Raw genomic sequence first — 57,671 nt, forward strand, 5'->3', positions numbered from 1 at the left:
AGACCGCTGAGAGTGCGCCGCTGTTCACCAGCATTCCAACGCCGCGGCAGATCCAGGAATTCCTGGACCAGTACGTCATCGGCCAGGACCACGCCAAGCGCGTGCTGTCCGTGTCGGTGCACAACCATTACAAGCGCCTGATGCATGCAGATACCGACGACGCCGAAGCCGTCGAGATCGACAAGTCCAACGTGCTGCTGATCGGCCCCACCGGCTCGGGCAAGACGCTGCTGGCCCGCACGCTGGCCCGCGTGCTGAACGTGCCCTTCGCCATCGGCGACGCCACCACGCTCACCGAGGCCGGCTACGTGGGCGAGGACGTGGAGAACCTGCTCCTCAAACTCCTCCACGCCGCCGATTTCGACATCGAGAGCGCCCAGCGGGGGATCATCTACATCGACGAGATCGACAAGATCGGCAAGACCAGCCAGAACGTTTCGATCACCCGCGACGTCAGCGGCGAGGGCGTGCAGCAGGCCCTGCTCAAGATGCTTGAGGGCACCGTCGCCAACATCCCGCCCCAGGGCGGGCGCAAGCACCCCGAGCAGCAGTACATCCAGATGGACACCACGCACATCCTGTTCATCTGCGGCGGAACGTTCACCGGATTGAGCGACATCATCAAGAAGCGCCTGGGGCGAAAGCTCATCGGCTTCGCCGGCGAAAGCCAGAGCGAAGACGCCGTCAAGGCCAACTCCGACGTGCTCGAACAGGTCCAGCCCGAAGACCTGGTACACTTCGGCATGATCCCCGAGATGATCGGGCGCCTGCCCTGCATCACGGCGCTGCGGCAACTCGACGAGGCGGCGCTGGTGACCATCCTCACCGAGCCCCGCAACGCCCTGATCAAGCAGTATCAGCAGTTGTTCCGCATGTCCGAGGCGTCGCTGGAGTTCCTGCCCGACGCGCTGGCGGCCATCGCCCGCAAGGCCATGGCCCGCGACGTCGGCGCCAGGGCGCTGCGCGGAGTGGTCGAGGACCTCATGCTCAACCTGATGTTCGACCTGCCCGACCAGGGCAACGCCGCCGACGGCGGCGAGTACGTCATCACCGGCGACATGGTCGACGGAACCGTCAAGCCCACGCTCTTCGCGGCCCGCAAGACGCCCAAGCCGAAGAAAGAAAGCGCCTGACAAAAGCAGTTGTGAGTTGTGTGTGGTGAGTGGTGAGTGAACAACAAAAGCACTTTCTTCTCACTCACCACTCACAACTCACCACTCACCACTTCTTCTTACTTACCACTTACCATGGTCCCTCCGCACTGGTTTGGGGTTAGAGAATGTGGTATAACCCCGGCAGGGCAACCAATCCCATGACCGACACCCCCCCAAAAAAACCTGTGATCAGCGAATATCTGTCCCTGGAGACAGTGCGGGCGGTCCAGCGCTCTTATGGCGAGGCCTGCGGCGGGCAGGTCTGCATCTGCTCGCCCGAGGGCGATCTGCTCGAGTCTCCCGGTCAGCGCCCGCCCCAGACCTCGCAGCACGTGCGGTTTGAAGGCTCGGTCATGGTCGATTCCGAACAGGCCGCGCGCGTCGTGCTGCTGTACCCCAAGCCCGCCTCGCGACTCAGCGCCGCGGCGCGGAACTGGCTGACCCGCTTTACCGAGATCATCGCCCAGACCGTCACGCAGCTTGCCCTGGCGCAGAAACGTCTGCGCAGCCGCGTGGAAGAGCTCTCGGCGATCTACCGCCTCACCGCCGAGTTCACCTCCAAACGCGACCTCAAGAGCGTGCTGGCGCTGGTGACCAAGACGGTGGTGGACCTGATGGGGATCAAGGCCTGCGCCGTGCGGCTGCTCAGCGACGACCGCACCGAATTGCAGATCGCCGCCGCCGAGGGGCTCGGGCCGGAGTACCTGGCCAAAGGCCCCGTGCCGCTGGCCCAGAGCAAGCTCGACCAGGAAGTCGTCACCACGCGCCAACCGTTGTACGTGCCCGACGTGCAGACCGACCCGCGCATCCTGTACCCCGCCGAAATGGCCCGCGAGGGCATCGTCAGCCTCCTGTGCGTGCCCCTGATCTACCAGGGACGCCCCGAGGGCGTCATCCGCGTCTACACGCACAAGCAGGACGTCTTCGACTGGTACGAGATCTCCCTGCTGACCAGCATCGCCGCCAGCGCCGCCGGCGCCATCGTCAACGCCCGGCTGTACCAGGAAGCCCTGCGACTGGCCGAGGTCGACCGCCAGATCAAGCTGGCCGCCGTCGTGCAGCGCCGCATGATGCCCGAGACCCCCCCGACCCTGGAAGGCTACGATATCCACGCCGCCTACGTCCCCTGCTTCGAGCTCGGCGGCGACTTCTACGACTTCTTCCCCCTGCCCCAGAACAACCTGGCGCTGGCGGTGGCCGACGTCGTCGGCAAGGGCATCCGCGCCTCGCTGCTGATGGCCACCATGCGCGCCTACCTCCACGCCCACGCCTCGAACATCTACGACATGTCCGAGGTGCTGGCCAACGTCAACCGCGACGTCTGCGAAGACACCCTCATCAGCGACTTCGCCAGCCTGTTCTACGGCGTCATCGACACCCAGAGCGGGCAGTTCACGTACGCCAACGCCGGGCATCCGCCAGCCCTGCTGGTCCGCGACGGAACCTGCTGCCATCTCAAGAGCGGCGGAACCGTCCTCGGGGTCGACCTCCAGGCCAACTGGGGGCACGAGATGTTCGTCCTGGAAAGCGGCGACACCATCGTCGCTTACACCGACGGGCTCACCGAGGCCCTCAACTTCGCCGACGAAGCCTTCGGCCTGCGCCGCGTGGAAGAGGCCGTCAGCGAAGCCGTCGCCGCCGGGTACAACGCCCAAGGCATCACCCGCCACATCTTCTGGCGCCTCCACCGCTTCAGCGGCCTCCAGACCGCCATCGACGACGTGACGGTCATGGTCGTGCGGAAAGAATAGGACGAACAGCATAGGACCTATAGGTCCTATTGGTCCTATTCCCTCCTATTCCCCCTCTATTGCGCGGTGTAGCCTGTCGCGGTAGTGATAATCATCATCAGCATCGTGGCGATGACTTCCCCGGCGATCAGGCCCATCATCGTCGGTTTGAAGTTCTCGTAGCTCTTGGCCCCGCCGAAACGCGTCACGCCGGTCTTGATCGCCCAACCCAGCAGGAACGAGCCGGCCAGCCACTGCGCGTAGAACGTCACGAACACCAGGAACATCGCCGGATGCAGCGGCCACCAGGCGAAGCGGATGCGGGCGGCCGAAAACAGAATCACCAGCCCCGCGGTGATGGCGAAGGCGGCAACGAGGTCGCGATGAACTTTGATGCGCCCCAGGGTCTCCATGACGCCGGCGGGGCTGTGCCAGGTCTGGTTGGCGGTGAACTTGATATCCTGCTGGACCTTGATGGCTCCGTCGATGGGCCACTTGACCGAGGCGAACTCGCCGGTCTTGGCCCCTTCGCCGACGCCCCTGTCGTAGCGGTCGAGGAAGAACAGCGGCACCACCAGCGCCAGGCACAGCAGCACCGACGCCCCGGCGGCCAGGCCGCTGCGACCCGGCGCGATGCCCTTTATCTCCGTCAGGCGCAGCCCCTGGCTGACCAGCACGATGAACTGGCTGCCCAGCGCGCCGGCGCCCAGGATGCTCAGGACGAGGTAATTCTCCTGCCCCATCGCCGCCAGGCCCAGGAACCCCAGCAGCGTGATGCCCGGGAACACGTACGCCTGGATGAGATAGACGCCCGTCTCGGAAACCAACCGCGTAAACACCAGGGCGATCGACAGCAACGCGATCAGAAACAGCGAACCGACCAGCCAGTTGATCCCGATCCCGGACAGCAGCGCCACGGCCGCCACGGAGGAGATAATCAGCAACCGCAGCCCCCAGACGGCAAAGGCGGGCACCGCGTGTCGGGCGGGGATGAATAACGCCGAACAGAGCGTGTCCCAGTAGAACCGCCTCCCCAGATACAGCAGGACGAGGACGGTTCCGCCCCAGGCCCCGGCGTAGAGGAACTGCGTGCGGTCGGGCTCCATCACGCCGCCCTGGATCTGCACGCCCATGATCTGGAGCCAGCCGATCAGAAACGTGAACAGCAGCGGACCGATCCCCATCGACAGCGACAAGTCCGACGACAGCAGGTACGCCAGCCCCACGACCAGGAAGAGGATCGACGGCGACGTCAGCGCCGGCGCCGCGTTGCCGGCCATGTATGTGTCCGAAAGCTCGAACACCGGGGCGAACTCCAGGAGCAGCGGGATCTTGCCCCAGCCCAGGTACGAGCTGGCGTAGTTGAACATGAGGATCAGGATCACCACCCCGGCGGCGATCCAGAACGACAGGCTGCCCACGACGCTGCGTCCTTTGCCCCGGGCGGGCATCAGGAAGCTGACGAACGTCGCGATGGGATACGAGAGGCGTTCGTGGACGGACCATTGCTGATGCACCACCAGCGCCAGGCCCAGGCAGGCCAGCGTGATCGCCGCGATCAGCGGCAGGTAGAACGCCAGCGGGCGCTGCCAGGCGTACCAGGGCACGTCGCCCAGGCCGATATGCTGCTCAGGAGTGCCCTTGCCGTCGACGTAGTCCTGCAGCGGGTCGGACGAGCCCTGGAGCGAGGTTTCCGACAGCATCGCCGCGGGCAGTTGCTCCAGCACGCGGGCCTTCTTCCAGTCCGCGCGGGTGCGGGCGACGACATGAGGCAGCATCGCCATGTCCGGCGCGCCGCCCAGCAGGCCCGGGGCGCTTCCGCCGGCGAGCATCAGCATCGCAATGACCGCCAGCTCCTTGGGCGACAGCTCCCACCCCCGCACCCGCCGCGCCAGCGGGTTGTACGCCAGCGTCGCCAGAATAAGGATGCTGAAGATGCCCGCCGGCAGGAACCCGGGCCCCATGAAATCCTGACGCAGCAGAACCGTCAACAGGCACAACACTGCAGAGAGCACTACCCCAACGGCAACGGATCGAAACGTCATACGTCCATCCTGAAAATAGCAAGAACTCGATAGTCTTTCTTTATATCACTTTGAAGAAGTATTGGGAACTATGAACATGCGATAGTAGACAGGGCGCGAGCTAAATAGTATTGTCTGATTGACATGCACGAAGGCTCGATAGCGCAGGGCGTTCTGGACGTGGCGGCGCGGGCGCTGGCTTCGAGGCCGGCGGCGCGGCGGGTCACGCGCATCAACCTGGTCATCGGCGTTCTGGCCGGTATCGACGGGGAGTGCCTGCGGTTCTACCTGCAGGAGCTCTCGCGCGACACGCCGGTCTTCGGCGCCGCCGTCGAGATCGCCTCGCGCAGCGCCACACTCACCTGCCGCAGTTGCGGCGCCGAGCAGGCCTATGACGGGGCGGGCGATTTCGCGCTGCATTGCAGCCGCTGCGGCGGCGAGAACGAACTCGCCGGCGGCGACGAACTGTACGTAGAATCGGTGGAGGTCGAAGATGAGCAAGATCAAGGCGACCGAGGCGATCCTCAGCGATAACGACCGCCAGGCCCTGGCCAACCGCCAGCGCCTCGACGCGCTGAAACTCACGGGCGTCAACGTGCTGGCCTCGCCCGGGGCGGGCAAGACCAGCGTCATCGTCGCGGCGCTGCAGGGGCTCGACGGCCTGACCCGCGGCGTGATCGAGGGCGACGTGGCCTCGTCGATCGACACCGACCGCATCCGCGGCCTGGGGTTCCCCGCCGTGCAGATCAACACCGCCGGCGGCTGTCATCTCACCGCCGACATGGTCCGCCAGGCGCTGGACGAACTGGGTCTGCAGGGACCGGGCATCCTCTTCATCGAGAACATCGGCAACCTCATCTGCCCGGCGTCGTTCGACCTGGGCGAGCACGTGCGGCTGGTGATCGCCAGCGTCGCAGAGGGCGACGACAAACCCACCAAGTATCCGCTGGTCTTCACCCTGGCCGACGCGGTCGTGCTCAACAAGACCGACCTGGCCGCCCTGACGGAGTTCGACCTGGACCTCTTCCGCACGCGCCTGCGGGCCGTCAACCCCCACGCCCCCCTGTTCGAAGTCTCCTGCCGCACCGGCGAAAACCTCCCCCTGCTGCGCCAGTGGTTGCTGGACACGCGATGCAAGCAGACCCATTAGCGGCGGGGACTCGTGCTGCGCCACTGGGGGTTCAGGGAACCAACCGCGCGGAGCAAGCTTCGCCGCTAACATGGATCGCTCGCGGTGACCGATTCCTTGACTTTTCTTCGTATTCTTTGTGTTCTTTGTCATCTCTGTGGCAAGCTGTATCAGGAGACTGACCATGCAACCCTTCGGCAACGCGCGCGACTGGTTTGTGCAGAAGCGTTTTGGCTTGTTCGTCCATTGGGGCATCTACGCTATCGAAGGCTGGCATGAGCAGGACCAGCAGCGCCGGCACATTCCTCGCAACGAGTATGAAAAGCTCGCCGGGCGATTCAACCCCACGGCGTACGACCCCGAGGCCTGGCTCGACATGGCCGAGCAGGCGGGCATGCAATACGTCTGCTTCACCACCAAGCACCACGACGGGTTCTGCATGTGGAACTCGGCCCAGACCGACTACAAGATCACCAACACCCCCTACGGGCGCGACGTGCTGGCGATGCTGGCCGCCTGCCAGCGCCGCGGCATGCCGCTGTGCCTGTACTATTCGATTGCCGACTGGCACCACAAATGCTACCCCAATCAGGGCCGCCATCATGAACTGCCCCCGCAGGATGGCGACACGCCGGACCTGGAGGCGTACGTCGCGTATCTCCGCGCGCAGATCGAGGAGCTCTGCACCAACTACGGACCGGTCGCCGGCATCTGGTGGGACATGAACGTGCCCGAGCACCGCGACGAGAGCATTCACGACATGATCCGCCGCCTGCAGCCCGGCGCGGTCATCAACGATCGCGGATTCGGCGCGGGCGACTTCTCGACGCCCGAGCGCGAGGCCGCCGGGGCCCTGTTCACCCCGTTCGCCAAGCGCATCGAGGCATGCCAATCGGTGGGCTGCAGAGCTGGGGGTATCGCCGTGACGAGGACTACTACGCCGACCGCGCCCTGATCCGGGCCATCGACGGCTATCTCGCGCGCGGGGGCAATTACCTGCTCAATGTCGGTCCGATGGCCGATGGCACGATCGCCCCGCAGGCCCGCGCGATTGTCCAGCGCGTCGGGGCGTGGTACCGCCGGGTGCGCGAGGCGTTCGACGCCGAAGCGGCGCCGGAGCTGATCGACGAGCGGCGATTCCCCGTCACGCGGCGCGGCAACACGCTCTACATCCACATGACCGACCTGGAAACGTGCGGCCTGGCGCTGCGCCCCCTGGCGCGCCTGCCCAAGGCCGCCACGCTGCTCAACACCGGCCAACCCGTCGACGCGGCGCTGGATCTGCTGCCCTGGTATCACCGCGAGGGCAAAGCGTATCTGCACCTGCGCAACCTGCCGGCCAACGAACTGGCCGGCGAGGTTGGCGTGGTGCGGTTGGAGTTCGATGGTCCTCCGTAGCACGGGCGTCTCGCCCGTGAGCGCATGGCCATCCTGGCCATGCTCTGCGCTGATCACGGGCGGGACGCCCATGCTACTCATGGGCAAGATGCCCATGCTACTATTCGGCCACCAGCGTCACCCCGCAGAGCGTGGGGCGCTGATCTTTGTCCGGTTTAGCCTGGCCCGAAACGAGATCGAGTCTGATCGTGTCGGTCGCGGCGATGTTGGCGAAGGTCAGGACCACCGCCTTGTCCGGCGCGGCGGCTTCCTTGGCGATATCCAAGCCTTCTCGCACGGTCTTGCCTTGCAGCTTGATGTCGAAGACGCGCTTGCCCGGCGCAGCGCCGGCGGTCTCGGCGAACATCAGCTTGACCGTATACTTGGCCGGGCCGTCCTTGGGCCCGCGCACCTGCATCGTCAGCGACTTGAGCCCGTCGGCCCAGGAGTTGAAGACCCACGGCACGGCGGTGTCGGCGATCTTGTTCCACGTCGAGTCGCGCCGCGTGAAGGCGCCGCCTTCGTAGAACTCGGCCTTGATGGGCAGCTCGAAGCCGCCCTTGAACTTCTGCCGCGGATGCGCCAGCCAGAGCTGCGCCTCGCCATCGCGGCGGTCGCCCATGGCGCCGAGGTTCAGGTAGAGGTGCTTGACCGGCAGGGTCTCGCCGGCGAGCGTCGCGAAATCGCCATAGACGCGGTTCTCGTCGTCGTGTACCAGCACCACCGTGCCTTGCAGCGTGCCCGGGCAGCGGCAGGCGCTTCCGCCTGCCGGGAACGACGCCAGACCGTTTGCCGAGTTGAAGCTCATCCAGCAGCTCGGGCGATGGCTGTCGAAGGTCGCAGTGCCTTCGTTGCGGTCGATGTCGTAATACCCGTTGGCGTCGTTGCGGAAGAACAGGCAGTGCTTCGAGGCGTTGAAAGGCCCGCAGTTCTTGTACGGCCGCACGAAGAACCACGGGGTCTGGACGCCCGTGATGTCATGGACGACGGTCTTCTGCAGCCCGGTCTTGAGGTCCAGCATGAACGGTTCGGCCAGGATGTTCTGACCGATCAGGGCCAGGCGGCCGCGATAGTCATAGTTCTTCATCCAGACCACGTCGCCGGTTTCGGCGTTGCGGGCGATGATGACGCGGGTGGCCCAGCGGCCTCGGATGAGCCCGTCGAACGACTTGTCGCCGCCGATGCCCGAGAAGTGCAGGAGCATTCCGTCCTTGTACGCCAGGGTGGCCTCGGCGCCGCCCAGGGGCGCCACGTCGACGATGCGCTGCCACTTGGGCTTTCCGGTCTTGATGTCCACCGCGCCGAGCATCATGGTCCAGGGCCCGGCCTTGGCAAGGGCGGCCTGCGTTTCCTTGGAAAATGTGGGCAGGTATTTTTCCTTCTCAGCCAGCGCCCGCTCGAGGTCCGCCCCGCCTGCCCCCTGGGCGTAGCCGATGTACACCACGCCGTTGGCGATGGCGAGGGTGTTGGAACGGAACCACGTCGTCGGGTACGTCCAGATCACTTTGCCCGTGGCCGCATCCATGCCGAAGAGCACGTCGCTGTTGGCGACGGGGCCGACGTCGCCGCTCCACTTCGACACGGGCATGTAGCCGATCGATCGCGAGCCCACAATCACGCCGTCGACGACCGCAAAATAGCCCCACGTGCGGCGCTTGCCGTCCTCGGCGGCCGGCAGCTTGTATTCCTTGAGCATCTTGCCCGTCTCGGGATCGAGCAGGCGCACGAACTCGTCGAAGACGATGTAGTAGCCTTGCGGACCGATAAAGGCATTGCCCGGCGTGAGGTCCACGTTCGGGTGGGCCGCGTTCTCAAGCTCGTAGAACCACAACTCGGTGCCGTTGTACGCGTCGTAGGCGCGAACGCCCTGGCGGGTCTGGACGAACAACCGCCCATCGGCGGCCAGCGGCGACGAGCCGCTGTGGTGGCGGTCGACCATGTGTTCGTAGCCGGGTTCGCCGAACCACTGCAAGCGGAAGGGCGCTCGCACCAGGTCGTCCTCGCTGGTGCCGGTATTGGCCTCGGTGCCGTACTGGGCGGTCCAGTTGGCCGCCCCGGGCAGAGCCGGACGCTTGAAGATCGCCCAGCCGTCCCTGGCTTCAGACGCCGCCAGCGGAGTATCGACCGCCCAGCTCTTGAGAGCGTCGCCGCCGCCGCTGAGAACGACCGCCCCGCGCAGCGGCGTGCAGACTCTCACCATTTCAGCGGCGCTGCCGCACGGTTTGCCGCTGACGATCGCCGTCTCGGACACCACCAGGTTGGCGAAGTACTTCGTGAAGGGCAGCTTCTCCAGCGACGCCTGCATCACGACGGCACGACCGCCGTAGAAACCGGCCTTGTCCTGCAGCGTGCGGGCCGCTTCGACTTTCGCCGCGTCGGGCGAGACGGCCACGATGTTCAGCTCGCTGCGCCGCGCCAGTTCCAGCGCCAGTTCGCCCGTCTCGACGCCGTAGACCAGGGCAAACCCCTTGCGCGCGGGGGCGAGTTTCAGGATCGCATCGGCGGCGGCCGACATCGCCGGCGAGGCTTTCACGTCTTCGACAGATTCGGCGACGTTGCCGACAGCTTTGGCGCCGGCGGCTGCGAAGCAGTAAATCTCGCCGGTGTCGCAGGAGACGTACAGCCGCCCGTCGCTGAGGGCCAAATGCAGCACCGAGCCGGGCAGGTCCTGCGCCCAGAGCGTTTTGCCGTCTGCGGCGTCGAGCGCCGCGAGCTTTCCCTTGCCGCCGACGAAGAGCGTCTTGCCCGACAGGATGATCGACTCGGGCAGCGGGAACGGAACGGTCCAGCCCTTCTTGTCGCCCGGGGCGGGAGCGTTGCCGCGGCGCTTCTGCGCTTCATTGGGGCCGCTCGGGTCGAACGGGATCGCCGTCACGCTGGTCGAGAGCTCGTTGCCCTTGGGATTATTGCACGAATAAACCATGCCGTCGGCGTAGACCAGCCGTCCGCCGGGGAAGGCGCCCAGGCTCTTGCTCGTGCCATACTCGGCCGCGCCCGGGTGCTCGCGCTTGATCGGCCAGCACTGGGTCCCCGCCCAGCCGGAAAACAGCAGGTCCTGATACATCGTGCAGAACGTCCCGCCGCCGTAATAGATGAAGAGCTTGTAGAGCATCTGCCCGCTCTTGCGGTCGTACACCGCCGGGGCCATCCGCCCCATCGGGACGACGAGGAAATCATCGGTCGCCAGTTGGTACCCGATCGGCGAGACGTGCTTGAGCCGATTCTCGCCCTCGCGGTCGTTCTTCCAGATGAGCTTGCCGCTGGCGGCCTCGACGGCGTATGAGTAAACGCCCTCCGAGGCGAAGATGCCCGCGCTGAAGTACGCTGCGCCCTTGTCTACCAGCACGCCCGTGCGCACCGGCCAGAGTGAGATCAGCCGCCCGTTGCCGATGATCTTGTGATCGTCCGGGGCCGCGCGGAACTTCCAGACCTGCTTGCCCGTGGCGGCGTCAACGCAGTACACGTGCCCATCGTCGCTGCCAAAGTATGCCTTGCCCTCGACGATCGCCGGCGCCAGGCGCACCGGGCCGTCCGTGTGGAACGTCCAGACCACGCGCCCGCTGGCGGCATCGAGGCAGTAGACCTTGCCGTCGCCCACCGAGCCGAAGTACACCTTGCCGCCGACAGCCACCGCCGCGTCGGCGCGGTCGAAGTCAATGACTCGCTTCTCGACGCCGCCTTCCCAGTTGGTGGACCTGGGATACCCCGGCCCGAACCCCGGCCGCGGGGCGAATCGAGTTTTGAACACCCACGTCTGCACCAACGGCAAGGCGATCTGCTCGTCGGTAGCGCCGGAGCGCTTATTGTCCTTGAGATATGTTGGCCAATCGGCGGCAAAGGCGGAGGTGCAGCAGAGCAAGACGCCAAGTAGGCCGGCAGGGAATCGCGCGCTCATCATAGACTCTCTTTCGTTGGTGGCGGGTCGGATGAACGCATTATATAGATAGCGGGGATGCCGCCCGCGCAAAAAGAGCCGGGGACTGCTTTGCCCGTCTTCGTTTCTAATCCTCTTAATCCGTTTCTGATCCGCGTAATCCCGCTCTCCCTGATCCCCGGCGTTGCGGGAATGAAGCATATTGACACGCGTGGGCGGGCGTTCTACACTTGCCGCCTGTTTCGTCTCAGGAGGCGGCGGTACTGGCTGCTCCTCCCTCGAACGGCTCGGGCGCCGGACGAAATCACACCCGCAAAGAACCCGCTTCCAGTTGGAGACATCGGAAATGGCTAAAGGCAGCAAGTTCGTGTATTTCTTTGGCGGCAAGGGCACCGAAGGCCGCGGCGATATGAAACAACTCCTGGGCGGCAAGGGCGCCAACCTGGCTGACATGTGCAGCCTGGGCCTTCCCGTGCCCCCCGGATTCACCATCACCACCGAGGTCTGCGACCTGTTCTACAAGCTCGGGCGCAAGTACCCCGCGGACCTGGATGCCCAGGTCGACGCCAATATTGCCAAGCTCGAGAAGCTCACCGGCAAGACGTTCGGTCACGGCGGCAACCCGCTGCTGGTCAGCGTCCGCAGCGGCGCTGCCGCCTCGATGCCCGGCATGATGGACACCGTGCTGAACCTGGGTCTCAACGACCAGACGCTTCCGGCGCTGATCAAGCTGACCGGCAACGAGCGGTTCGCCTGGGACGCCATGCGCCGCTTCATGCAGATGTTCGGCGACGTCGTGCTGGACATGGAACACCATGACTTCGAGCACGCCCTCGACGGCGTCAAGAAGCGCCGCGGCGCCCAGCAGGACACCGACCTGGACGTCGAAGGGCTCAAGGAAGTCGTCGCCGAATACAGCAAGGTCTACGACCACGCCGGCAAGAAATTCCCGCAGAACGCCCGCGAACAGCTCCAGGCGGCTATCAACGCCGTCTTTGGAAGCTGGAACAACCCCCGCGCCATCAAGTACCGCCAGCTCAACGACATCCGCGGCCTGCTCGGCACGGCGGTCAATGTCCAGGCGATGGTCTTCGGAAACATGGGCGACACCAGCGGCACGGGCGTGGCGTTCACCCGCAACCCCTCCACCGGCGAGAACAAGTTCTATGGCGAGTACCTGATGAACGCCCAGGGCGAGGACGTGGTGGCCGGCATCCGCACGCCCCAGCCCATCGACCAGCTCGCCAAGGTCGACCCCACCAGCTATAAGCAGCTCGTGGCGATCCGCGAGAAGCTCGAGAAGCACTATCGCGACATGCAGGACATCGAGTTCACCATCGAGCGCGGGACGCTGTACATGCTGCAGACCCGCAACGGCAAACGCACCGCCCCGGCAGCGGTCCGCGTCGCGGTGGACCTGGTGGCCGAGAAGCTCATCACCGAGAAGGAAGGCGTGCTGCGCGTCGAGCCCAAGTCGCTCGACCAGTTGCTGCACCCGACGTTCAATCCCAAGGCCGAAGCGGCCGCCCAGGCCATCGGTCGCGGTCTGCCCGCCAGCCCCGGCGCGGCGACCGGTCAGATCGTCTTCTCGGCCCACGAGGCTGAGGAGTGGGAAGAGCTGGGCAAGAGCGTCATCCTCGTCCGCATCGAGACCAGCCCCGAGGACATCGGCGGCATGAACGTGGCGCAGGGCATCCTGACCAGCCGCGGCGGCATGACCAGCCACGCGGCGGTCGTCGCCCGAGGCATGGGCAAGTGCTGCGTGGCCGGCTGCAGCGACGTGGCGATCGACTACGCCGCCAAGACCCTCACCGCCGGCGGCGTGACGCTCAAAGAAGGCGATTGGATGAGCCTCAACGGCTCGCTGGGCACCGTGTACGCCGGCAAGATCGAGACCCAGGACGCCGCCCTGACCGGCCCCTTCGGGACGATCATGGACCTGGCCGACAAGTACCGCAAGATCGGCGTACGAACCAACGCCGACACCCCGCACGACACGGAAGTGGCCGTTCGCTTCGGCGCCGAAGGCATCGGCCTGTGCCGCACCGAACACATGTTCTTCGAAGGCGACCGCATCCTGGCGATGCGCGAGATGATCCTGGCCGAAGACGCCGTCGGACGCGAGAAAGCCCTGGCCAAGCTCCTGCCCCTGCAGCGCCAGGACTTCATCGGGATGTTCAAGGCCCTCGACGGCCGACCGGCGACGATCCGCTTCCTCGACCCGCCGCTGCATGAGTTCGTGCCCCACGACGCCGAAGGTCAGGCGCAGATGGCGGCAGTCATGGGCGTGCCCGCCGAGACGATCAAGGCCAAGGTCGACAGCCTGCACGAGTTCAACCCGATGCTGGGTCACCGCGGCTGCCGCCTGGGCATCACGTACCCCGTGATCACGGCGATGCAGGCCCGCGCGGTCATCGAGGCCGCCCTGGAAGTGCCCGGAAGCAAGCCCGAGATCATGATCCCGCTGGTCGGGACCGTCAAGGAACTGTCCAACCAGAAGGCCATCGTGCTGGCCGTGCTGGACAGCGTGATGGCCGAACGCGGCATCAAGAAGCTGCCCTTCGAGCTCAAGATCGGCACGATGATCGAAGTCCCCCGCGGCGCCGTCACCGCCGACGCCATCGCCGCCGAAGCCGAGTTCTTCTCCTTCGGCACCAACGACCTGACGCAGATGGGCTGCGGGTTCAGCCGCGACGACGCGGGCAAGTTCCTCAAGCAGTACGTCGATGACGGCATCTACGACTACGACCCGTTCCAGACCCTCGACCGCGAAGGCGTGGGCGAGTTGATCCGCATCGCCGTCACCAAGGGCAAGAGCGCCCGGCCGAACATTAAGCTGGGCATCTGCGGCGAACACGGCGGCGACCCCTCCAGCGTGGAGTTCTGCCACCTGGTCGGCCTCAACTACGTGTCCTGCTCGCCGTACCGTGTGCCGATCGCCCGCCTGGCCGCCGCCCAGGCCGCCATCCGCCACGGCAACCCCGGCAGCCTGCTGGCAACCGCCAAAGCAGCCCCCGCTGCCAAGAAGGCGCTTAAGAAAGCTGTCAAGAAAGCTGCCCCCAAGGCCGCAAAGAAGGCAGTCAAGAAAGCGGCGAAAGCGCCCGTCAAGAAAGCGGCAAAGAAGACCGCCAAGAAGTCCAAGCGCTAATAGCGCCCTGCGAGATTGAAGTAACAACCGCTGCGGTGGAGTCTCCACCGCAGCGGTTTTTTTGAGGTGGGTAGAGACGAGAACCGCCACATGGGGTAGAATGTCCGTGTGCTGTTCGTGCCTGGCTGTTTTCGCTGGGGATGATCCACATGATGGTTCTCAAAGAAAGAGAAGGACTGGTGGAATTGCTGCGGCTCGCGGCCGATGAGATGCTTGCCCGCGGAGAAACGCCCATTCTTTCTGATTTTGAGACATGCGCTGCTCTCGGTTCCTTTATACGTGAAGCTGCCGCACAAGTCCAAGCAGGCGATGACCGTTCAAGTACTCGCCTATGGGATATCTTTGCTCCGACATGCGAATGGGACGATGCGCGCGGTTCTCAAGACGTGGCAAACGCCATCTTCAAGATCATCGATCTTGTGTGGAGACCTAATCGTGGAGGCGAAAGATGAAACTAGGTATCGGAATAGGCCTTGCCCTTATACTTGCGGCATTCGTGATTTGGATGGTGCTCAGACGCAAAGAAGTTACTCAGACCCGCGCAAATACTCATTTCTCCATGCCGATCGACGATGTTTTTGCCTTGAAAATAAGGGGCAAAGTGGTGGTGGTAGGTGTTGTTTCCGAAGGCAAAGTTCAGTCTGGCGATATGCTCGTGATAGAAGCTGGGGGTAGAAGAATGCAAGTGACTGTCGAGTCGCTAGAGGCTTTCAATAAACCATTGAACTCTGCCAAAGCAGGGGACCGTGTTGGAATCATGCTGCACGGCGTGGAAAGAGAACAAGTAGTGTTGCCCGCTCTCTTAGCAGGTACAAAAGAAGGGGCATGACCTGTGCTCCTTCATCACTTCACTTATTGATCTTGAATGTCACGCTGGTGACGTGCTGGTTGGAGCAGTAGAGATTGACGGCGTACCATCCTGGTCCCGTCTTGGCGGCGATGCTCTTGAGGGGGAATTTCCACGTGTAGGCGGTGGCGTTGTCGCCCCAGGTAAAGTCGTGCATCGCCCAGATCGCCAGCGTTGTCGCCGGCCGCGAGGTCGGCATCGCGGTGCCGTTGAACGCGGCGGCCATGTCGCCGGCCTCGCGGGGCGAGCTGGCGGTGACGGCCAGCCTCATGCGGTTGTAGCGGCACTGGGCGGGCAGGCGCACTTGCACGATCATTTCCTGATCGGAGTTGAAGTGTCGCGTGGCCTCCGTTTTGCCGGCGGAGTTTTCAGCTTCGGTGGTCAGCGTTTTGTTGAAGTAGATCGCCACCTTCTCGCTCTTGGCGACGAAGCGCTGGGCGAGTTGCTGGCCCATGCCCTTGGCGGCCTGTTCGAGGCACTGATCGACGCTCATGTCGGGATGGTCGACGCCGGCGGAGGTGAACTCGCCGGCGATTTCGCGAGCCTGTGCGGAGAACTGGCGGTCGACGCCGATCATGACCACGTCGGCCTTGAGAGCGACCTTGTTGGCGACGCCCTTCTGTCTGCCGGTGTAGTTTCGGTCCCAGATCTCGTTGAAGCTGCTGCCCGAGCCGCCGAGGTTGACGTTATTGCCGGTGGTGAGGTGGGTGATCTTGCCCACGACGGCGGCCTGGATTCCCGGGATTTTGCCCAGCTTGGCGGCGATCGTCTGGGGCGAATCATAGCGTGCCAGTTCGACGCCGTAACCCTTGGCCATGCGCTCGAGGCGCTGTCCGCCGATGACGGTGTACGTGCCGTCGGCGGCCAGGGCCTGGGCGGCCGCAGCGGCGACGATGTCGGCCGACCGCGGGTCGCTGTTGCCCGGATCGAACGGCGCCACGGCGATGGTCTTGAGATCGGGCGTGTAGAACGGCGGAAAGTGCGAGACGGTAACCGTGTCTCGCATGTCGGCGGTGCAGCCGCCCACGGCGACCATCGCCGCCAACAGCGTCAGGTTGTTGAATATGCTCTTCATGGTCAAGGGCGCATGAAGACCCTGAGCCCGTCGATAACCAGCCCCACCCCGGCCAGCGACAGCAGCACGTAGACCAGAACCGTGAACTGCCGCGGTCCGACGCGGCGGTGCAGGTACACGCCCAGGACGGTCCCGACGACCACCGCCGGCACCAGCGCCAGCGAGGCGATCAGCGTGTTGGGATTGACCTGCCCTTCGATCATGTAAGGCCCGAACTTCAGGGCGTTGCCGATCCAATAATACAGCACCGTGCTGGCGACGAACATTCCCTTGGGCAGTTGCTGGCTGACCATGTACATCTGCGTGATCGGTCCGGCGGAGTGGCCGATCATGCTGGTGATCCCGGCGGCGGTGCCCACGAACGAGCCCTGCCAGAACACCGGGCGAAACGGCGTGCCCTCGCCCCGGCGGGCCTTGTAGATCTGAAGCGCGACGAACCACAGGCAGAACACGCCGATGCCCGTCATCAGCCACGCGTTGGCCAGGTCCTTCTGCCCCTTATCGTTCATCTGGTTGAGCCAGTGCAGCACGACCCACCCGATCAGGATCCCGACGGCGCCGCCGGGCAGAATCATCCACACCGCCCGCCAATTCCACTGGCGCCACCAGAAGTACACCGAGATCAGGTCGCAGACCATCAGCAGCGGAAGGATGATCCCCGCGGCCGCCAGCCCGTCCCGCGCGCAGGCGTAGATCATCATCGGCGTGGCCAGCAGCGCCATACTGCCGCCGAAGCCCGCCTTGGCCATGCTCATCAAGGCCGTCGCCAGCGACCCGACGAGGATAAACATCATCGGGTCGGCGCCGACGGGAAGATATCTTGCGATCGTTTCCATAAGCGGGCCACTATACCACAAAAAGGGCCGGCATAATTCAGGACATGCCCCAGGAATGGCACACCCTTGGCAAACGGGCCGAAGGCCTGCAATTCGTCAGCCGACGCTTACCCTGGGTGTTTTACCGACCTTATTTCCGGGATATCTACCTATTACATTATCAGATCAAGTTCAGTAAGCTATCCATTCGTTCTAAGGCCAAACTTCCAACGCGTTCACACCTGTCAAATGCTGAACGTCCGCCTACTATGTCTGTTGTGGAGCATGCGATGAAGCAGGAGTGTGACAAGAAGCAAGGCCCTGCCGAAACCGCCACGCCGATTATAGTTGGGATCGGGGCCTCGGCGGGTGGGCTGGAAGCCATGCAGGAGTTCTTCACGGCGATGCCGGCCGATAGCGGCTTGGCCTTTGTCGTTGTCCAGCACCTCGACCCCTCTCACGAAAGCCGCATGGCGGAGATCCTGGCCAAGTCCACCTCAATGAACGTCACACAGGCCCGGGATAAGATGCGCATCCAGGCCGACACTGTTTACACCAATCCACCGGGCAAAGTGCTGTGCCTCCGACACGGGCAATTCGAGATAGACCCCGCGGCGCAGCGCGGGCACGTCGAGGCCGCCATCGACAGCTTTCTGACCGCGCTGGCCCGTGACCAGGGCGCGCGGTCGGTGGCGATCATCCTCTCGGGCTCCAGCGGCGCCGACGGGCCCCAAGGCGTGCGGGCCGTCCGCGGCGCAGGCGGGATGTGCATGGCCCAGGACCCCGCGTCCGCGCGGTTCGCGCCGATGCCCCAGGCCGTCATCGACACCGGTCTGGCCGACTACGTCCTGCCCCCGAACCAGATGCCCGCGGCGCTGCTGCAGTTCGTCGAGCACTCCCATGGTCTGGGCGCCGGCGGCGGCACGGAACTGCCCCCGGAGCAGGACGTCGACCGCGTGGAAGACATCCTCAAGATTCTGCACAGCGGCGCCGGCAGCGATTACCGCCACTACAAGCGGACGACCGTGCTTCGCCGCATCCAGCGCCGCATGGGTCTGCGGCAAGTGCGCGACATGGCCCGCTACGCCGCCCTGCTCCGCACCGACGCCGAGGAGGTCATACATCTGGCCCAGGACATGCTTATCGGCGTCAGCGCGTTCTTCCGCGACACGGAGGCCTGGGAAGAACTCGCCGGCGAAGTCATCGGCCCGCTCGTGGCGGCCAAGGAAGAGGACGGCCCCCTGCGCGCCTGGGTCGTCGGCTGTGCCACCGGCGAAGAGGCCTACTCGCTGGGCATGCTGCTGCTCGAGGCGCGCCAGGCCGCGGGCAAGGCCTGCCCCGTGCAGATTTTCGCCACGGATATCGACGACGCGTCGCTGGAGAGCGCCCGGGTGGGAATGTATCCGCTGAGCATCGCCGGCGACGTCTCGCCCCAGCGGCTGCAGAGTTTCTTCACCCGCCAGGGGCAGAGCTACCGCGTCAGCAAAACCCTTCGCGACGCGGTGGTGTTTTCCCACCACAACGTGCTGACCGATCCGCCGTTTTCGCGCCTCGACCTGGTCACCTGCCGCAACCTGCTGATCTACCTCGAACCGCCCGCCCAGCGCAAGGTGCTTTCGGTGTTCAGCTTCGCGCTGAACGTCGGCGCTCACCTGATGCTGGGCAAGTCCGAGGGCGTGGCGGGCATGGAGAATCTGTTCGACCCGACCTCGCGGGGCAACCGCATCTACCGCCTCACGCGGTCCAACCGTCAGGTCGGCGGCGATCTGCCGCCGTACTTCAACGGCCAGAAGCGCGGCGTCGCTGAACGCGAACCGGTCAGGCCTGCCGCCGCAATCCTCTCGCAGGCGAATCTCGATGCGGTGCTGAGGCACTTCGATGCCAGCATGGTCCTGGTCGAGCCCGAGGGCAAGATCCTCTACTTCCACGGCCGCATGGAAAAGTACCTCGGTCATCCCGAGGGTCCGGCGAGTCTGAACATCCTGGACATGACGCCCAGCGGGATTTTTTCGGCCAAGCTGCGCCGGGCGATGAGCCGCGCCCACGGGCAGGACGAAACCGTTCGCCTCGACCACGTGCCCCTGCCGCGGGACGAGACGCCGCTGGTGAACCTGACGATTGTTCCCGTGCCGACCTCTATCGGCGGTGGAAAGATGCTGGCGATCATCTTCGAGCCCGCCCACCGCCCGCGCGGCGGCCGCCAGGGCGCGGCGCCGACAACCGAAGACGAGGCCCTGGTGGCCCAGCTCGAGGCCGAGGTCAAAGCCCTGCGCGGCGAACTGAGAACCCACACCGAGGACTACGACGCCGCCAACGAGGAGCTCAAGGCCGCCAACGAAGAGATGATGTCGATGAACGAGGAGCTCCAGGCGGCCAACGAGGAGCTGGAGAGTTCGAAGGAGGAACTGCAGTCGGTCAACGAGGAGCTCAACACCGTCAACAGCCAGCTCAACGACAAGGTCGGCGAGCTGACCGGCGCCAATAACGACCTGGCGAATCTGCTCGGGGCCACTGAGATCGCGACGATCTTCCTCGACGGGCGGCTGAATATCCGGCGCTTCACCACCCGGGCGACGGAACTGCTCAACGTGATCGACTCGGACATCGGGCGCCCCTTGAGCCACCTGACAGGCAACATCGACGGGGGCAACCTCGCCGCCGACGCCCAGGGCGTTCTCAAGAGCCTCTCGCCGCTGGAGAAGGAAGTGCAGGCTCGCGACGGGCGCTGGTACACGATGCGGATCCTGCCCTTCCGCACGCTGGACGACCGGATCGACGGGGTGGTGATCACCTACGCCGAGGTCAGCCGCCTCAAGAGCGTCGAACGGCAGTTGCTCTTTGAGACGGCGTACTCCCAGAGCGTCGTCGAGACAGTGCGCCACCCGCTGCTGGTGCTCGACAAGCAGTTGCGCGTCATGCGGGCCAACCGCGCGTTCTATGAAACATTCCAGGTTCAGCCCGAGCAGACAACCGACCGGCTGGTGTACGAACTGGGCAACGGGCAGTGGAATATTCCGCAACTGCGCAAACTGATCGAGGAGGTCCTCTCCAAGGAGTCGGGGTTCCAGGACTTCCGCGTCGAGCATGAGTTCCCCGACATCGGACGCAAGATCATGCTCATCAGCGGGCAGCACATCCCACCGCCCCCCGACATGCCCCAGCGCCTGCTGCTGACCATTGAAGACATCACCCAGCGCGAAAGCGACAGCCAGAGCCTCAACGACCTCAACGCCAGCCTCGCCGAACGCACGTCGCTGGCCGAACAGCGCGCCGGGCAGCTTCGGACGCTGGCCGCCGAACTGGCCCATACCGAACAGCGCGAACGCGAGCGACTGGCCCGCCTGCTCCACGACAACCTCCAGCAACTCCTCGTCGGCGCCAAATTCCAGCTCGGGGCCGTGCGCCCCAAGGTGCAGGACGCCCGCGTGGGCAAGGCCCTTGATGCGATCGAGAGCCTGCTGACCCAGTCGCTCGATACCTCGCGCTCGCTGACGGCCGAATTGAGCCCGACTATCCTTTACGAGGCCGGTCTCCACGCCGCTCTGCCCTGGCTGGCTCGGCAGATGCACGCCACCCAGGGCTTGAGCGTCGAGACGCACATGAACGCCGCCGTGGAGATGGACGAGGAGGGAATCGCCGTGCTGCTGTTTGCGGCCGTGCGCGAACTGCTGCTCAACGTCCTCAAGCACGCCGGCGTCAACGAGGCCGAAGTGACGCTGGACCACGTCCAGGACGACCTGGTTCGCGTGACCGTCAGCGACATCGGGTCCGGGTTCGATCCGACCAAGGTGCAAGCGGACCAGGGAACCGGCTCGGGCCTGGGGCTGTTCGGCCTCCAGCAGCGCCTGGAGCACGTCGGCGGGTCCTGCCGGATCGACAGCGCCCCGGGCCAAGGCACGCGCGTGACACTGACGGCCAAGCTTGGACCGCCGCGACGGGAGAGCGGACGCCCTATCGTCGCGGCGCACGAGCTAGAGGCCGCCGCCGCGCCGCAGGCCCAGGACGGACAGATTCGCGTGCTGCTGGTCGACGACCACGCCATCGTGCGCCAGGGACTGGCGGGCATCCTCAATCACGAGCGCGATATCAAAGTGGTGGCCGAGGCCTCCAGCGGCGAAGAGGCCATCGAGCAGGCCCTGCGCCACCGCCCCGACGTCATCATCATGGACATCAGCATGCCCGGGATGAGCGGCATCGAGGCCACAGGAAAGATCGTCGCCGAACAGCCCGCCGCCAGGATCATCGGCCTGTCCATGTACGCCCAAGACGACCGGTTCGCGGAAATGCGCCAGCAAGGCGCCGTCGCCTACGTCTGCAAAGGCGCACCGTCGGACGACCTGCTAGCCGCCATCCGCGCCGCCGCAGGCACGTAGCGGACATTTCACCGCGGAGATCGCGGAGATCGCAGAGGTCTGATGAGGGAGAAGCACAACGAACTCCGCCGGCGCGCTTCTCTGGCAGCGTGTATTTTCAATCAAAGCCATCGCAACCGCTGAATTGTTCTTTCGTTTTGAACCTCTTGCTTCTCTGCGGTCTCTGCGATCTCCGCGGTGAAACATTCGGGCTAATTCACCTTCCAGCCCGAGCAGGCTTCGCGGGCCAGCTCGACCCAGCGGACCAGGCGCTGCGGTTGGCCGTTGGTGACGTAGACGTCGCGCTGGACGATTTCGAGCCGGCAGCCGCTGGTGACGGCGACGGTCTTTTCCAGGACTTCGCGCTGGGCGCCTTCGTCGAACCGCTCGCCGCTGAGGATGTTGGGCGTGGGCTTGCGCGAGTAGGCGATGTTCTTTTCGCGGCAGCCTTTGGCGACGAGCTCTTCGTCGGCCCAGGGCGAGACCGACACGCGCGACAGGTTCGGCACGCTCGCCAGGTACTCCCAGATCGCATGCACCGGCTCGCAGCAACCGTAGTACACCTTGCCGAAGCGGTCCATGATCGCTTTGAGGTACGGGAAGACAAACTCGCCGTACTGCGCGGGGCTGATGCTGACGGACTCCTGGCTCTCGGAGCCCACCCAGCGGTCGAGGGCCCGCACGCGCCCGTCGAAGCCCGCGGCCGGCAGGTCGCGCGTGTAGCCCATCGAGCCGGCGGCGACGTAGTCCGGGCCGTTATTCAGCGGCCACGCCTGCTCGCTCTCGAGCCAGTCCACGTACGCCAACTGGTCGTCGCGCAGGAACGCCATCAGGCGGTGCAGGCCGGCCGGGTTGTCGTACATCATCAGCATGAAGCCTTCCAGGCCGATCAGGCTCAGGGCCGTGCTCGTCAGCGGGATGCAGAACTGCCACGGCGCGTCGGAAAGACGCGTGGGCAAGATGCCGCCGAAGACCTGATCGAGCCGGTCGCGCTGCACGCTGGTGGCCGCACGATCATATGTGGCGCTGCGGTGGCGCAGGCGGGCGAAGTCGGCGTCGTCGAGAGTCTTGAGCACCGGCTCGTAATGGAACGCCAACCCCGCGCCTTCCTTGTGCCGAACCGCCGAGCCAACGCCAAAGTCCGTGCGGTGGATGGCCGGGTAATACGGAATATAGTCCGGCACGACGTGGTCATCCCGCAGCACGTCGACCAGCCACTTCATGTGCCGCATCCCGAACTCGACGCCGCGGGCCCAGGCGTCGCTGCAGCGCAGGTCTTCGTCACCCACCGGCCAGTGCGGGCGACCGTAGCCGACTTCCATCAGCAGCATCGGCCGCCGCGCGGGCAGACCGGCGTCGTGGGCGTACCAGGCGTCGATCTTCTCGCGATTGCGGGCCGAGCCCGCCTCAGCCGCCTGCCAGTCGCCCAGCTCGCGCAGGATCTTCAGGTCTTCCTTGGTCAGTTGCATCTGTTCGCTCATAGGTCTTCTCTTTTCCAGGGAAACAACTTACCACAGAGGCTCAGAGGGCGCAGAGAGAGGATAAGTACGAATGCTCTTCTTTACCCTCTGCGTTCTCTGTGCCTCTGTGGTGGGTTATTGTTTCTTCTTCATTCGTGTCATCCACCTTCGCCAAGGCTACGGCGGACAGGTTCGTGACATTCGTGGACGTAACTCTTTTCCCGAACCGTCACAGACCCAGCTTGAACGTCCGGTTGGGGTTCTCGAACATCCAGTCGCGGGCGACGGCCTTGGCGTCGTCGAGGCTGAGGTAGTCGATCTCGACCATGCCCGACAGGGCGATGGCGATGTTGTCGCGGGCGATATCGGCGTGGGCCCAGGCGCGGTCGACGCTGCCGCCGAAGTCGCTGCCGTAGGCATGCACGCGGCTGTGCGGCACGCTCGAGAGAATCTGCTGGAACAGGCGCTGGCAGTAGATCGGGTCGATGATGTTCGCCCAGCAGAAGTCCAGCGTCACGTTGGGGAAGTTCTTGCCCAGGTACAGGTACTCTTCGGCGTACGGCCAATTGGCATGGAAGAGGTCGAAGTGTACGTCGCGGTGCAGCTCGATGACGCTGGTCAGGCCGATGGCGTTGGTCTTGACGATGTCGTTGCGGATGCCGGCCATGTGACCGGTGTGAATCTGCACCGGCAGGTCCAGCTCGCGGGCCATCCGCATGTACTCATGGAACAGGAAGTCGTCCAGCGGCTTGACGGCGTCAGGGAAGCCCGCCGACTGGCGCGGGTCGGCCATGAAGGCGTTGAAGATCTCCTCGGCCGCGGCGCGCGACGGGTTCCCGAACGCCAGCGTGCGCGAGTAGGCGCACTGGTCCTTGAAGCAGACGGCGCCGAACTTCTTGCAGCCGTCGAAGATCTCGCGGCAGGCGTCGAGGTATTCGTCGAGGCTCGTGACGTGTCGGCCGTCCAGGGCGCCGACGTTGGACTGCACGGACCAGTAGTCGCGCACGCCGTGGAACCGCGGCAGGGAGATCGCCAGTCGCCCGCGCGGGGTGAGCTTGAGCGTGCCGCCCAGCACGGCAGCCAGGTCCGGCCAGATGTCCAGGATGCGCGCGGCGATGTTGGCTTCCTCGAGCACCGCCTCGAAGGCCGCCGCGTCGGTGTAATCCGGCATGCGGCCGACCATGCTCTTGAGCACGTCGAGCGTGAGGGTGTCGGCGCCGTAGAACTTCTTGAGCACCCGCCGGGTGACGTGGGCGTACCCGGTGTGGCAGGAGGCCTTCCACGCCCGCTCGACCAGCGGCCAGCGCTCGTCGATGGAGCGAGTCGAGTCGCCCAGGATGGCGGCTTCTTTGTCGCTGAGGCAATTGGAGGCCTCGCTGTGGTAGTATCCGCCGATGACGACCATGACCGGGTCGGTGTACTTAGGCCCGCACGTGCCGGAGTGATCGTGGCAGTCGATCAGCGGCACGCCCTGGCAATACGCCCGCAGCTCGTCATAGCACTTTGCAGTTCCTCGCATGGACGCTCTCCTGAGTAAGGGTTGTCCGTGGGATGGAATGATTGTACGGCCGGAAGCAATTCCGGCAAGGTGGATTTAAGTCGAAAAACAAAGCCTCGCCACGGTCGAACATGAACCTTCGGTTCAGATCAATTAGCCGCTGAGGTCGCTGAGGTCGCAGAGGGAAGAAGTTGTTTCATCTCTTTACATCCTCAGCGTCCTCAGCGACCTCTGCGGCTTAATCTATCGGCCGCATAATCGCATTCTGCAACAGATTGTGGGCCAAGCCCGCGCCGGGCTGTTTGTGGCTTCAGAGTTTGGGTGCTTTTTGTACGCTTTTTGGGTGTGTTTTTAGCCCTCCTGAGCAAAGCCAATTGTTGCACAACCTATCCCGCAATTGTCCGTTCGTTGTTCTTTCTTGTCTGTTTTCAGCGTTTCTTCAAAACCGTTGTTGATATAAGTACTTGTCTTCTAAATGGTTACAGTGCAATTAACCTTCCGCCTCGCCCCAGGCAGACAATATTCCCGCTTGCGGCTTGGCAGGCTTAATCGGTGACGACCGCGGATAAAAGATCATTCTCAATCCGCCCAAGGCACCACGCCCTCAGAAGAATTGTCCGTTGAGGAGATATATTGACATGTCTTGTAAGCGTGGTATATTGCCAGTAAGAGTAGTACTGTGGGCTGTAAGCTTGAGCCTTGCAGGGCTTCAGAGGTGCCATCAATCCGGTGGCAAACCCTGTCGGGCGGAGGCGAGCATTTCTGGCCCGTCGCAGTGTTTGAACTCGCGCCCTTTTTGTGCGTGTGTTGTTGGCACATTAGTTTCCTGACCAATGGCATCGTAACCAGTTTCGGCAACGCAAAACGGAGACACAGACATGACGACGATTCACAGATCAGCTTTGATCGGCACGGTGGTATGTCTGCTTTCGGCGGCCGCTGCTCCTGCGGCTGTGACTAACTACTGGTCCATCAGTCCAACGTCTGCCGACACGACCAATGGTCTGATCGATGTCGTCGGCGGAAAGAACGCCGTTGCCGTCGGCGGCGGGCCAAGCTCCAATCCGGCCAATTTCAACCCCGGCGCCACAGGCGACCCAAATGAGGCCGCAAGGATTTGGGGCGGCACGATCCAGGGCGGCGCCTATCAAACCCCCATCATGAGCCTCGGAACGTCGTTCACCTACGAAGCCGTGTTCCAGTTCACCAACTGGGCGACCAACGGATGGGGCTACTTTGCAGGCCGCAGCGACGGGCCGATCGAACTGGGCTTCAGGAATCCCGGCAACGGGTCGGGCTATTGGACCTTCCGCGACCCGGTCAACGGCAACGTCAACTTTGGCAACATCTCCACTCCGTTAGCCGCCAATGCCTGGTACCACCTGGCGGTGACCTACGACGGCGCCACCGCCAATCTTTACCTGACCCGGATCCAGGAGAATCTGACGGCCGTCAGCCTGCTGTCGACTGGAACGACGGCAGTGAGCAGGAATCCTACCGGCACCGGCAGAGGTCTCGACATCGGCTGCGCCCAGAACGCAACGTTCAACATGGGCGGCTGGGTCGACTGGGCCGCTCTTCATAACCGGGCTCTGACGCCGGACGAACTGCTGCTGAACCTCCAAAACAACGAGCCGATTCCCGAGCCGGCGACCATGGCTCTGCTGCTCCTTGGCGGCATCGGCGCGCTGCTGAAGCGCAAGAGACGCTGACCGCCTTGAGATCAAGAGCAGCCGCGGCAAGCGGGAACCGGGAATCGGGAACCGTGTGCCATGGCGGCCGTCCCTCAGCCGCCATGTCCCCGACCCGTGTCGCGGGCGTTTCATCCTGAGCCTGTCGAAGGACTGACCCGCGCGTGGCGAGGGCATCACCCAACCGCCTGTCACTGTCCGGCCGGAGATGTTTTCCATTTTCCCAAAAGAAAATCCCCCGCACCTGCGTCTGACAGTAAAGTACAGCCGCCAGTGAAGGCTCCCGTCTGGCCGATAGGGGGCTCGTCACTGTGGCTCGTACCCGTTCAGGAGCGGCAGCGATCGTCAACGTGGCACATCGTGAGGTAATGTGCGTGCTCGACCTCGCCGGCGGGCACTACAGGTCGGCCGTGCGGTTGAGCAGCCCGACGAGATCGGGGCTGGCGAGCGTTCCGGCGCGACGAGAGCAACACATCCGCAGGTGGAGCAACTGCGTCAGCGCACCCGCACCGCCCGCCCGTGGGGCCAAGGCTCGCTTCAGGACCGCCTCGGCGCCCTGCTGATAAAGGACTACATTGCGAAGAGATTATTAGATATGTAGTGGTCTTCACATTAGAGATCAAGAAGGCGAAGAAGAGAAAATGAGGATGCAAAAACCCGTATGGTGTCCATGGTATCCCCGGATAAGAGGCTTCTTTGCGGCAGCGACTTTTACTTTGGCGTTACTGGCCTCTTCCACACCTGCGAACGACGGGCCGCGCTTGGCGCCGGCCACGCAGGCTTCGCAAGCCGTTTCGACCATCGAAATCATTGCCAAAGGGCGCAGCCGTAGCGGGGATGCCATTGTCAGCCTGGGCTTGCGATTGGACGACAAACGCTTTGCCATTGATCTGAGGCTGCTCGAAGGCTCCGGCCCGATAGAACTGACTACTCATGATGGCAAGCGCCGTGAAGTCGGCGAAGTCACGGGCTCGGATCAAACTGTAGGGATCGCCATTGTTACTCCGACTGGAGATTCAGGAAAGGCCGAAAAGATATCCTCCTGGGCAAGATCGCTCGAAGAAAATAACACGGTAGTCGTAACCATGAATGGCGGCGACATGGGTCGCCAGAGCCAAAAGGTGCCCATCATAAGGCATGATCCATATCCGTTCTTTGGGCACGTCCTGACGCTGGGCATGGAGCGATCTCTGCCGCTGGGCACTGGGATTGTCTGCACGGAGCAAGGGCGGCTGGCCGGGATGCTGTCCGTCCAGGAAACCAAGGAACAGCGGGTGGCGGTCATGGTGACGACGGACTTTCTCCATGGCCTCAAATATCCAGCCGGGCCGGTAGCCCTGGATCGGTGGCGGCGGGATGCCCCCGACCAAAGCAAAGCCGATTTCCTCGTCAGGTCGGGGATGCTGCTGATATGGGCAGGCAAGGTCGGCGAAGGAGCCAGCAACCTGCATCGGGCGCTTCTTCAAGAACCCAAGGATCACCGGATCAACCTCCTGCTTTCGCGAGCGGCCCTCTACTGCAGCAAGAGGGAAGAAGCTCGCTCGCGTGCACAGGCCGTGGCGACCGCTACGGGTTCGGCTCAGGCCTGGGCCGAGCTAGCGCTGATATTTGCAGTGGATAAGAAGGAAGTTCAAGCCCTGGAGATGGCCAAGTCATGCGTTAACGCTGCGCCCGACTGGGCCGATGCGCATTACTGGCTTGGGTTGAGATTGGCCAAAGCGAACCAGTGGGTCGATGCGAAGAAAGAATTCCAGCGGGCCGCCGAACTCCAGCCGGACTACTTAGTGGCATGGGGGTGGATCGGCCATTGCTGCCAGGAGATGCAGCAGTGGCCGGAAATGGTCGAGAACGGCAAGCACATGATCGACATCAACCCCCAGTACGTCAACGGGTATGCCTGCACCGCAATTGGGTATTTTCAACAAAGGAAATGGAAGGAGGCGAGGCCCTTTACCGAGAAGAGCGTGGCGATGCTGCCCACAGAGCCCAGCTACCGTATGGCCTTAGGCAACATCTGCATTCTAACCGGCGACGTCGCCGGCGCACACCGAGAGATAGAGGCACTGAAGAAACTCGGGGCCGTGAAGGATGTCGAAAGACTCGCGACAAGACTCCGCTTGGCACAGGACCTGCAGAACGACAAGGTCAGCATCGACAAGTATCTCATTGATTGAAGTGGGATGCGGCCCGTCTGTAAGTCAATGATTCAGTTCGTGGTACGCCAGCAGCGACTGAGAAAGGAGAGGCAAGAATGTGGCTCGTGATCAGAAACACGGTTTGCGCTGCGATTGCTCTCGCTGCTGCGTGTTTTGTTGGCGGAGGGTGCAACTCGTCGCCCGATTACGCCGCAATTCCCGCCGCGCACGTTCCTCTTATTATCAAGGATCAGAATGGGAAGCCTTTGAACGATTGCGTTCTGCTGCAGGTATACCTGAGGTCCGAATGGCATGTTTCCGGCGGCTTCCCGGCTGGAGCCTCTGGCGCACCTGCTAATATCATTGATCATGCGACCTGCTCAGTGATCAGCAGCGGCCAACTCCTTCATCAGGAGGAAGTCCGCCAGAAGCATGGAAAGTATGCCGGGATGCTTCAGTCGTGGACCGTAAGTTGGCTGAATGACCTGAGGGTATACAGGAATGGGTATCTGCCCGAGGGCATCAGCGACTACGCGGTCAACCGTGCTGCTGAAAGAAATGAGCCGTTAACCGTTGTTCTTGTCCCTGAAAAACCAGGCGCCTACGATTCCGACTTCAATGCCGTCTATGCGGCTCAGCACCTTCTGCGAGTTTCCCTTCATCATCTCAATGTCAGTGACCCCGCTGTAAGGCGGCTAATAGAGTTACTCGACGAGAAACTTGAGAGGGTTGTGCTGGCCCCGCCGCCTTCCATTGGATACGGCCCATTGGAGAAACAAGATCAGCATGAGTCACGTGTAAGGTGGGAAGAGATCCTTCAAAAAGCCAAGACCGCACAGGCCGGCCTGCGAGCCATCCTGGCTAAAGGCAGCAACGCCGCTTCATGCACCAAGTAGTTCCAATCTGGTCATAGCCTGTGGCATCCTGTGTGTTGTGGGGATAACGGGGTCTGGGGGATAAAGGGGGGAAACAAAGGGGCGCTGACAAGCCGGGGCGGCGATGATGTCTTCGACGCCTGGAACCGATGAGGAAGACTTGGAGCTTGAACTATCTGCGTTCTTCGTGCCCTTTGTGGCCAGTCTCTCCTTGCGGGCATCATTTTCAGTCGCCCCGCTGGGGCTCTGGTTGCTGTTTGCTCGTTACCCCGGGCTGCGCCTTCGGCTTCACCCGGGGCTACTATCAGGCGCCCCTGACGGGGCTGAGAGGGCCCCTGGAGTGCGGCAGCGCTTGCCACGCTGTAGCCTTCGGCGAAGGCGGGACGCCGCCTTGGCTGTTGTTGGCTTGGAATCACCCCGTCGAGGCGAGCAGGAACAATGGAATGATGGAAGAATGGGGGGCGCGATGGTCCTTCCATTATTCCATCATTCCATTATTCCATCATTCCAGTATTCCCTCATTCCATCATTCCGTTTCTTCCTTCCTCCGCGCCCTCTGTGCCTCTGTGGTGAGTTTTTTTTCTTTGTGTTCCCCGTGATCTCTGGCAAAGTTGTTGCACTTCAGGAGTACGATAATGAGCATGCTTTCGGGCAATCCGATTCTCCCTGGCGTGGGCGTGTGCGACCCGCATGTCCGCATCTATGACGGCCGCGCGTATCTCTACGCCACGCACGACAAGAGCCCGGACAACACGTCGTTCGTCATGGACGACTGGTGGATCTGGTCGTCGCCGGACCTGGTACGCTGGACGCACGAGTGCTCGATCCGGCCCGAGCAGACGTACTACGGGCGCCCCGACAGCAGTTGCTGGGCCGTCGACGCCATCGCCCGCGGCGGGCGGCACTACTTCTACTTCTCCCGCGGGCCGGCGGAGATCGGCGTCGTCGAGGCCGACACGCCCGTGGGCCCGTGGCGCGACCCGCTCCAGGCCCCGCTGATCGCCGACGGCGCCGTCGCCCCTGACTCGCGAGACCCGGGCCTGTTCCTCGACGACGACGGCGAGGCCTACATCGTCTTTGGCACCTGGACGTTCTACATCGCGCGGCTCAAAGACAGCATGGTCGCCCTGGCGGAGCGGCCGCGGACGATCGAGATCATCGAGCCGCAAGGCCCCTATGGCGCGGGCAAGACCGACGACAAGCCCTACCTGCACAAGCGCGGCGGGATCTACTACCTCTCGTGGGGCTGCTACTACGGGATGTCGGAGAACCTCTACGGCCCCTACCGCTGCTGCGGCTCGATCGTCCTGGAGGAGAACGTCGAGCCGGAAATGCGATACAAGAGCCACGGCCTGACCTACGACCGCCACGGTTCGTTCTTCCAGTGGCGCGGGCAGTGGTACTTCATCTGCAACGACATGAGCCGCATCGGCAACCCCGTCTTCCGCGACTCGTGCCTGTGCTACGTGAATTACCGCCCGGACGGCAGCATCGAGCCGGTCAAGATCACGGCGGCCGGCGTGACCCTGCCGCCGCCATAGCGGCCCGGCGGAGAACTCAAATGACAAGGTACCGCAAAACGCGTCGCCCGGGCGCAGCGCCCTCGTGGATCAAGTACGCAATCTGGGCGCTGGTGGTGATCGCAGCGGTGGCATTTCTGATAATCCTTCAGATCCGACTGATACACCGGTAGTAAATCGCGATGCGAATTTGAACTTGATCGTGGAAGAGGCGGCCTGGTCCGGGTGTTTCACCGCGGAGATCGCAGAGGTGTTTCGAATGAAAAACAATTGTGGAAGTTCATATTAACGCCGACCGCGACGTTAGATGGTCTTGTTTTGAGCCCCTTGCTTCTCTGCGTACTCTGCGGTCGCTGCGGTTCATGCAGTTATCGGCCTAGAATGTCGCGCTGCCGGGGACGGGGGCTCGGCGGCTGCAAGGAATTGATGCGGACGACCTCCGCGCGTGCCGGCGCGTGCCGACATGTCACCACAATAAAGGAGCCCGAAATGAACAAGACTCTCCTGCTGGCCGTCCTGGCGGCCGTTGCTTTGGCGTTGGGCGTGGCGGCCACCGCCCAGACGTCGCTGCCGCCCAGTGAGGGGCAGACGTCCTTCAACCCCACGCGCATCCAGTGGTTGGCGATGGTGCTCAACGCCAAGAGCCGCCCGCCGGCCAGCACCACGCCGGGGTTCCTGCTCTATTTCCACCCCGACTCCAAGGCCAACACCGTCCTGATCCACGTGCTGTATTCCAGCACGGCCGATCGCAGCCGGATGCAGACGGCGGTGAACAACGCCCGCAACGCCGCCAACGGCGAGATCCACGGATTCGCCTGGCAAGGCTGGGCGAAGGTCAAGGAAAACTACGTGCAGGCCAAGTGACCGTCCCGCGTCGCATGGTTGTGTGGCATGGCCGTCTCGGCCATGCGTCGCTGTGTGGCATGGCCGTCTCGGCCATGCGTCCGGGAGCATGGGCGGGACGCCCATGCCACAAGGCGGTCCTTGACCGGGCGGGCTTCAGGGGGGACAATGCCGCTCTTATAGTCATGGCAACGCAACGTACACGAAAACCCTGGATGCTGGTGGCGGCGGGACTGGCCTGGCTGGTGCCCGGGGCCGGGCACGTCTACATCGGTCGGCCGGTCCGCGGGGCGATCATCTTCATCATCATCGCCGCGACGTTCTGGGCGGGCGTGGGCATCGGCGGGGTGATGACCGTCGACCCGCGCGAGCAGCGATGGTGGTTCATCGCCCAGATGTTCACCGGCGGGCACGGACTCATCGGCTGGCGCCGCAGCCGCGCACTCGACGACGAAATCGCCCAGCGCACGCACGATAAGGCCGTCGAGAAGTTCCAGGCGAACCAGCGCAACTTCGACCCCAACCGCTACGTCGCCAGTGCGGCGGCCCGAGCGGAAACCCTGAAAGAAATGGGCCTGGCCCTGCCGCCGCAGGTGGCCAACGTCGCGCAGTCGTACGCGGGCATTGCCGGGCTGCTGAACCTGCTGTGCATCTTTGACGCGCTGGTTCTGGCGGCCGCCGGCATCAGCGGCGAACCGCGCCGCCAGGACGCCCCGGAGACGGCGACATGATGGCCGCCCTGTTCTACAATCCGGTGGATCTGCCCTGGGGCCTGCATGTCTGGCTGATGCTGCCGCTGTGCCTGGCGGTGGCGATCATCTACAAGACCATCCGCGTCAAGCACCTGAGGCAGCTTCCGCTGGCGGTGGTGGGCCTGGTCTGCTACATCGTCCTTGGATTGGCCGCCCTGGGCGCCGCGCTGGCCGCCCTGCACGCCTGGTGGCCGTAACCGCCGCCGGTAGATTAAGCCGCAGAGGTCGCTGAGGACGCTGAGGATGTGAAGAGACAAAACAACTTCTTCCCTCTGCGACCTCAGCGACCTCAGCGGCTAATTTGGCCCCCCGGATCAATCGTCGTGCCACCTGATTGACGAGAAAGGCGGAGCTTTTTCGTCCTCACCGCCGCGGCGGCCGTAGTAATTGCCAGATTCATTCCCGAGCCTGCCTATAGTGTCAGCAGACGACCTATTATGAATTAAGGCCGAGGCGTATGAGATACGACCGAATCATCATGGACATCCAGGCCCAGGATGATTTTTTGAGTTCCTCGGGCGCCTGCTATCTGCCGCCGGCGGCGGTAGCCCGGCGAAACATCTCGGCGCTGTTCCGCTGGGCCCGCCAGGACGAAATTCCCGTCATCAGCACGGTGCTGCGGGTGCATCCGCACCGGATCGGCCCGATGGCCGACGTGCCCCACTGCGTCGACGGCACGGCCGGGGAAGAAAAGATCGCCGAGAGCATCCTGCCGCGGCGGATTAACTTCGGCCTGCGAAATACCACCGATCTGCCCGACAACGTTTTGGAGAAGTACCAGCAGGTCATTTTCGAGATGCGGTTCACCGACATTTTCAAGCACGAGCGAGCCGAGCGGCTGTTGACGGAACTCAACGTCGGCACGTTTATCTTGTGCGGGGCCGGGCTGTCGCAGGGGATCCAGCAGGCGGCAGTGGGGTTGCGGTCGCGCGGGTTCGCCGTGGTGCTCGCTCGCGACGCGGTGGTGGCGCTGCCGGGCCCGGGGCTGGAGATGGCCCTCAAGCAGATCCAGGCCAAAGGCGTGATCTTCGCCCCGACGTCGGAGATCGTCCTCACCCACCCGGTCCGCCGCCGGCAGAGCCTGCGACTGCAGCCGCAGAAATAGCCCGCGACCGATTGCGGATTTGTGATTTCGGATTGCGGATTATTGCTGCATGTCACGCTGCGCATGGCGACACGCGTTGTTCAGCGGGTCGCCATGGGGTGTGCGCGATCATGGCGACCCACGAGAAACAGAAACGTGTGTCGCCATGCCACCCATGCTCACAAACCTCTGCGGGCTCGGCGATCTCCGCGGTGAAATAACCGTCACACGTCGAGGTTTTTCACGGTCGTGGCGTTGGCCTCGATGAAGTTCCGCCGCAGCTCGACGTTTTCGCCCATCAGCAGGGTGATCATGCGCTCGGCCTCTTCGGCTTCCAGGTCCGTCACGCGGCGCAGGACGCGGCGCTCGGGGTCCATGGTGGTTTCCCACAGCTCGTCGGCGTTCATCTCGCCCAGGCCTTTGAAGCGTTTGATCTCGGTGCCCTTGCGGCCGAGTTCCTGGATCCCGTCGGGGATCTCCGAGATGTTCTCCAGCTCGTGCGGCCCGTCCTCGTTGACGAGGATGAACTTGGCCGGGGGCATCTCGCCGGTGATCATTTCCACGCGGCGCGTGAAGTAGTCGGCCATATCCAGCCCGCGCAGCTCCAGGGCCTCGATGACGCTTTCGATAGACTTGACCTCGTGCAGCTCGGCGCGCTTCTGGATGGGCGAGGCCTCGGGTTTGGCCGCTCCATTGCCGTTGCCGTTTTCGTCCAGCACGCTGACCTTGTGCTTTTCGAGCAGGCCTTCGTATTCCTCGAGGCTGTAGCAGAAGACGCTCTGACCGTCGATGAGCAGCCAGTGGGACGGGAGCTTTCGCCCCTTGCGGTTGGCCAGCAGTTCGGCCAGCGTCAGCCCGCGGCGGCGGAGGATGCGGCCCTTGTCGGCAAGGTCTTCCAGCAGGCGGATGAGTTCGGCCAGCGCGGCGCCTTTGAACTCGGCGGCGAGTTTGGTTTTGCGTCCCGACACGTCGCGCACTTCCAGGGTCGTGCCGTCGAGGCCCCACTCGTTCAGCGTGCGGCGCATCTCGACTTCTTCGAGCACGTACTTCTTGAGCTTCTTTCGCGTGATCAGGTACAGCGGCGCCTGGGCGATGTAGATGCGGTTCTCGCTGACCAGCGGGCGCATGTAGCGGAAAAAGAACGTCAGCAGCAGCGCCCGGATGTGGCTGCCGTCGACGTCGGCGTCGGTCATGATGATGACCTTGCCGTAACGCAGCTTGCTGAGGTCGAACTCGTCGACCCCGATCCCGCACCCGATCGCCGAAATGATGAACTGGATTTCAGCGTAGTTCAGGATGCGGTCCAGGCGGGCCTTCTCGACGTTGAGGATCTTGCCCCGCAGGGGCAGGATCGCCTGGTGGGCGCTGTTGCGGCCTTGCTTGGCCGGCCCGCCGGCCGAATCGCCCTCGACCAGGAACAGCTCGGTGCTCTCGGTGTCTTTGCTGCGGCAGTCGGCGAGTTTGCCCGGCAGCGAGCCGCTGGACAGGGCGCCCTTGCGGCGCGTCAGGTCGCGGGCCTTGCGGGCGGCCTCGCGGGCCTGCATCGCCTGCAGGCCCTTGCGGACGATGTGCTTGGCCTCGGCGGGGTGTTCCTCGAGCCAGCTTGCCAGCAGTTCGTTGACGGCCTGGGTGACGAAGCCCTCGACCTCGCTGTTGCCCAGCTTGGTCTTGGTCTGCCCTTCGAACTGCGGGTCAGGCACCTTGACCGAGACGATGGCCGTGAGCCCCTCGCGCAGGTCGTCGCCGACGGGGGTGGATTCGTTCTTGAGCAGCTTGGCGTTCTTGGCGTAGGCGTTGACGGTGCGCGTCAGGGCCGAGCGGAACCCCGACAGGTGCGTGCCGCCCTCGAGGGTATTGATGTTATTGGCGAAGGAGAAGACCGTTTCGCTGTAACCGTCGTTGTACTGGACGACCGCGTCGAGCGTCAGGCGCGTGTCGGGGTCTTCCTTGTGGATCTCGATCGGGCGCGTCAGGGGGACCTTGCCCTCGTTGAGGTGCTTGATGAACGCCACCAGCCCCTGCTTGAACTGGAAGACTTCCTCTTCCTTGTCGCTGCGCTCGTCTTTGAAGCGGATGCACACGCCCTCGTTGAGAAACGCCAGCTCGCGCAGGCGCGTGGCCAACTGCTCGTGGCGGAAGTTGATCTCGGGAAAGATCTGGCTGTCGGGCAGGAACGTCACCTTCGTGCCGCTGCGTTTGCGCTGGCCGATCTCGCGGATGTCGCCGGCCTTGGCCCCGCGCTCGAACTTCATCGCGTAGACCTTGCCGCCGCGGCAGACCTCGACCTCCAGCCACTCCGACAGCGCGTTGACCACCGAGGCCCCGACCCCGTGCAGACCGCCGGAAACCTTGTACGCCCCGTGGTCGAACTTGCCGCCGGCGTGCAACTGGCAGAACACCACCTCGAGCGTCGAGATCTTCTCCGTCGGGTGCATCCCGACGGGAATGCCTTCCCCGTCGTCGGTCACCGTGACCGATTCATCCGGATGCACCGTCACGGCGATGTTGCTGCACCGCCCGGCCATCGCCTCGTCAATCGCGTTGTCGACGATTTCCCAGACGAGATGGTGCAAGCCCCGCAGCGTCGTGTCGCCGATATACATGCCCGGACGTTTCCGCACGGCTTCCATGCCGTGCAGCACCTTGATCTGGCTTTCGTCGTACGTCGTCGGCGCTGATGTTTCGCTTGTCGCGGCCTCGTCCTTGGCCATACGCTCACGTCTCCAATCCTGTGCGGACGCCGGGGTGCAAAAAAGCCTCAGGAGTCCGCTATCTGAGCTGCGGAAGCAGTCGAATAACCCAACGGAGATTATCCCAAATTCCGCCGCGCAACGCCAGCAAAATGCATGCAGTCACCGGGCGTTAAGATATGAAAATAACCGCCGAAACTTCGGACTTGTCGCCTGAAAAATCGAGCCGCTTGCGGCTTGGCAGTCCCACTGCGCGCGCCGCGGAGCGGCTCGTTCAACCTGCAGCCGCCACGCAGGCGGTTCGCAGCAACTGCGCCTTCAAGATGCGCTGGCGAACCTGCCGCAGGATTTCCATCTGCCGCTGGCGTTCCTGGGCGATGGTCTCTGCCGTGGGCGGCACGAACTGCCCTGCGATCCGTTTTGTTTCCTGCTCGACTGTAAACATATAGGCCTGCCCTTGCTTTGTTCATTGTAGGCCGTCACTTGCACGAACGACCCTGCCGCCGACCGGCCCAGGCGTCCGAAAGCGGCCCGCACAGAAGTATCGGCTAACAAACTTTGCCAACTAAATGATTTACGAATGATTCAGAATAAAAGTTTTTTCAGACTTGGATTAACCGCCGCCAAGTGGACATGGCTGGCAAACGAGAATCACAGGTAAATAGACGGTACACGAAAGGCCGGGGCAGCCGTGCTCGTAAGAGCGTAGTAGACCCACGCCACGATCATCCAGATCAGGGCCGCCAGAATCTCGCCGGCGATAAGGCCGATGAAGACCGGCTTGTACCGCTGGTAGCCCCCCGCCCCGCCGACGCGCGTGACCACCTCCTTGATCGCCCATCCCAACAGAAAGCTCGGGGCAAACTGGCAGATCGTGTCGGTGCCCCAGATGATGAACACCACCGGGTGCAGCGGCCACCACGGAAACCGCAGGCGCAGCCATGAACATACGGTCACCAGCGCCAAGCCGGCCAGGGCGGGCTTGTAGAACGCCGCCTCTGCGGCGATCTTGCCCCAGGACAGCGTTCCCGCCTCTGCCGCCGGCGGCGCGTCGCGGGAGATCAGAGCCCCCAACCGCTCAAACGTGAACGAGGGCATCTGGTACTGCGCCCAGAAGTAGTGCCGCCCCGCGGCCACGGTGTATTCCATGTAGATCGTCGCCGGGACCGCCACCGCCAGCGAAAGCAGCCCCGCGACGATCATCCACCGGCTCAGGCGGGCGGGGCGCAGGTCCAGGCGGTCGCCCAGGCGCATCGCCACCGCCGCCATCGGCATCAGGGCGATCTTGGGGTCGTACAGCAGCACCGCGCTGAGCAGGCACAGGATCACCAGCCCTTGCGCGCCGAGGGCTTCGAAGCCCATCGCCCCCAGCAGCACACCGCTGGGCCACCACGAGGGTTGAATCATGAACGAGCCCGTCTCGACGTGTACGCGCGTCACGACAAGCATCGCCAGGCCGATCAACACCACCGCCAGGACCGCCACCAGCCAATGCAGCCCGGCGACCTGGTTGAGCAGGATGGCGCTGGCGGCGCCGCAAAGCACCAGCCCGCGCAGGCCCCAGAGCTCGCCGCCGGTCACTCTCTCGCCGCGCGGAACGCCCAAAGCCCGTATCGCCAGCGAACCGTAGAACCGCTTGCCCACGTACAGCACCATCAACGCCACGCCGATGTACGCCCCGAACCGCAGGGAATTCCACGTGTCGAACCCCAACTGCCCCGCGTACGGCGTGTCGGACGCCCAGCCCCCCGCCAGGGCCGAGGCGTATACCACTGCAAAAAGCATGTGGTTAATGCCGATCGAGAACGACGCGTCGCTGCGGATAAAGTACGCCAGGCCGACTACCAGGAACACCAGGCGAGGGTTGAACAGCCAGTACCACCGATGCACGTCCTGCAGGGCGGGGAACCGCTGCACCAGGCCCGCCAGGCTCACCTCCAGCGGGATGGTGAAGCTGGAATGCGTGTACATCGCCAGGGCGTTGACGCTCAGCCACGCCACCACGCCGCCGCAGGCCAGCCAGAACAATCCGCTGCGCAGAACGCTCGGCGCGGCGCGGGGGTCGGCGCCGCTGGTCAGTTCGGCGGCTACCTCCGCCAGCGGGTACGCCAGGGCCTCGCGCTGCGACCATTGGCGGTGGATCACCAAAGCCATGCAGAAGTTGCCCACGATGAACAACCCCGCCAGCGGCATCCAGAATGCCAGCGTGCGCGAGAACGCGTGCCAGGCAACGGCGTCGGGGGCCGGCCAGTCGTCAGCCCGGTCGACGCCGGTGGTGAACTCGGTGACGATGTGCTTGTACTCGTCGGCGTTGGCGCCCTTGTCGGCCAGCATCACCGGCGGGGCGTAGCGCACCAGGTCGTGCTTCTTCCAGTTGGGCTGCGTGCGGTTGAGCTCGTGCGGCGTGACGAGGATATCCACGAAGCTGTGCATCATCGTGTATCCGGGGATGGCGCTGGCCGCCAGTCCCAGCGCCACCACCACCGCCCACTCCCGCCCCGCCAGCGGCCTCAAGCGCACCGCCCGCATCGCCGGGTTAACGGCGATCAGCCCCACCAGCAGCGCCCCGTAGACGATGGTCGGCACCAGGTTGCCCGCCAGGTTGCTCTGCAGCAGAACCCAGTCGTTGAAGTACGTGAACAGAGCGATAAACGCCCCGAAGATCAGTCCCAGGATGATCGAGCGAACGCTCATGACATGAAGTTACCACGCATGACGGGTGCGGCGACATGCGTTTTTTGGAATGAGGGAATGGTGGAATGGTGGAATGATGGAATACTGGAATACCCGAATGATGGACCCGCCGCTTGGGGCTTGGCGTCCTTTCATCGCCCGCTACGCCTGCAACCACACCGGACTCGACCACGCCTGCGCGCCGCTGGCGCACGTGACGCGGGCGCAGTAATACACAAAGCGCCCCACGTATTTTGAATCCAACCACAAGCTATCCATCGCATCGTTGTCTCGGGCGGTCAACTTCGCATGCCAGTCGCCGGGGCGCTGCGAAACGATCACGCGGCCGTTGCGGATGACGTCGATAGAGACAATGTCGCTCTGGGCGGCCGCGGTCACGTCGATCGCCCGATCGCCGCCGGTCCATTTGGTCATCTCGCCGCCGCCCAGGCCGGCGATTTGTGCGTCCAGATAGATCCGCTCCAGGCTCGTCGCGTAGCAGCGGCGCGAGGCCATGGCGGCGTAGACATTCTGCCGCGTCAGGCTCGGGCAGCGCACTGCCGTCATGCCCGGCAGGCGGTCGATGTGGCCGGGCTCGAAGCCCCCGCCGGCGGGCATGGTTGCGTGCGTGTCGGTGCCGCCGACGAACCCCACGCGCAGCCCGCGGGCCAGGAAGTCCTGCACGTAGCTGGGACCGGGATTCACATCCTTGAGCGCGTTGGGGTTGCCGCGATATTCACTGGTGCCCCACTTGGAATGAATCTCCACCACCGGCATCGCGTCGGGGCCCGGATAGATCGCGTCGGGGATCTCGCCGTGCTTGCCGCTGCGCGTGGTGTGGTGCGGCACGACGATGGCCTGCCCGGCCCCGAGCTTCTCTTCGAGCTTGCCCGCCAGCGTGAGCAGGTTGCCCTCGTCGTGCTGGTCGATGAACATCTCCGGCCAGCGCGTCATGTAGACGTTGGCGTCGCCGCCGGCCCCGCCGACCAGCGAGGCCTCGTACGCCGGCAGCGTCACGAACTCCGGCGGATCATCGTGCGCCTCGCAGGCGAGCATCTGCTGCTTGAAGCGTGCGAACTCGCAGCGCCCGTTCGAGACGTGGTCAGCTACGGCCATCCAGTCCAGCCCGCTGACGTACCGCCCTGCCGCATAGCCGAAATCCAGTGAGCGGCACTTGTCGGGGTGGCACTGGCTCAACACGCTATGCACGTGCGGGTCGCCCCAGAAGATCTCGTGGCAGTCCGCCGCGGTACACAAGGTCGGGTTGCTGTAAAAGACCTGCCCGCCCAGGTCTGCCCGGAGTCGCGAGAAGCCCTCGGCGGCCGTCAGCGCCTCCACCATCGCTACGGAAGGCTGACCTCGCTGGAAGGCGATCTCCGCCAGCAGTTGGCCGCCCTGGTCCGTCAGCTTGACGCCGGCGCACTGCACGCTGGGGTACCCCAACTCGTCAAGCACCGCAACGCACGCGCGGAACGCCCGCCCCGGTCGCGTGATGGTTGGAATCGCAATAGAGACCTTCGCCGGCGCCCCCCCCGGGGCCTCCAGCGCCAGCACGCGCTGATCATATTGAGGAGGAAAGATGACACTCATTCCCACAATATACTCCTTCTCACGGCCCCCATGCCAGCGCGGGCCGCCAGCAGCGTCAAATAGTCTATTGAATCAGACACCCAATATCTAGGGTCGGAGTACCCGAATGCTTCAATATATGGGCATCGATCCAGACAGAGTCAAATAGCCGTCAAATGAAACGTGGCCTGTCCCAATAGTCACTTAAGCCCAAAACGGTACATAACTTGCATGTCGCTTCGATTCGCTTTCGGGGTTATGGGCTCGGATCACGCCGGCTTCGATGGCATCGCTGATAATCCTTGAAACCTGTGCGCTGTTCTGCTTTTCGATTCCGAACCGTTCCCGCAACGTACTGTTGTTCATCCTTTTCCGCTGAACGTGCTGCAAGCAGGCATGTAGATAGCAGGCTCGAATACGGTCCGTCTTGTCCATACTGGCGAAGGGTCTATGTGCAAACAGGATCGCTCGGGTATGCCCACCTACTGCTTCAAACAGAGGAGCGGGCAATTGATAGAATTCGGTCTGAAAGACGACCTTGTCCACTCCGCTGCCGCGTTCCTCGCAGATGCCTGCTCGCCGTAAGAACGAAGCCAGCGCCTCATTCCGGGACCGCGGCGGAGTGTCCAGGAATCGCTCGGGGTCCATCAAGGGTTCTCCAGGATTAGTGATTTCCAGACGCCCGTCAAATACTTCGACCATCGGACCGGCCCCGTTGACCGTAAAATCCTGATGGATGATCACGTTGGCCACTAACTCGCGAATGGCCAATTCTGGATATATCGGAACTGCCTTGCGAAGTGCGTCCCCAATTACCTCGTTCTCTGGCAAGATGCCCTTCAGGAATCCAATCAATCCTTCGAACCCGGCGGCATAACCCTTACGCCCCTGATGCTCCCGCTTTGTCCGGATCCGTCCGTCTCCTTCATACTCTACAACGCGCACCGCTTTTCGGGCCAAACGCTGAAACTTGGACAGATCGGAGGCGAACAGCACCGCCCCCAGATTCAGAATGTCCCACTGACCACCCTCTCGGGCCTCGATCATGTGGTCGTCTACAAGACGGGCCAAGATCCCGTCGCGGGTTTCCGGCAACGGCACATTGAGCAGCGTGAAATAAGCGGGATAATCCAGCAGCGTCAGCACGTCCGCGCCGCTCACGCGCTCGGCCGCCACTTGCTGCTCAAACGGCGTGATATCGAAAATCCGTCACAGCTCGCGTTCCTTTTCCGGAAAATCCTTCAGCTTTTTCTTGTAAGATCCGATCCGAACGTATTCCACGCCTTGAAACTGCACCGGCTGGTGTGCTGCGCAAGGAATCTCGATCATTGAAATGCTCTTGCCATCCGTCTCGAATTCCACCAGACGCAAATGAATCCGAGGGCTCAACAGCCGAATAAGCCAGTTTTCCAGTTCCTCATTGCCCTTCTTCGCCAGTGTCGGCCGAAAACTCGTCCCCACCAATTCATGCGTCCCGTCGGACACGCCCCACATAAGATAGGCATTAGTCTTTCCCCACAGTGCCGCCGAATTGGCAAGCGCCGAAATGTATTCGCCGATGTCTTCCGGGTTGGCATTGTCGCACTTGAATTCAACCCATTCCGTTTCCTTAGGGAGTTGGCCCAGTTCATGCGCGAGACCGGCCAAATATTCCGGGCTGTCATTCCGCACCATCAAGCACCTCCACGACGAGTAGAGGCTCGTCATCCCCCAGCATCGGAGGCATCTTCGCGCTGGTCATAGCGTTTCCCTTTCTTTGGGAGTCGACTGCCTGCCCCACAAACAGGACCTCAGAATTTGACAGTTATTTTCATCGGCTGTCAAACGTTCTGTTTGACGATACCTCAAGCGATGCTTGTTTTGGACTGGACGTCGCGTTTCTTGACGCCGCAGCCTAGCGAACGGTGGCGATTTTGAAAAAGGTAAGCCCAAGCGGCTGGACTTGGGCGGTCATTGGAGGGAGGGTAGAACGGGAGTTCTGATAGCCTGGGCCATCACGTCGGCCAAGTGTGCCTGATCGACATTGCCCACCGCGCAGTAGGTGTATTCCCCCACCCCGCAGGCGAGCATGTTGGTGCCTTTGGCCGAGCTGCTGCGGGCGGTGCGGCCGTCAATTCGGACCGATCCGCCCATCCCCAGCGTCTCGACCTTGTCAGGAACCACTACCAGCGAGACCGGTCCCTGGGCCGTCTTGAGCACGAAGCAGCCCACGGCGCGGCCTCGGAACTTCTGGGTGCAGCAGCACGCGACTTCGCCGCCGCCGCAGGGGGCGCTGAGCGAACAACCGGTCTTGTCCTTGAGAAATGCCTCCATCTCCTGCGCGTTGCCGCAATGGACATTGCTGCCGCCGTGCGTCATGGCCTGCACGTTCTGGCGGTGGATCTCCACCAGCGCCGCCTGGGCGGCCGACGCGTCGGCAGGCCAAAGCATCGCCGCGCCCGCCACCACCAGCACCATCGCCGCGGCCGCCAGCGACGCATACCGCCACAGATGCGGAAAACGCATCACTCGCCGCCCTGGTTCCGTCAGAGGCGGGGCTTGCCCCGCGCATTGCTGGCTCACCCCAACGGTCTGCCTGCGAATCCGCGCCGCCAGTTCTGCCGGTGCATGCACACCCTCATGCGCCGCCCGCAGCCGCGCCCGCAACGACCGCATTCCCGCCAGCGCCTCGCGGCACTGCGAGCATGCGCCGAGGTGCCCGGCATGGGCGGCCTCGTTCAGCAGGGCCTCTTCGAATTGTTCAGCCGTCAGGTGCATCGTCGTTTCCCCGGCCCCAGGCCAAGCTCGTTGGCGTGGGCCTCGAGTTTCGTTTTCAGAACCGCCCGCGCCCGGTGCGTGCGGCTCTTGATCGTCCCGACCGCCACGTCCAGGACCGCCGCGACCTCGTCCTGGCCAAGCCCCTCGACGTCGCTCAGGAACAGGCACAACCGCTGGTCGTCGCTCAACTGCCGCATGGCCGTGATCACCTGCGCGTCGGAGAAATTCTCCAGCAGGTCCTGCGCGTCGGTCCAGGTGGTCGCGGGCGGCTCTTCCGCGGCCGCGACCAATTGCTCGTCCAGGCAGACGCCCTCTCCGGCCACCCGCCGATGCCGCAGCAGGTCGATCCAGCAGTTTCGCAGAATGCGGGTCAGCCACGCGCGGCAGCTCGTGCCGACGGTGAATCCTTTGAAGTTTTCAAACGCCTTGAGAAAGGTCGCCTGCGTCAGGTCCTCTGCCGTTGCGGGGTCGTGGCACAGCGCCGCCGCGGCGCGGTACACCGCGTCGAGCCAAGGCAGGGCGATCGTCTCAAAGTCTTTCGTTTCGGCCATCCAGCGCAGCGCTTTCCGCCATCAGAATAAACGTACCCGCGAGTTAATTCGTTCCCTGATTGTAAAGTGTTTGCAGCAATCTCGTCATGTTATTTGCTCGCGCACTGACTGCCGCTTGCGGCTTAGCAATTTTTCGCCGTACCCATCGTCCTCAGCCTCTCTGAGCCTCTGTGGCAATCCTTTTTCCCGAAGCATGCGGATAGACAAGACCCCGCTTGCTGGATTACGATGCGACGAATATGAAACAGAAGAAAGCATTCAGCGACTTTGCTGGGACCGGCAAACTGGTCCGCTTTACACGGCGCTTTGCGCCCGAGCACTTGCTCAACGGGTACGTTCTGCGCACCGGCAGGGAGCTGATCCTGGTGCATATGTTCGATGACTTTAAGGGCGACGGGTACTCGATCGTCCGCCAGGAAGACATTGAAGACTTTCGCCAGAGCCAGTTCGAGGACTGGTTCGATCACATGCTGCGCAGCGAAGGCCTGCTCGGCGGCCTCAAGATCAAGGCCGAGATCGACCTGACCGACATGCACAGCGCCATCCAGAGCGTCTCACGCAGCTTCGAGCAGATGATCATCGAATGCGAAAGCGAGGAGGGAGACGCCAACGCGTTTTACATCGGCAAGGCCGTCTCGATCGCCAAGACCTGCATCCAATTCAGCCACTACGACGCCCTGGGCTTCTGGAGCCAGCGCCCTGAAACGATCCAGATCCCGGATATCACCGTCGTGCAGTTCGACACGCCCTACATCCGGACCTTCTCCAAGTACCTTCGCCCCGGCCAAGCACCAAAGTCGCCGCAGTAGAACGGGGATGATAGAGCCGCTGAGGTCGCTGGGGTCGCTGAGGAAGAAGGAGATGGGGAACACAGAAGGATGGATGAATGGATGAGTGGATGAGTGGATGGATGGGGGAACCCGATCATCCAGCCATCCAACCATCCAATCATCCGCTCGTCCATCCATCCAACGTCTTCTTTCCTCAGCGACCTCAGCGACCTCAGCGGCTACATTCATAACCCAACCGAAGATTGGACAAGCGCCGCCGCGCGGATTAATATCCGGCCATGCCTTCCATTGAACATCTGGCGCTCAACGTTCCGGACTCTGCCGCCATGGCCGATTGGTACGTGCGGCATCTGGAGATGCGAATCCTGCGATCCGGCGGGCCGCCGCATCATGGACGCTTCCTGGCTGATGAAGCGGGGCGGTGCGTGCTGGAACTCTACAGCCGCCCCGACGACGGTATCCCCGACTACGCCGCCCTGCACCCGATGACCCTGCACGTGGCCTTCAACTGCCTTGACGTGGCGGCCGCCTTCAAGGCGCTGACCGCCGCCGGTGCGGTCGTCGTGGACGCACCCACCACCGACGCCGACGGCAACACCTTCGCCATGCTCCGCGACCCGTGGGGCGTGGCCGTCCAACTTGTCCGCCGCGCGAAGAGCCTGCTGCCCGAACTGCCGGTCTGGAAGCACACCACCTCGTTTCGGTACGACAAGTTCCACACGAAGGAGTGGTACGCCACGTGGTTCGAAAGACTGGCAGCGGATTACGGGCTTGCGCTCGTTGACGATAGTGCCCAGACGCGGAACATCTTCACGCCCGAAGACCTGGAAACGGCTTTGCCGGAACTCGGCTCGCCGCAGAGCATCGAGGAGTTGCATCGGCTGGGCCTGGCGCCGCTGGAGCAGAAGAAGATCGATCAACTCTGCAGGCCCATCACGTTTCGTACGCGGGTCTATCACAGCAAGGGCGGCGTGGTAACGCTCGAAGTGCGAGCGGCTCAGGGAAACGAGTTTCCCGCCATCGGGATCGAGCTATGGTGGGAAGAAGAGCTGCGCCTGTTCGGCGGGTTCATCGACCTGAAGGTCCGAGGCGATAGGAAGGTCTTCGATCAAATCAAAACCTTCCTGTCGATACGAGCTTAGTCGCATTGAGCGATGATGCGGGACCCGTTAGCGGCGGAGCTTGCTCCGCGCGTTGCGCGCACAACACGTCGAGCAAGCTCGACCGCTAACGGGAGTTCGACTTCGCCGCCTCCCGTTCTCACCTCGTCCTGCTCTGTGCCTCTGTGGTCAATCCTTTCGCGTCAATTTGGACGAATTTAATCTTTGTTCCCACGTATGTTCTTGCATTAAAGAGATTAAGCGGTAAAATTGGTCGCTGTTCACAATCATCTGCGGAGGCGCACGTGCCGGACACTGCTTTTCACAGCGATAAACCACTCGATGACTGGCTTTTTGATCTGTACGACCGCATGCTCGGCGAGGTCAAGTTGCCAGCCGTTCTGGAGGATGTCGCCCGCGCCGTCTGCGAAGACCGCAAGGCCCAGCGCGCGGCGATCTATCTTGTCGACCACGCCACGGCCGAACTCAAGTCGGTCGTCACCATCGGCAACGTCGCCCAGATTATTCACGTGCCGATCGACGATCAGTCGCTGGCGGGCTATTGCGCCACGCACCAGAAGGCGTTCCACGTGCCTGATGCGTATGGCGATCTGTCGGGTATTGCCCCCGGGCTGCATTTTGACGACGCCTGGGACCGGCTCAACAACTTCCGCACGCGCGATGTCCTGTGCGCCCCGGCCATCTTCAAGAACACGCTGGTGGGCGTGGTGCAGTTGATCAACGGCCAGGAGGGGCACTTCACCCCCGACGACCTGGCGCCGCTGAAGAACGTCGCGCGGATCATCGGCTACGCCCTCTACCACGCCAGACTCTACGACGACCTGGCCACGATGAGGCGCCTCGAGCACGAGAAGGCCGCCTTCATGCGGTTGATGGTGCACGAGCTCAAGAGCCCGGTGGCGGCTGTCAAAATGATGGCCGAGTTGCTGTCTCGCAAGGCCGGCGGCGACGCCCACACCGTCGAGATGGCCGCTCGCATCGCCCGCCGCGGCGACCACATGATCCAGCTCATCCAGGACCTGACGGAACTGGCGTACGTCAAGTCCGCCACGACGGCAGGCAAGGTCGAGGTGCTGGACCTGGTCGAGCAGACGCAGACCGTCGCCGAACACTACCGCGAGCAGGCCCGGGCTAAAAGTCTGGCATTCGAGACGCATCTGCCGCCCCAGCGCCTGGCCGTTCGCATCGACACCAAGGCTTGTGAACTGATCGTGTCGAACCTCATTTCCAACGCCGTGAAATACACCTCTGCCGGCAGCATCCAGGTGCGCCTGCGCCGCGAGGACTCCTGGGCGGTGCTGTCGGTGGCCGACACGGGAATGGGCGTCAGCGAGCAGGAGATCCCCAAACTCTTCCAGGAGTTCTACCGCGCTGCCAACGCACGCGCCAGCGGCATCGCCGGAACCGGCGTGGGCCTGGCCGGCGCCAAAGCCCTGGCCGAACGCTTCGGCGGAGGAATTGAACTCCAGACCGCTCTGGGAACTGGCTCGACCTTCACCGTCCGCCTGCCCCTTCAAAACGCCCCCTCGCCCGCGGCAGGAACCTTCATCTCAGAAGCCCCACCCGTCCCCGCCCAGTGACGGGGCTGCAGAGATCCTCACCGCGGAGATCGCAGAGCTCGCAGAGGCATAATGCTTCATTACTCCGCCGCCGCGCGAACCGAGGCGGGGCTGAGGATCCACGGGCCCGCGTTGATGGCCGTCATGTCCATGACTCGCCTGTCGAGCATCTCAATCATCGCATATTTGCAGTCGCGCTGGCGTTTCAGCTCTTCAAGTTCCAGAACGGCCCGAAGACATAATTCCATATTGCTGATACAGACCTGAATCTTCGATGACGCAACCGATCGTTGCCCTACGAGCCTGTCGCGTTCGCTCCTGGTCTCGACAAGTTCCTGCATAAAAAGCGCCTCGTATCTCCGCTCGATCTGCGAGCTGACGGCCGTGATATGCCGTGAAGGTTGAGTGGTCGCCGCCGCGGCGGCTTGGCCGGACTCTTCCAGAATGCGTGTCTCCGCCGCAAGGGTTTGAAGCTTCTGGAGCACTGCATCCCGGCTGGCGGGGTGGCGAGCGGCCATCCACGCCGCGCCGCCGCCTTTGGATTGTTTTTCCTCCATCTCTTTCAACCTGGCATTGACCGCCTGCAATTGAAAATCGACTGTGAGCTGTTCATCCATGAAGTGGGCACGCTGGCTGGTGAGTATCTCGATGCCTGCCGCCGCCGATTGAATCATTCCCATCTTGCGGCGGATATCACCCAGTTCATATTCCACAACGGTCTTCTGCCTCGTCAAATCCTGTACAGCCTCTTTCAGTTGTGCCTGTGCAACAGAGCGGCGTTGGGCAACAAACGCTTCCGACAGAGCGTTGGCCAGTTCCGCGGCCTCCAGATCCGTCGAGCAGTTGTGAACGCCGACGCCGACGATCCGGTTCTCTGAAAAGCCGATAGGCTTGACGCTGACATAGTCGCTGAAACTCAAGCCTTCGCCGGGCTTCTTGCCGGCGATGGTCCTTCCCTTCATCCGCATGTCGTTGAGGACCGCCGGCCAGACATTCAGGGCTATCTCCTGCTCTGCCGAGGCGGGAGAGGGGACGTCAGCCAGCAAAGCCGACGCCTGGGGCTTCGCGGGGCGGATCAAGCCGCCGGCCGTCAGGGCGATCGCGCCCACTCCGATTGCCACTGCCAAAAGCACGATGAGCACGATGGCCGTAATCTTCCATCCGGCGCCTGAACGGCGCGGGTCAAGCGGCGGCGGAACTTGAGTCTGTTCACTCATGTGATTCTCCCTGTGCAAAGGACCATGGCCCAGAGAGTAACACATCATCCCGACAGGTTGAATTGAAAACAATTGCCCGCGGCGCTAATCCGCAATCCGAAATCCCAAGTTTACTTGGCCAGTTCGAAGATGGTCATCGTCTTGACGACGGTGAGGTCTTCGGGGAAGGCGTGGAAGGCGAAGACGTGCAGGGCCTCGGGCTTGGCGTCGTAGTCGATGAACGTAAAGGGCGTCAGGGGCGGGCGGGTCATCCACATCGGGAAGGGGACGAACAGACCGCGCTGGGCTCCGACGCGCGCCAGGTCGTGGTGCGTCTTGGAATACACCTGCGGGCTCATCGTCTCGACCTGGAAGCTCATGATGTAATGCACGCCGCCATGCTGGCTCTGCTCGTGCTCGTTCTCGCCGCGGAAGGGCATCTCGATCAGGCGCCCGCGCTGGGGCAGCTCGCTGCCCTCGGGCGCGACGACCTCGACCAGCGTGGAACGCTCCTGGTGGAAGGCGATGACATGGCTGCAGCCGGTCACCCAGATCTGCGCCTCGTAGCCGCTCTTGACCACGTGGTGATCGTGGTAGATGTCGAACAGCTCCGGGTGCAGCGGGCGATCGAACAAGAAGAATCTCAGGCTGGCGACGCTTTGTTTCTGCCCTATATTCATGGGGGCAAGTCCTGCTCCGTTGCTCTCCGGTGCAACTATGGTCATTATACCAGCGAACCTGCCGTAGAAGAACGCGCTGTTTAAATTACTTCGGGGGCGGCGGGAACGAGAAAATCCGAAACAACAAATTCGAAATCCGAAACAAAGGACAAACAGCAAGAAGCAAAGAACCCCTATGAAACCCGATTCCCTTTGCGGTTTGCTCTTTGTTGCTTACGCCGTTTGATTCGGATTTCGAGTTTCGGATTTCGAATTTCGGATTTCCCCCCCCCAATTACTTCTTCATTTCAGGCGTTGAGGCATGGCCGTGCAGCGCGCGGTAGCCGATCACCCCGTAATACGTGGCCACGTATGCGATGATCCCCAGGACAGCCCCCACCAGCACGCTGCCCACCCACAGCGGCACCAGGATCGGGTCCAGCGCGCCCCACCAGTGTTGAACCTTCTCGTACCACGTCGGCGTCGACTGCAGGGCCGTCTTGAAGGCGTTCCAGAACGCCTGCCACGTGTACTCGCGCCCGAAAAGCTTCATCACCTGCACGCCGGCCCAGTAGTTGGGTCCGTAGACGGGCACCAGCGTGAACGGGTTCGACAGCCACACCAGCGGAACGCCCACGACCTTGTTGGCCCGAAACAGCGTACACAGCGCCACCACCAGCACCATCTGCGCCCCGATCGTCGGCGTCCAGGTCACGAAAATTCCAATGGCCACCCCCAGGGCGATCCGGTGCGGCGTATCGTCCAGGCGCAGGATCTTGTGGACCACGAAGTTCTTGACCTTGTCGACGATATAGCGGTACGGCACTTAGAACCCTCCAGCATCAAGGGCAGCGGTCACCGCGGCGACCACCGCCGCCGGTTCGATCGATTGCATGCATGTCACGTGTTCGCAGCGGCGCCGCAGACAGCCCTGGCACGGAACGTCGGACACCAGGTTCGTGCCGCGAAGGTACGCCCCCGTGCGCTCCGGTCGCGTCGGTCCGATGAGCGTTACTACGTCCACGCCGACGGCCGGGGCTATGAACTTTGCCGCCGAGTCGCAGCAGACCACCGCCGCGCCGGCGGCGATCATGGCCACCAGGTGCGCCGCGTCGGTGCGCCCGCTCAGGTCGATCACGCCGCTGCCCAGGCCCTCGGCCACCGCGGCGCACAGGGCCCGCTCGCTGTACGAGCCCAGCAGCACCACCGGCAGCCGCCTGGCCAAAGCCCCCACCACGGCCCGCCAATGCCGCACCGGATATTGCTTGGTCGCCCAGCGCGTCGGCGGCACGGCTACCATGAACCGCTTCTGCCCCAGCCCGTGCTCGGCCAGAAGGGCCGCCGCGCCCTCCCGCGCCGCCGGCGAGACCTGCAGCGTCATATCCTGCCCGCGGGCGTCGAGGCCGACAGCCGCCGCCAGCGCCAGGTTGCGGTCGACCGTGTGCGGCACGGGGGTGCGGACACGGTGCGTGTACAGCAACCACGCCGCCTCGCGCGCGTCGGCGAAGCCTGCCCGCAGACCGCTGCGCGTCACCCACGAGAAAATCCCGCTGCGCAGCAGGCCCTGCAGGTCCAGCACCCAGTCGTATCGTCCGCGGCGCAGCGACAGCAGGAACCTCGCCAGCTCGCCCGCGGCCGCCGGCGAACGCCAGCAGCGCCCCAGGCGCTTGCGGTCGAAGAGCAGCACTTCGTCGAGGTCGCTGTCGTGCGCGAGCACCGGGGCGCAGGTCGTCGAGAGCATCCACGTGATGTGCGCCTCGGGGTGCTGCCGCCGCAGCGCGCGCAGGACGGGCACGGCGGTCACCACGTCGCCCAGCGAACTGGGCTTGAGGATCAGCACGCGCCGCACGCGGGATGGATCGGTTGCGATCATATCGTCTGCGTGGTTCGGCCGCCGTCGTCCTCGCGTTGGCGCCGGGCGGCCTGGGTGATGCGGCGCGAGCGAATCTGCTGGCGGAGCTTTCGGGCCGACCAGGCCTCGAGCACGCGCCAGTACGGTTTGAAGTTGATGCGCCCGCTGCCGGGGCGCCGCAAATACCCCAGCAGCATGCGAAGCTGCCCGGCGTGGTTGACAACCGGGCAATTCAGCAGCGAGACGTTGAGCCGCATGAGGCCTTGGAACCGCCGGCGCTGCGTGAGCACCCGCACGGGTCGCAGGCCGTCCAGGTCCACCAGGACGATTCCCGGCGAGCGCCCGCCGCGCCAATGCACCAGCATGTTGTTGGCCTTGAGGTCGCGGTGGGCGTAGTTGTTGTCGTGGAGGCGCTGGAGCAGGCGCCCCATCTCGGTCAGCACGTCCTGGGCGAGTTGGCGCTGCTGGGCGGGCGTGAGCTGGTGCTCGCCGCTGGGCGGCACCGACAGGTGGGCGTTGAAGAAGTCGTTGAGCCGCGGGCAGAAAACCGTCTCGGTGATCAGGATGCTGTCCAGCAGCAGCGGACCCCACCGCCGCTCCAGCGCCGCCAGCGGCAGGGCCGTCGCGATGCGCCGCGTCAGCAGGGCGTGACCGAGCTCGAACGCCCGCACCGGGCGGCTGGGGCGCAGGCAGTCGACGAGGATCTTGTACCACTGCTTGCGGCGCGGGCGCTTGATGTGCATGGTGATCTCGCGCCCGCCCATGACGACGCTGCGCCGCACCACCAGGCTCGAGCGCGAATCTTTGAGCACCTCGCAATCGCCTTCCAGCAGGCTCTCGGGGCGCTCCAGCAGCGCCGCCCACTGCGCGGCGCTGAAGGTCGCCTCGCACGCCACCGACGGCGGAAACTTGCGCTTGCTGGCCAGCACCACGTGCCCGCGCCAACCGCGGGGCAGCTTGATGCGGGCGAAATACGCGTTGTCCTTGAGCACCCGACGGTCGCGCTTCGCCCGCAGCGTCCGCCGGTGGCGCTGCGCACTCTGCTCGATCATCATCTGCCACCCCCGCGCCGTGCCGTCGCCGCCCAAGGCCGCCAGGTAGTGCTTGAGAAACCGCAGGCGCTGGCTGCGCGTCGTGAAGTCGCCGCGGTCGCAAAGCAATTGCGCCAGATTGGCCGCCATCGCCGGACGCGTCGGGCGGCCTTGCGCCACGCGGTGAAGATCCATCAGCACAAGCTCCACCGACCCGCCGGCGTCCTGGACCAGGATGTTGCCGCAGTGCAAATCCTGGTGAAAAATACCCGCCGCGTGCATCCGCGCCAGCATGCGCGCCAGGGCGGCCGAGGCCTGCTCGACCCGCCGCCGCGCCGCGGGGCTGCGATCGCCCGCCAGGGCCTCATGCCAGGCGTCGGCGCCGCAGGCCGGTTCGACGGCGCGGCTGACCATCCACTCGCGCCCGCCCCCGCACGTCCAGGCCAGCACCGACACCGCCTCGACGCCCGCCCGCTGAAGGGCGGCGGAAAAGTGCATCTCGCGCCGCGCGCGGCTGACCCCCAGCCCCCGCACCAGGCGGCTGCCCAGCGAACGGGCGTGGAACTGCTTGAGATAGACCCTCTGCCCGCCGACGCTCCCATGCCACACGCTGCGCGAGGCGTTGCGCTTGACGAGCTGCCACCCGGCGACCGCCGGGTCTTCCAGCACGCCCAGGCTGCCCTCCAGCAGCGCGCGGGCCGACGGGTCGGCATAATGCACGCCGCCACAGTCGCAGGCTTTGTTTTTCTGGGATCGCATCACGCGGTCTGTTCCTGAAACCGTCGATTATAGCCGAATCGCCTGCCGGGGCGGCAGGATGTAACACGCTTCCAACGCGCCGCGGGCGAGGTCGACGCTATGGCGCTGCGCCGCCCGCTCTTGTGCAACCGCCGCGAGGCTGCGCCCCAACGCCGGATCGTCGATCAGCCGGGCCAGCGCCGCCGAGGTCTGGCGCGGCTTGGCCGGCGGAACCAGCAGCGCCGCGGCGTCGCCCAGCAGCTCGCGCAGGCCCGGCGTATCGGCGGCCACGATGGGCACCCCTGCCGCCATCGCCGCCGCGACGCTGGCCAGCCCCGCGTCGCGCGTGGGCAGGAACATCGCCGCGTCGGCGGCGGCGAGAATGTCCGCCAGCGGAACCCGCCCCGCCGGCGTCAACTGCTCGCTCTGAAACCCGGTCGAAACGACGAACGAGCGGACGTTGGGCAGATTCATGCCCTCGCCGCTGATGACCATCCGTGTCTGCGGCAGGAACCGCCGCACGATCGCGTGCGTCCATGAGGCGTACTTCTGCCCGGCATCGGGCGTCATCTCGCCCGGAACAACCACCAGGAAATATCCCGGGGCGATCCCCAGCGCCGCCCGCGTGCGCTGGCGCCGCTGGACTGCGTCGTCAATGGCCCGCGCAGGCGGCGGCAGCACCACCGTCCGTCCCGCGTCGGCGCCGGCGGCGAGCAATCGTCGCCGCAGCGTCTCCGTCGGGACCGTCAGGCCGATGTCCATCCGTGCCGCGGCGGCGACGATCTTCCCGACCTCCGCGCGAGGCGGCATGCACGGCAGGCTCAGCACGATGGGGCGGTCCTCGGCCGCAAGCTTCGCCGCCCGCAATACCGAGTAGCTCCAGGCATGCACCGCCCGTCGCCGGCGTGCCATCGCTTTGGTTTTCAGCCCCGCCAGGGCCTTGAGACCCATCGGCGCATGCACCGCCTGCACCGGCAGCGTCAGGTCCGCGCATGGCCGCGGCGGGCCGACCGAGACGATCACGTCATCGCCTTGAGCCAGCAGCGCCAACTGCAGCAGGCAGTCCTGCGGCGTCTGCGCGTCGATCATGTGTAAAACATTGCTCATTTCCCGCATCATACGCGGCGGGCGCCGGATTGGAAACGGGCAACCCGCCGGCGGAAGAACGTACGGGTAGAGTAGAGAGGCTCGCTCGCCACGTTAGCGGCGGGGCTTGCCCCGCGCGTGGCAGGGGACCGGCGCGAAAACGCGGGGCAAGCCCCGCCGCTAACGGCGCGCAGAACGGGTGGCATGGCGACACGCGACGTTTCTTCAGCGGGTCGCCATGGGCACGCAGACCGCTCGCCGTTACAATAGCCTTCCAGAGGAGCGCCCCATGACCGACCTGACACGGACGACGCTGGCGATCGAAATGGACCTGCTGGACAAATTCGACGCCTGGATGACCACTCGCGGCTATGACAATCGCAGCCAGGCCATGCGCGACCTGATCCGCGCGGCCCTGGTCGAGCAGGAATGGACAGACCCCAAGGCCGAAGTCGCCGCGTCGCTGTCGATCATTTACAACCACGCCTCCCACAGCCTCAGCCAGGAACTGGCCAGCCTCCAGCACGAAGACCACCACGCGGTGCTCTGCAGCCAGCACGTGCATCTCGACCACGACCGATGCCTGGAAGTGATCCTCCTTCGCGGCCGCGCCGAACAGCTCCGCCGCATCTGCGACGCCATCACCGCCACCCGCGGCGTCCAGGCAGGCAAGCTGTCGCTGCTGAGCTTGTCGCTGTAGCTATATGGAGTGCGGCAGCAGCAGCTGCCGCTTTGGTAGTTTTTAAGCCCCGCGGCAAGGGCCACGCCACCCGAACAACTTCAAAAGCGGCAGCTCTGGCTGCCGCACTCCATAGGGTTGCCATCGGCGGCGGGGAGGGATAGACTTCCCGCGTATGGCTAACAGCGTCTATTTCAACGGGCAGATCGTACCGGCCGAGCAGGCTTGCGTCAGCGTTTTCGATTCGGCGGTGCTGCACGGGGCGTCGGCGTTTACGACGATGCTCGCCCGCGGCGGGAAGGTGTTCCGTTTGCCGGCACACTTGGCGAGGCTGATGCAGACCGTCGAGCGGCTGGGTCTGCGCAACGACGCGGACGAAGCCACGCTCGAGCGCGCGTGCGGCGAGGTGCTGGCGGCCAACGAGCTGACCGACGCGAGGATGCGCATCACGCTCTCACCGGGCAGCATACACGGCAGCGGGAGCACCACGGTCGTCACGGCCGAGCCGCTGCCGCGGTATCCCGCAGACTGGTACGACAGCGGTCTGACGGTCATGATCGCTCCCTTCCGCCAGAACGTCGAAGACCCCACGTGCGGGTACAAGACCGGCTGCTACCTGCCGCGCATGCTGGCCCGCCAGCACGCCGCGGCCGCCGGCGCCGACGAGGCGCTGTGGTACACGCCGGCGTCTCATCTGGCCGAGGCGTGCTTCTGCAACGTCTTTCTCGTGCGCGACGGCAAACTCTGCACGCCGCCGCTGAACACGCCCGTCCTGCCGGGCATCGTGCGAGCGGCCGTGCTCGAACTGGCCGGCCAACTGGATATTGCCTTCGACGACCAGACGCCCCTGACGGTCAAGGAGATGCTCGCCGCCAGTGAAATCTTCCTGACCTCGTCCACCAGCGGCATTCGCCCGGTGGCCCGCATCGAGCGCCATCCGGTGGCCGATGAGAAGCCCGGACCGCTCACGCGGCGGCTGATGGACGCCTACGAATCGCTGCTGACGGGCGAGTGCGGACCGGCGCGGGAGACCTCATGAACGTACGAGACGTCGCTGCCGCGATGGAGACGCTCGCCCCGCCGCCCCTGGCGGCCCAGTGGGACAACACCGGCCTGCTGCTGGGCGACCGCAGCGCGGCCGTGCGCCGCCTCATGCTCTGCATCGACCTGACGGGGGAGGTGCTCGATGAATCCGCCGCCGCGGGCGCCGAGATGGTCATGGCGTACCACCCCGTCATCTTCAAGCCGGTCTCGCGCGTCACGGCCGATGAACAGCCCGTCGCCTGGCGGGCGGCGCGGAGCGGTCTGGCGGTCTACTGCCCGCACACGGCGCTGGACGTGGTGGCCGGCGGCACCAACGACGCCCTGGCGGCGGTGATGGGTCTGCAGGACCTTCAACCCATCGAGCCCCAGGATGCCCGCGCCAACTGCAATATCGTGGTCTTCGTACACCCGGACAACCTCGACGCCGTCAGCCAAGCGGCCTTTGCCGCCGGGGCCGGTCGCATCGGCAACTACAGCGAGTGCTCGTTCCACAGCAGCGGTGTGGGCACGTTCCGCGGGGCGGCGGGGACCAATCCCGCCGTTGGCAAGAGCGGCCGCCTGGAGGCGGTGCGCGAACTGCGCCTGGAAGTGCTGGCCCCGCGCGAGGCGACAGCCGATATCGTCGCGGCCATCCGCTCCGCCCACAGCTATGAAGAACCAGCCATCGACATCTACCCGCTCGATCCGCTGCCCAAGGGACAGGGGATGGGGCGCGTGGGGCGCCTGCTCAAGCCCGCACAGGCCGATCGGCTCATTGCGATGATCAAGAAAACGCTGCACCTGCCTGCCGTGCAGATCGCCGGTCCGCGGCGCCAGAAGGTAGAGCGGGCCGCCTGCTGCGCCGGTTCGTGCGGGGCTCTCTGGCGCGGGGCGGTCTCTGCCGGAGCCAACTTCTACCTCACCGGCGAGATGCACCATCACGACGCCCTGGCCGCCGCCGCGGCGGGCCTGACGGTGGTATGCGTCGGCCACAGCAACTCCGAGCGCCCTGTACTGCCCCTGCTGCGCAAGAACCTGCTCAGGCTCCTGCCGGCGCTGAAGGTGACAATCTCGCGAAAAGACAAAGACCCGTTGGGTCATTTTTGATTTGTTCAAAGAGGTTCACAGCGGAGATCGCAGAGGTCGCAGAGAGAAAAAGGAAGAGACTAAAAAGTAACCGTCCCGGATTATTTAATTCGGGACGGTTACTATTTATTTGTTCATGCCTTTTCCCCGTCTCTCTAATTCTCTGCGTTCTCCGCGTTCTCCGCGGTGAGATCTTTCCCCAGCGCAAACAGTTCGCGCACGGCGTCCATGAGTTCCTGGGTGCGGGCGCTGTCGGGGTCCTGGCGCAGGCGGGTGGCGGGGTCGTGCAGGATGCGGCGAACCGCGCGGTGCAGCGCGCGTTGGATGACTTCTTCGTCGTCGGCCGCATCAGCGTGCGTCGAGAGCTTGTTGCGGGCGGAGGCGAGTTCTTCCGCGGCGATCTGCTCGAGGCGTTTGTAGAGCGCGTCGATGGTGGGCGAGACCTTGCGCACATGCAGGCGCTCGGTGAGCTCGGCCACGTGCCGGTCGATGATGTCGCAGGCGCGGTCCTGCTCATCCTGGCGCAGGGCGATCGTCCGCCGCACGGTCTGTTCCAGGTCGTCGATATTGAACAGGCTGACGTTGTGTACGCCGGCCGCGGCGGGATCCACGTCGCGCGGAACGGCGATGTCGACGATCAGCAGGCTCTTGCCGCCGCGGCGGTGCTGGGCGGCCTCGACCATCGCCGCCGTGACGAGGGGCTGGGGCGAGCCGGTGGAGGTCACAACGATGTCTGCCGCGGCCAGGTGCTCATCCAGGTCTTCCAGCGACACGCTCGTGCCGCCGCAGAGCCGCGCCAGCGCCGCGGCGCGATCGGGCGACCGGTTGGCGATCAGAATCTTTCGGCAACCGAGCTTCGCCATGTGCTTGAGCATCATCGCGCTCATCTCGCCGGCGCCGATGCTGAGCACGCAGGCCTGCTCCAGCGCCGGACGCCCCTGGCGGATCAGATCGACGGCGACCGAGGCGACCGAGACCTTGCCCGCGGCCACACCGGTCTCGGTGCGGACGTGCTTGGCGGTGTGGAGGGCGCCCTCGACGAGTTCCTTCATGACGCCGCGGGCGGCGCGGGCCTCGTCGGCCAGGCGGCAGGCTTCTTTGACCTGCGCGACGATCTGGTCTTCGCCGGGCACGAGGCTGTCGAGCCCCGCCGTCACGCGCAGCAGATGGGCGACGGCCTGGGCGTCGGCGAGGCTGTAGGTTTCGCCGGCGAAGCTGTCGGGGTGG

Annotated in this window: 44 protein-coding genes and 1 pseudogene (1 of these 45 running past the window's edge); 23 read left to right on the forward strand and 22 right to left on the reverse strand. The window is 64.1% G+C overall.

Annotation, left to right across the window (positions count from 1 at the left end; genetic code table 11):
- A partial coding sequence (clpX, locus tag ABFD92_05620; GenBank protein ID MEN6503997.1) for an ATP-dependent Clp protease ATP-binding subunit ClpX occupies window positions 1-1,133 on the forward strand: 1,133 nt, incomplete at its 5' end.
- A 179-nt stretch (window positions 1,134-1,312) separates the two neighbouring features.
- The gene (locus ABFD92_05625) at window positions 1,313-2,905 is read left to right on the forward strand and encodes a GAF domain-containing SpoIIE family protein phosphatase (GenBank protein ID MEN6503998.1); all 1,593 of its coding nucleotides are present in this window, start codon (window positions 1,313-1,315) and stop codon (window positions 2,903-2,905) included.
- 56 nt (window positions 2,906-2,961) lie between these two features.
- On the opposite strand, the gene ABFD92_05630 is transcribed toward ABFD92_05625, so the two are convergent.
- Window positions 2,962-4,929 (reverse strand): DUF6785 family protein, encoded by a 1,968-nt coding sequence (locus tag ABFD92_05630; GenBank protein ID MEN6503999.1) that lies wholly within the window; start codon window positions 4,927-4,929, stop codon window positions 2,962-2,964.
- Between the two features lie 123 nt (window positions 4,930-5,052).
- Here ABFD92_05630 and ABFD92_05635 point away from each other — a divergent pair, with 123 nt between their 5' ends.
- From ABFD92_05635 to ABFD92_05645, 3 genes and pseudogenes are all read left to right on the forward strand, one after another.
- Window positions 5,053-5,442, forward strand: coding sequence for a hydrogenase maturation nickel metallochaperone HypA (locus ABFD92_05635; protein MEN6504000.1), 390 nt, complete (start codon window positions 5,053-5,055; stop codon window positions 5,440-5,442).
- On the forward strand, window positions 5,402-6,058 hold the full coding sequence (hypB, locus tag ABFD92_05640) for a hydrogenase nickel incorporation protein HypB (GenBank protein ID MEN6504001.1): 657 nt from the start codon (window positions 5,402-5,404) through the stop codon (window positions 6,056-6,058). Before ABFD92_05635 ends, hypB begins: the two co-directional genes overlap by 41 nt.
- Before the next feature lie 163 nt (window positions 6,059-6,221).
- A pseudogene (locus ABFD92_05645) lies at window positions 6,222-7,435 on the forward strand (alpha-L-fucosidase).
- A 100-nt stretch (window positions 7,436-7,535) separates the two neighbouring features.
- Here ABFD92_05645 and ABFD92_05650 read toward each other — a convergent pair.
- Window positions 7,536-11,309 carry a PQQ-binding-like beta-propeller repeat protein gene (locus ABFD92_05650; GenBank protein ID MEN6504002.1) on the reverse strand — a complete coding sequence of 1,258 codons (3,774 nt, stop codon included), beginning with the start codon at window positions 11,307-11,309 and terminating at the stop codon, window positions 7,536-7,538.
- Window positions 11,310-11,634: 325 nt separating this feature from the next.
- Here ABFD92_05650 and ppdK point away from each other — a divergent pair, with 325 nt between their 5' ends.
- From ppdK to ABFD92_05665, 3 genes are all read left to right on the forward strand, one after another.
- A complete protein-coding gene (gene ppdK, locus ABFD92_05655; GenBank protein ID MEN6504003.1) occupies window positions 11,635-14,436 on the forward strand; it encodes a pyruvate, phosphate dikinase in 2,802 nt (933 codons plus the stop codon).
- Between the two features lie 149 nt (window positions 14,437-14,585).
- On the forward strand, window positions 14,586-14,888 hold the full coding sequence (locus ABFD92_05660) for a hypothetical protein (protein ID MEN6504004.1): 303 nt from the start codon (window positions 14,586-14,588) through the stop codon (window positions 14,886-14,888).
- Entirely contained in the window at window positions 14,885-15,265 is a 381-nt protein-coding gene (locus ABFD92_05665) for an EF-Tu/IF-2/RF-3 family GTPase (GenBank protein ID MEN6504005.1), read from the forward strand. Before ABFD92_05660 ends, ABFD92_05665 begins: the two co-directional genes overlap by 4 nt.
- Before the next feature lie 19 nt (window positions 15,266-15,284).
- On the opposite strand, the gene ABFD92_05670 is transcribed toward ABFD92_05665, so the two are convergent.
- Both ABFD92_05670 and ABFD92_05675 read right to left on the reverse strand, forming a co-directional pair.
- On the reverse strand, window positions 15,285-16,358 hold the full coding sequence (locus ABFD92_05670) for a hypothetical protein (protein MEN6504006.1): 1,074 nt from the start codon (window positions 16,356-16,358) through the stop codon (window positions 15,285-15,287).
- A 2-nt stretch (window positions 16,359-16,360) separates the two neighbouring features.
- Window positions 16,361-17,194: a sulfite exporter TauE/SafE family protein gene (locus ABFD92_05675; GenBank protein ID MEN6504007.1), complete on the reverse strand. Its 834-nt coding sequence runs from the start codon at window positions 17,192-17,194 to the stop codon at window positions 16,361-16,363.
- A 269-nt stretch (window positions 17,195-17,463) separates the two neighbouring features.
- On the opposite strand from ABFD92_05675, the gene ABFD92_05680 reads away from it, so the two are divergent.
- Window positions 17,464-21,546 carry a chemotaxis protein CheB gene (locus tag ABFD92_05680; protein ID MEN6504008.1) on the forward strand — a complete coding sequence of 1,361 codons (4,083 nt, stop codon included), beginning with the start codon at window positions 17,464-17,466 and terminating at the stop codon, window positions 21,544-21,546.
- Between the two features lie 191 nt (window positions 21,547-21,737).
- Here the strand turns inward: ABFD92_05680 and ABFD92_05685 are convergent, their stop codons facing one another.
- A complete protein-coding gene (locus tag ABFD92_05685) occupies window positions 21,738-23,006 on the reverse strand; it encodes a hypothetical protein (protein ID MEN6504009.1) in 1,269 nt (422 codons plus the stop codon).
- Between the two features lie 208 nt (window positions 23,007-23,214).
- Complete coding sequence (locus ABFD92_05690; GenBank protein ID MEN6504010.1) at window positions 23,215-24,504, reverse strand: amidohydrolase family protein; 1,290 nt, start codon at window positions 24,502-24,504, stop codon at window positions 23,215-23,217.
- Between the two features lie 857 nt (window positions 24,505-25,361).
- Between ABFD92_05690 and ABFD92_05695 the strand changes: the two genes are divergently transcribed.
- A complete protein-coding gene (locus ABFD92_05695) occupies window positions 25,362-26,195 on the forward strand; it encodes a LamG-like jellyroll fold domain-containing protein (protein ID MEN6504011.1) in 834 nt (277 codons plus the stop codon).
- Between the two features lie 376 nt (window positions 26,196-26,571).
- Here ABFD92_05695 and ABFD92_05700 read toward each other — a convergent pair whose 3' ends face one another.
- Window positions 26,572-26,703: a hypothetical protein gene (locus tag ABFD92_05700; protein MEN6504012.1), complete on the reverse strand. Its 132-nt coding sequence runs from the start codon at window positions 26,701-26,703 to the stop codon at window positions 26,572-26,574.
- A 112-nt stretch (window positions 26,704-26,815) separates the two neighbouring features.
- On the opposite strand from ABFD92_05700, the gene ABFD92_05705 reads away from it, so the two are divergent.
- The 7 genes from ABFD92_05705 (at window position 26,816) to ABFD92_05735 (ending at window position 33,404) form a co-directional block, all read left to right on the forward strand.
- Window positions 26,816-28,348 (forward strand): tetratricopeptide repeat protein, encoded by a 1,533-nt coding sequence (locus tag ABFD92_05705; GenBank protein ID MEN6504013.1) that lies wholly within the window; start codon window positions 26,816-26,818, stop codon window positions 28,346-28,348.
- 77 nt (window positions 28,349-28,425) lie between these two features.
- Window positions 28,426-29,205, forward strand: a complete 780-nt coding sequence (locus tag ABFD92_05710) for a hypothetical protein (protein ID MEN6504014.1) — start codon at window positions 28,426-28,428, stop codon at window positions 29,203-29,205.
- A 614-nt stretch (window positions 29,206-29,819) separates the two neighbouring features.
- On the forward strand, window positions 29,820-30,725 hold the full coding sequence (locus ABFD92_05715) for a family 43 glycosylhydrolase (GenBank protein MEN6504015.1): 906 nt from the start codon (window positions 29,820-29,822) through the stop codon (window positions 30,723-30,725).
- Between the two features lie 468 nt (window positions 30,726-31,193).
- On the forward strand, window positions 31,194-31,568 hold the full coding sequence (locus ABFD92_05720) for a hypothetical protein (protein ID MEN6504016.1): 375 nt from the start codon (window positions 31,194-31,196) through the stop codon (window positions 31,566-31,568).
- Between the two features lie 164 nt (window positions 31,569-31,732).
- Window positions 31,733-32,278, forward strand: a complete 546-nt coding sequence (locus ABFD92_05725; GenBank protein ID MEN6504017.1) for a DUF6677 family protein — start codon at window positions 31,733-31,735, stop codon at window positions 32,276-32,278.
- The gene (locus tag ABFD92_05730; GenBank protein ID MEN6504018.1) at window positions 32,275-32,496 is read left to right on the forward strand and encodes a hypothetical protein; all 222 of its coding nucleotides are present in this window, start codon (window positions 32,275-32,277) and stop codon (window positions 32,494-32,496) included. Before ABFD92_05725 ends, ABFD92_05730 begins: the two co-directional genes overlap by 4 nt.
- Window positions 32,497-32,756: 260 nt before the next feature.
- On the forward strand, window positions 32,757-33,404 hold the full coding sequence (locus ABFD92_05735; GenBank protein MEN6504019.1) for an isochorismatase family protein: 648 nt from the start codon (window positions 32,757-32,759) through the stop codon (window positions 33,402-33,404).
- Between the two features lie 203 nt (window positions 33,405-33,607).
- Here the strand turns inward: ABFD92_05735 and gyrB are convergent, their stop codons facing one another.
- The 8 genes from gyrB to ABFD92_05775 form a co-directional block, all read right to left on the reverse strand.
- A complete protein-coding gene (gene gyrB / locus ABFD92_05740) occupies window positions 33,608-36,094 on the reverse strand; it encodes a DNA topoisomerase (ATP-hydrolyzing) subunit B (GenBank protein ID MEN6504020.1) in 2,487 nt (828 codons plus the stop codon).
- A 253-nt stretch (window positions 36,095-36,347) separates the two neighbouring features.
- On the reverse strand, window positions 36,348-36,518 hold the full coding sequence (locus ABFD92_05745; GenBank protein MEN6504021.1) for a hypothetical protein: 171 nt from the start codon (window positions 36,516-36,518) through the stop codon (window positions 36,348-36,350).
- A gap of 206 nt (window positions 36,519-36,724) precedes the next feature.
- On the reverse strand, window positions 36,725-38,767 hold the full coding sequence (locus tag ABFD92_05750; GenBank protein MEN6504022.1) for a DUF6785 family protein: 2,043 nt from the start codon (window positions 38,765-38,767) through the stop codon (window positions 36,725-36,727).
- Window positions 38,768-38,908: 141 nt separating this feature from the next.
- A complete protein-coding gene (locus tag ABFD92_05755; protein MEN6504023.1) occupies window positions 38,909-40,336 on the reverse strand; it encodes a hypothetical protein in 1,428 nt (475 codons plus the stop codon).
- 183 nt (window positions 40,337-40,519) lie between these two features.
- The gene (locus tag ABFD92_05760) at window positions 40,520-41,491 is read right to left on the reverse strand and encodes an ATP-binding protein (GenBank protein ID MEN6504024.1); all 972 of its coding nucleotides are present in this window, start codon (window positions 41,489-41,491) and stop codon (window positions 40,520-40,522) included.
- A gap of 33 nt (window positions 41,492-41,524) precedes the next feature.
- Entirely contained in the window at window positions 41,525-41,989 is a 465-nt protein-coding gene (locus tag ABFD92_05765) for an ATP-binding protein (GenBank protein ID MEN6504025.1), read from the reverse strand.
- 276 nt (window positions 41,990-42,265) lie between these two features.
- Entirely contained in the window at window positions 42,266-43,072 is an 807-nt protein-coding gene (locus ABFD92_05770) for a hypothetical protein (protein ID MEN6504026.1), read from the reverse strand.
- Window positions 43,063-43,623, reverse strand: a complete 561-nt coding sequence (locus tag ABFD92_05775) for a sigma-70 family RNA polymerase sigma factor (protein ID MEN6504027.1) — start codon at window positions 43,621-43,623, stop codon at window positions 43,063-43,065. Before ABFD92_05775 ends, ABFD92_05770 begins: the two co-directional genes overlap by 10 nt.
- Before the next feature lie 239 nt (window positions 43,624-43,862).
- On the opposite strand from ABFD92_05775, the gene ABFD92_05780 reads away from it, so the two are divergent.
- The 3 genes from ABFD92_05780 to ABFD92_05790 all read left to right on the forward strand — a co-directional run bounded on the left by ABFD92_05780 (window position 43,863) and on the right by ABFD92_05790 (window position 47,115).
- Window positions 43,863-44,432 carry a hypothetical protein gene (locus ABFD92_05780; GenBank protein MEN6504028.1) on the forward strand — a complete coding sequence of 190 codons (570 nt, stop codon included), beginning with the start codon at window positions 43,863-43,865 and terminating at the stop codon, window positions 44,430-44,432.
- 260 nt (window positions 44,433-44,692) lie between these two features.
- Window positions 44,693-45,556 (forward strand): VOC family protein, encoded by an 864-nt coding sequence (locus tag ABFD92_05785; GenBank protein ID MEN6504029.1) that lies wholly within the window; start codon window positions 44,693-44,695, stop codon window positions 45,554-45,556.
- A 263-nt stretch (window positions 45,557-45,819) separates the two neighbouring features.
- Entirely contained in the window at window positions 45,820-47,115 is a 1,296-nt protein-coding gene (locus tag ABFD92_05790) for a GAF domain-containing sensor histidine kinase (protein ID MEN6504030.1), read from the forward strand.
- 59 nt (window positions 47,116-47,174) lie between these two features.
- Here ABFD92_05790 and ABFD92_05795 read toward each other — a convergent pair whose 3' ends face one another.
- From ABFD92_05795 to ABFD92_05820, 6 genes are all read right to left on the reverse strand, one after another.
- Window positions 47,175-48,311 (reverse strand): hypothetical protein, encoded by a 1,137-nt coding sequence (locus tag ABFD92_05795; GenBank protein ID MEN6504031.1) that lies wholly within the window; start codon window positions 48,309-48,311, stop codon window positions 47,175-47,177.
- A gap of 110 nt (window positions 48,312-48,421) precedes the next feature.
- On the reverse strand, window positions 48,422-48,970 hold the full coding sequence (locus ABFD92_05800) for a DUF2617 family protein (GenBank protein MEN6504032.1): 549 nt from the start codon (window positions 48,968-48,970) through the stop codon (window positions 48,422-48,424).
- Between the two features lie 274 nt (window positions 48,971-49,244).
- Window positions 49,245-49,775 (reverse strand): DUF2062 domain-containing protein, encoded by a 531-nt coding sequence (locus ABFD92_05805; protein MEN6504033.1) that lies wholly within the window; start codon window positions 49,773-49,775, stop codon window positions 49,245-49,247.
- The gene (locus ABFD92_05810; GenBank protein ID MEN6504034.1) at window positions 49,776-50,822 is read right to left on the reverse strand and encodes a glycosyltransferase family 9 protein; all 1,047 of its coding nucleotides are present in this window, start codon (window positions 50,820-50,822) and stop codon (window positions 49,776-49,778) included. It abuts the gene before it with no gap.
- Window positions 50,819-52,591 carry a lipopolysaccharide kinase InaA family protein gene (locus ABFD92_05815; GenBank protein MEN6504035.1) on the reverse strand — a complete coding sequence of 591 codons (1,773 nt, stop codon included), beginning with the start codon at window positions 52,589-52,591 and terminating at the stop codon, window positions 50,819-50,821. The genes ABFD92_05810 and ABFD92_05815 overlap by 4 nt, the downstream gene beginning before the upstream one ends.
- 27 nt (window positions 52,592-52,618) lie before the next feature.
- A complete protein-coding gene (locus ABFD92_05820) occupies window positions 52,619-53,677 on the reverse strand; it encodes a glycosyltransferase (protein ID MEN6504036.1) in 1,059 nt (352 codons plus the stop codon).
- A 268-nt stretch (window positions 53,678-53,945) separates the two neighbouring features.
- Here ABFD92_05820 and nikR point away from each other — a divergent pair, with 268 nt between their 5' ends.
- The 3 genes from nikR (at window position 53,946) to ABFD92_05835 (ending at window position 56,465) form a co-directional block, all read left to right on the forward strand.
- On the forward strand, window positions 53,946-54,356 hold the full coding sequence (gene nikR / locus ABFD92_05825; GenBank protein MEN6504037.1) for a nickel-responsive transcriptional regulator NikR: 411 nt from the start codon (window positions 53,946-53,948) through the stop codon (window positions 54,354-54,356).
- Between the two features lie 154 nt (window positions 54,357-54,510).
- Entirely contained in the window at window positions 54,511-55,374 is an 864-nt protein-coding gene (locus ABFD92_05830; GenBank protein MEN6504038.1) for an aminotransferase class IV, read from the forward strand.
- On the forward strand, window positions 55,371-56,465 hold the full coding sequence (locus ABFD92_05835) for a Nif3-like dinuclear metal center hexameric protein (GenBank protein MEN6504039.1): 1,095 nt from the start codon (window positions 55,371-55,373) through the stop codon (window positions 56,463-56,465). The genes ABFD92_05830 and ABFD92_05835 overlap by 4 nt, the downstream gene beginning before the upstream one ends.
- A 134-nt stretch (window positions 56,466-56,599) precedes the next feature.
- On the opposite strand, the gene hemA is transcribed toward ABFD92_05835, so the two are convergent.
- Window positions 56,600-57,671: the 3' portion of a glutamyl-tRNA reductase gene (gene hemA / locus ABFD92_05840; GenBank protein ID MEN6504040.1), read on the reverse strand. It continues 239 nt past the right edge of the window; 1,072 of the gene's 1,311 nt are visible here — the last part of the coding sequence; the start codon falls outside the window, past its right edge; the stop codon is at window positions 56,600-56,602.

This window comes from Planctomycetaceae bacterium, from assembly GCA_039680605.1.
Taxonomy (GTDB): Bacteria; Planctomycetota; Phycisphaerae; order SM23-33; family SM23-33; genus JAJFUU01.

Bases quoted from the DNA above. Each gene is read 5' to 3' on its own strand.
- ABFD92_05625 (MEN6503998.1), top strand. From the start codon at position 1,313: ATGACCGACACCCCCCCAAAAAAACCTGTGATCAGCGAATATCTGTCC.
- ABFD92_05630 (MEN6503999.1), bottom strand. From the start codon at position 4,929: ATGACGTTTCGATCCGTTGCCGTTGGGGTAGTGCTCTCTGCAGTGTTG.
- ABFD92_05635 (MEN6504000.1), top strand. From the start codon at position 5,053: ATGCACGAAGGCTCGATAGCGCAGGGCGTTCTGGACGTGGCGGCGCGG.
- hypB (MEN6504001.1), top strand. From the start codon at position 5,402: ATGAGCAAGATCAAGGCGACCGAGGCGATCCTCAGCGATAACGACCGC.
- ABFD92_05650 (MEN6504002.1), bottom strand. From the start codon at position 11,309: ATGAGCGCGCGATTCCCTGCCGGCCTACTTGGCGTCTTGCTCTGCTGC.
- ppdK (MEN6504003.1), top strand. From the start codon at position 11,635: ATGGCTAAAGGCAGCAAGTTCGTGTATTTCTTTGGCGGCAAGGGCACC.
- ABFD92_05660 (MEN6504004.1), top strand. From the start codon at position 14,586: ATGATGGTTCTCAAAGAAAGAGAAGGACTGGTGGAATTGCTGCGGCTC.
- ABFD92_05665 (MEN6504005.1), top strand. From the start codon at position 14,885: ATGAAACTAGGTATCGGAATAGGCCTTGCCCTTATACTTGCGGCATTC.
- ABFD92_05670 (MEN6504006.1), bottom strand. From the start codon at position 16,358: ATGAAGAGCATATTCAACAACCTGACGCTGTTGGCGGCGATGGTCGCC.
- ABFD92_05675 (MEN6504007.1), bottom strand. From the start codon at position 17,194: ATGGAAACGATCGCAAGATATCTTCCCGTCGGCGCCGACCCGATGATG.
- ABFD92_05680 (MEN6504008.1), top strand. From the start codon at position 17,464: ATGAAGCAGGAGTGTGACAAGAAGCAAGGCCCTGCCGAAACCGCCACG.
- ABFD92_05685 (MEN6504009.1), bottom strand. From the start codon at position 23,006: ATGAGCGAACAGATGCAACTGACCAAGGAAGACCTGAAGATCCTGCGC.
- ABFD92_05690 (MEN6504010.1), bottom strand. From the start codon at position 24,504: ATGCGAGGAACTGCAAAGTGCTATGACGAGCTGCGGGCGTATTGCCAG.
- ABFD92_05695 (MEN6504011.1), top strand. From the start codon at position 25,362: ATGACGACGATTCACAGATCAGCTTTGATCGGCACGGTGGTATGTCTG.
- ABFD92_05705 (MEN6504013.1), top strand. From the start codon at position 26,816: ATGAGGATGCAAAAACCCGTATGGTGTCCATGGTATCCCCGGATAAGA.
- ABFD92_05710 (MEN6504014.1), top strand. From the start codon at position 28,426: ATGTGGCTCGTGATCAGAAACACGGTTTGCGCTGCGATTGCTCTCGCT.
- ABFD92_05715 (MEN6504015.1), top strand. From the start codon at position 29,820: ATGAGCATGCTTTCGGGCAATCCGATTCTCCCTGGCGTGGGCGTGTGC.
- ABFD92_05720 (MEN6504016.1), top strand. From the start codon at position 31,194: ATGAACAAGACTCTCCTGCTGGCCGTCCTGGCGGCCGTTGCTTTGGCG.
- ABFD92_05725 (MEN6504017.1), top strand. From the start codon at position 31,733: ATGGCAACGCAACGTACACGAAAACCCTGGATGCTGGTGGCGGCGGGA.
- ABFD92_05730 (MEN6504018.1), top strand. From the start codon at position 32,275: ATGATGGCCGCCCTGTTCTACAATCCGGTGGATCTGCCCTGGGGCCTG.
- ABFD92_05735 (MEN6504019.1), top strand. From the start codon at position 32,757: ATGAGATACGACCGAATCATCATGGACATCCAGGCCCAGGATGATTTT.
- gyrB (MEN6504020.1), bottom strand. From the start codon at position 36,094: ATGGCCAAGGACGAGGCCGCGACAAGCGAAACATCAGCGCCGACGACG.
- ABFD92_05745 (MEN6504021.1), bottom strand. From the start codon at position 36,518: ATGTTTACAGTCGAGCAGGAAACAAAACGGATCGCAGGGCAGTTCGTG.
- ABFD92_05750 (MEN6504022.1), bottom strand. From the start codon at position 38,767: ATGAGCGTTCGCTCGATCATCCTGGGACTGATCTTCGGGGCGTTTATC.
- ABFD92_05755 (MEN6504023.1), bottom strand. From the start codon at position 40,336: ATGAGTGTCATCTTTCCTCCTCAATATGATCAGCGCGTGCTGGCGCTG.
- ABFD92_05765 (MEN6504025.1), bottom strand. From the start codon at position 41,989: ATGGTGCGGAATGACAGCCCGGAATATTTGGCCGGTCTCGCGCATGAA.
- ABFD92_05770 (MEN6504026.1), bottom strand. From the start codon at position 43,072: ATGCACCTGACGGCTGAACAATTCGAAGAGGCCCTGCTGAACGAGGCC.
- ABFD92_05775 (MEN6504027.1), bottom strand. From the start codon at position 43,623: ATGGCCGAAACGAAAGACTTTGAGACGATCGCCCTGCCTTGGCTCGAC.
- ABFD92_05780 (MEN6504028.1), top strand. From the start codon at position 43,863: ATGAAACAGAAGAAAGCATTCAGCGACTTTGCTGGGACCGGCAAACTG.
- ABFD92_05785 (MEN6504029.1), top strand. From the start codon at position 44,693: ATGCCTTCCATTGAACATCTGGCGCTCAACGTTCCGGACTCTGCCGCC.
- ABFD92_05795 (MEN6504031.1), bottom strand. From the start codon at position 48,311: ATGAGTGAACAGACTCAAGTTCCGCCGCCGCTTGACCCGCGCCGTTCA.
- ABFD92_05800 (MEN6504032.1), bottom strand. From the start codon at position 48,970: ATGAATATAGGGCAGAAACAAAGCGTCGCCAGCCTGAGATTCTTCTTG.
- ABFD92_05810 (MEN6504034.1), bottom strand. From the start codon at position 50,822: ATGATCGCAACCGATCCATCCCGCGTGCGGCGCGTGCTGATCCTCAAG.
- ABFD92_05815 (MEN6504035.1), bottom strand. From the start codon at position 52,591: ATGCGATCCCAGAAAAACAAAGCCTGCGACTGTGGCGGCGTGCATTAT.
- ABFD92_05820 (MEN6504036.1), bottom strand. From the start codon at position 53,677: ATGAGCAATGTTTTACACATGATCGACGCGCAGACGCCGCAGGACTGC.
- nikR (MEN6504037.1), top strand. From the start codon at position 53,946: ATGACCGACCTGACACGGACGACGCTGGCGATCGAAATGGACCTGCTG.
- ABFD92_05830 (MEN6504038.1), top strand. From the start codon at position 54,511: ATGGCTAACAGCGTCTATTTCAACGGGCAGATCGTACCGGCCGAGCAG.
- ABFD92_05835 (MEN6504039.1), top strand. From the start codon at position 55,371: ATGAACGTACGAGACGTCGCTGCCGCGATGGAGACGCTCGCCCCGCCG.